Consider the following 57,671-nt stretch of genomic DNA (forward strand, 5'->3'; position numbering starts at 1 on the left):
GCCGCCGAGGGCGGCGCCCCCCGGCGGCGGCTCCCGCTCTCAGCCCTGATGCCGCGACGGGCGGCGCCAGATGGGCCTGCTGAGCCACGCGGGCCGCAGCGCCGCCGCCCGCGCCCGGACGCCGGCCCACCAGGAGGACACCGCCCAGCTCACCCGTGCCGTGGAGCGCGGGGCGAAGAGCGCGCGCAGGCGGGTGCCCCGGCCGGCCGTGGAGCGCAGCCCGGCGATCACCCGGCGGACGTCCTCCGCGAGTCCCGCCACCGGGCGGGGGTGCGGGGCGTACAGCACCTGCTCCACCGCGTCGGCCACCCGGTGCACCGAGGCCGCGGCGGCCTCGTCGAGACGGCCCAGCCGCACGATCCGGGCGGCCGCCTTGCGCGGGGTGAGCGACTCGTCCGGCAGGATGCCGAAGTCCCACGCCGTGTCGATCAGCTCGTCCCAGACGGCCAGGATGTGCGGCGCCGCGTCCGCGTCCGAGCGGCCGTGCGCACCCAGGCGCACCGCGCGTGTGCGCAGCCGCCACAGCAGCGGCGCCAGGGGCACCGCCAGCGCGGCCAGCCCGGCCAGCGCCCACACCAGCAGCGCGTACCACTTCGGGCCGTCCCCGTCACCGGGCAGCGCGGCCTGCGCCGACTCGCTGGGGCAGCCGCCGTCCAGCTTCCGCTGCTCCACCGGGCAGCTCTCGCTCTGCGAGGGGGCCGCCGAGGGCGCAGATGAGGACTCCTGGGCCGACGGCCGGGCCGGGTCCGGCAGCTGGCGGTCGGAGGTGTCCGGGACCGTGTAGGCGGGGATGGAGCCGCGGGTGGGAGTGGGCTCGAAGCGGGTCCAGCCGACCCCCTCGAAGTACAGCTCCGGCCAGGCGTGCGCGTCGCGCAGCCCCACCGACACGGTGCCGTCGGCCTGCGGGGTGCCCGGCGCGAAGCCCACCGCCACCCGGGCCGGGATGCCCAGGGAGCGGGCCATCGACGCCATGGCGAAGGAGAAGTGCACGCAGAAGCCCTGCTTGTCCCGCAGGAAACGGGCGATCGCCCGCGAGCCGCTGCCGACGTCCACCTGGGTGTCGTACTCGAAGCCGCCGGTCACCGCGAACCAGTCCTGGAGCTTGACCGCCTGGTCGTAGGGGGTCTTCGCGTCCTGGGTGACCTCGCGGGCGGTGCGGGAGACCACCGAGGGCAGCGAGTCCGGCAGCTCGGTGTACTCGCGGCGCAGCGCGGGCGGCGGCGCCGGGGCGTCGGCCAGCTGCTTCGCCGTCGGCCGCACGTCCAGGCCGCGCACCGAGTAGGTCAGGCCCCGGGTGTTCTGGCCGTGGTCGCCGACCAGCGTCATGCCGATCGGCTCGTAGCGCCAGTTGCCCCGGATGTCCACGCCGCTCGGCGGGTACGGCATCGGCAGCCAGTCCTGCCCGTACCACTCGGCGGTCGAGATGGTGGTCGCGAACTCCTTGCGCGTGACGTCAGGCCCGAGGCCCGCCGGGGTCGGGAAGGCGCCGTCGGGCACCGTGGTGATCGACCGCTTCGACGGCTTCCAGGTGGTGCCGTCGAAGTCGTCCAGGGACACGATGCGCAGGTACAGGTCCGAGAGGTTCTCGATCTCGGTGCGCACCGACATCACCTGGCGGTCCTCGTCCACATTCAGCGAGTCGCGCAGCGACACCAGCGGGTTCACCGCGGAGATGGTGCCGCCCCGGCCGGCGCCCGGGCCGACGCCGGCGCCCGCCGGGTCCAGCAGCCCGCCGTTCATCGCGGGCAGGCCGAGCGGCACCACCAGGGCGATGCCCAGCGCCAGCACCCCGATCCGCCGGCCGGTACGCACCGGAGCGGTCGGCCCGGCCGGCTCACCCGGCCCGCGCGCCGTGCCGCTGAAGACCCGCCCCCACGCCGAGAGCCGGTCGCGGCCCTCGGCCAGCAGCAGCATCAGATAGCCGACTGCCGCCAGCAGGAACCACACCCAGTCGCTGCCGCCGTCGGACAGACCGGCCGCCACCGAGTACAGGGCGAGCAGCGGAAGCCCCGCCGGGGCCGCGCTGCGGAAGGTCACCGCGAGGGTGTCCACCAGCAGCCCGATGGTCAGCACCCCGCCGATCAGCATCAGCCGGATGCCGTCGGTCAGCGGCGCCGGTATCGCGTACCGGCTGACGTCCTCGCCGCCCTGCTCCAGCAGCCCGGCGAGGAACCGGAAGGCGTCCGGGCCGGGCAGCACACCGGCGAGGGCCTGCTCCCGGGCGAACACCACGGTCACCAGCAGCAGCGTCACCAGCGCCTGCGCCGCCACCGTCAGCGGGCGCGCCAGCGGCACCCGCCGGGCCGCGGCGCCCACACCCGCCTGCACGGCGAGCAGGAGCGCCGCCTGGATGATCCAGGTGGCGGGCTTGACCAGGGGCAGCAGCGCGCTCGCCGCCAGCAGCGTGGCCAGCCACGCGGCCAGCGTCAGCCGTACCCGCCCGCTCATGAGCGTCCCTCCCCACCGCTCGCCGCGGCCAGCCCCGAACGCTCCTGCTCGGCCTGCCGCCACAGCTCGTTCAGCGACGCGCCCCGCGGTGCCGCCAGGGCCGTCCAGCCCGCCTCGCGCAGCAGCCGCAGCTGATCACCGCCGCGGTCCGGGCCGCCGGGCGCCTGGGCCGCGTCCCGCATCCACGAGGCGCTGTCCAGCAGGAAGGCGAGCGCGCCCCCGCTGCGCTGCCGCATCCGCCCCAGCACCGCGGCCTGCTCCTCGTCGAGATCCCCGAGGAACGCCACCAGCAGCCCCTCGTTCCCGCCGCGCAGCACGTCGTAGGCGCGCGACAGGCCCGCCCCGTCGGAGTGGTCCACGACCGCCAGGGTGTCCATCATCAGCCCGGCCGCGTCCGCGGACTCCTGGTTCGCCCCCGCGAAGCCGTCGGAGCCCTCGCCCGGCACCACCTGGCCGGTGTCGGTCAGCAGCCGTACCGAGAAGCCCCGCTCCAGCATGTGCACCAGCACGGAGGCCGCACCGGAGACCGCCCACTCGAAGGCCGAGTCCGGGCCGGCGCCCTGGTAGGCGACGGCCCGGGTGTCCAGCAGCACGGTGCAGCGGGCCCGCTGCGGCTGCTCCTCGCGGCGCACCATCAGCTCGCCGTAGCGCGCGGTGGAGCGCCAGTGCACCCGGCGCAGGTCGTCGCCGTAGCGGTAGCCGCGCGGGATCACGTCGTCCTCGCCGGCCAGCGCCAGCGCCCGCTGGCGCCCGTCCCCGTAGCCCTTGGCCTCGCCGCTCAGCCGCACCGGCGGCAGCGGCTCCACGCGCGGGATCACGGTGAGGGTGTCGTACGTGGAGAAGGAGCGGGTCAGCTCACACATCCCGAACGGGTCCGAAAGCCGCAGCTGCAGCGGCCCCAGCGGATAGCGGCCGCGCAGGTCCGAGCGGACCCGGTAGGACACCTCGCGCCGCCCGCCGGGCTCCACCCGGTCCAGCACGAAGCGCGGCCGGGGGCCGAGCACATAGGGCACCCGGTCCTGCAGCATCAGCAGCCCGGTGGGCAGCCGGGAGATGTTGTCCATCCGCAGATGCACCCGGGCCTCGCTGCCGGCCGGCACCCGCGCGGGGGAGAGCCGGCGGCTGCCGGCCACCCGGTAGCGGGTGCGGTAGAGCACGACCGCGCACACCAGCGGCAGCACCGCGAGCAGCAGGCCGACCCGCAGCAGATCGCTCTGGCCGAGGACATAGGCGCAGATCGCGGCGGCCACACCGGCGGCCAGGAACGAGCGCCCGCGGGTGGTGAGCCCGGCCAGTGCCGTGCGCAGTCCGCCCCTGTCGCCGTCGGCGCCCTCGGTGTGGACCGCACCCGCGGTGGTCATCACAGCCTCCGCGGCGGCTGCGGGCCGAAGGCTGCGCCCCGGCCGCCCACGCCGAACGCGGTCTGCTGCGGGGCCGCCGCGGGCACCGGGGTGCGCTGCAGGATGTCGTGCACGACCTGCTCGGCGGTACGGCGGTTGAGCTGGGCCTGGGCGGTGGGCAGCAGCCGGTGCGCCAGCACGGCCACGGCGAGCGCCTGCACGTCGTCCGGCAGCGCGTAGTCCCGGCCGCTGAGCGCCGCGGCCGCCTTCGCCGCGCGCAGCAGATGCAGCGTGGCGCGCGGGGAGGCGCCGAGTCTGAGCTCCGGGTGGGTGCGGGTGGCGCCGACCAGGTCCACCGCGTACCGGCGCACCGGCTCGGCCACATGGACGCCGCGCACCGCCTCGATCAGCTTGAGGATCTCGTGCGCGTGCGCCACCGGCTGGAGGTCCTCCAGCGGGGAGACGCCGCCGTGCACGTCCAGCATCTGCAGCTCGGCCTCGGCGCTCGGGTAGCCGACCGAGACACGGGCCATGAAGCGGTCGCGCTGGGCCTCGGGCAGCGGATAGGTGCCCTCCATCTCGACCGGGTTCTGCGTGGCCACCACCATGAACGGGCTGGGCAGCTCGTAGGTCTGGCCGTCGATGGTGACCTGGCGCTCCTCCATGGACTCCAGGAGCGCGGACTGCGTCTTCGGCGAGGCGCGGTTGATCTCGTCGCCGATCACCACCTGCGCGAAGATCGCGCCCGGCTTGAACTCGAAGTCGCGGCGCTGCTGGTCCCAGATGGACACACCGGTGATGTCCGAGGGCAGCAGGTCCGGTGTGAACTGGATGCGCCGCACCGAGCAGTCGATCGACCGCGCCAGTGCCTTCGCCAGCATCGTCTTGCCGACTCCCGGGACATCCTCGATGAGCAGATGCCCCTCGGCGAGCAGTACGGTCAGCGAGAGCCGTACGACCTCGGGCTTGCCCTCGATCACGCCCTCCACCGAACTCCGCACGCGCTCCGCGACGGCGGTCAGATCAGTGAGGCTCGCTCGATCGTCATAGGTCGTCACCCGGCCCTCCTCGGCCTTTCCCCGCGCTCCTTGTCGAGCGGAGGACCCCATGTTTCCCGGGCCGACGCTTGCAGTGCGGACCGGCCCACCCCGAATTCACGTGTGCCCCACGCGAAAAGCTTCGCGTGGCGCCACCCCCGCATTCTTGCTGCCGTTACCGATTCGTGTCACTCGCCTGTGGACAACTGACGGCGATATGTCGGATCTTACGACGTTTGTGAAACCCGGGGGATCGGGCCGCTCCCGGACGGGCGGGCAGGTCAGGCGGGGTCGATCTCGCGCAGCAGACCGGTCTTCACATCGAACACGAACCCGCGCACGTCGTCGGTGTGCAGCAGGAACGGCGAGGTCCGCACCCGCTGCATGGACTGCCGCACGTCCTGGTCGACGTCCCGGAACGCCTCCACCGCCCAGGCGGGACGCTGGCCCACCTCCATCTCCAGCTCGTGCCGGAACTCCTCGGTGAGCGACTCCAGACCGCAGTCGGTGTGATGGATCAGCACCACGCTGCGGGTGCCCAGCGCGCGCTGGCTGATGGTCAGTGAGCGGATCACGTCGTCGGTGACCACACCGCCCGCGTTGCGGATGGTGTGACAGTCGCCGAGCTCCAGACCCAGCGCGGCATGCAGGTCCAGGCGGGCGTCCATGCAGGCCACGATCGCCACCCGCAGCACCGGCCGGGCGTCCATCCCCGGGTCGGTGAAGACGTCGGCGTACTCCCGGTTGGCCTCGATCAGACGATCGGTGACCGCGCGGCCGCCGGGGGATGTGCTCGCGCGGTTCGCAGGAACCGATGCAGAAGTCGTCATACCTCCTGACGGTACTGGTCACCCCTGCGCCCGGCTCGCTGTGAAGTCGGGACAAAGCCGGGACAAAGAGTGTCATCATCTCGCGCTGTGACGGAACCCACACGAGTGGTGTGAGCTCCGTCTTCCGGGTGTTTCCCGCGCCCCGCGGTTGCGTCCCGCCCCGCCCTCCCGGTCCCGCCGTGCGCGGGGCCGCGACGCGCAGGCCGGTTGATTGACCGGGCCCCGCGGTGGACTAAAGTGACGCGAAGCGGGAGGCGAGACTCCCCGCTGCACTGATCTCCCCGGATACCCGGGCCGCGCCCGGAGATCCCCCCGCGTGCGCGGCGCGTACGTACGGCTCGGCCTCCTCCCGCGCCCGGCCTGCCGACGCCCCAGGCGCCGGCAGGCCGCCCCCTTCCGGGACAGGGGCGAGTGGCCCGGCCCTGCGTCGGCGTCGCGCCGGATATGAGAGGGCCCCTTGAGCCAGAGTCGACACGTCCCGGTGATGCTCCAGCGGTGCCTGGACCTGCTGGCGCCCGCCCTGGAGCGGCCCGGAGCGGTCGTCGTCGACTGCACCCTCGGCCTCGGCGGCCACAGCGAGGCGCTGCTCAAACGCTTCCCCGAGGTCCGCCTCGTCGCCCTGGACCGCGACAAGGAGGCCCTGCGCCTGTCCGGCGAACGCCTCGCCCCCTACGGCGAGCGCGCCACCCTGGTGCACGCCGTCTACGACGAGCTGCCCGAGGTGCTCGACCGGCTCGGCGTCCCGCGCGTGCAGGGCGTCCTGTTCGACCTCGGGGTGTCGTCCATGCAGCTCGACGAGGCCGACCGCGGCTTCGCCTACGCCCAGGACGCCCCGCTCGACATGCGCATGGACCAGACGACCGGCATCAGCGCCGCCGAGGTCCTCAACACCTACCCGCCCGGCGAACTCGTCCGCATCCTGCGCGCCTACGGCGAGGAGAAGCAGGCCCGGCGCATCGTGGCCGCGATCGTCCGCGAGCGCGAGAAGGAGCCGTTCACCACCAGCGCCCGCCTGGTCGAGCTCATCCGCGACGCGCTGCCCCAGGCCGCCAAGCGCACCGGCGGCAACCCGGCCAAGCGCACCTTCCAGGCCCTCAGGATCGAGGTCAACGGCGAACTCGCCGTGCTGGAGCGGGCGATCCCGGCCGCCGTGAAGGCGCTCGCCGTGGACGGACGGATCGCCGTGCTGTCGTACCACTCGCTGGAGGACCGGCTGGTCAAGCAGGTGTTCGCGGCGGGCGCCGCCACCACCGCGCCCCCCGGGCTGCCCGTGGTCCCCGAGCGCTACCAGCCCCGGCTCAAGCTGCTCACGCGCGGTGCCGAACTTCCCACCGAGGAGGAGATCGCCGAGAACCGGCGGGCGGCCCCCGCCCGGCTGCGCGCCGCCCAGCGCATCAGGGAGGACGCCGACGACTGAGCGGGGCGGACCCGGCGGAGCTGTGTGACGACTCAGGGAGCGTGAGTGACCAGGAAACCCGAACTGAAGGGGAGGGCGGCCCGTCTCGCGCGGCTCATCCCCTCCGGAGGCGCCCAGGCGGCCCGCACCCCGTTCGTCCTCCTCGTCGTCCTGCTCCTCGGCGGCGGTCTCATCGGGCTCCTGGTGCTGAACTCCGCGCTCAGCGAGGGCGCCTTCGAGCTCGGCGACCTCCAGCGCGAGACCAAGAACCTCACCGACGAGGAACAGTCCCTGCAGCGGGACATCGACGCCTACTCCGCCCCCGACGCCCTCCAGCGCCGCGCCGAGGAACTGGGCATGGTGCCCGGCGGCGACCCCGCCTTCCTCGGCCCCGACGGCAAGGTCAAGGGCGTCCCCGAGCCCGCCCCGGGCGCCCCCGTCCCGATGGTCCTGCCGCCCGAGGCGCTGGCCACGGCGACACCCCCGGCCCTCAAGGCCGGCCCCACCATCCCCGCCCCCGCGACGACCCCCGGCAGGTGACGGAAGTGTCCGACAGGGAAGCGCCGCGCCGCCGCGTACCCGGACCCGCCAGGCCCGTCCGCCCGGGCGAGCGGCGCCCCGGGCCCGGCGCCCGCCCCGCCCGCCGCCCGGGACCGCCCCGCCCGGCCCCGCGCACCATCGGGCTGGGCAGCCCGCGTCCCCGGCTGCGCCTGGTCGGCCTGGCCCTGACCCTCGTCCTGATCGCCTTCGTGATCCGCCTGTTCCAGGTGCAGGCCGTCGACGCCAGTACCTACGCCGCCAAGGCGGCGCAGAACCGCTATGTCGGCCAGGTGCTCGCCGCCGAGCGCGGCGAGATCACCGACCGCAACGGGGTGGCCCTGGCGACCAGCGTGGACGCCTACGACATCACCGCCGACCCCACCATGTTCACCCCGGAGCAGATGAAGACCGGCGACGCTCCGGAGCAGGCCGCCGCCCTGCTCGCCCCGATCCTCGGCCAGAGCGAGGAGAAGCTGGTCGCCAAGCTCCGCCCGGAGAACAAGGGGCTGCGCTACGTCAAACTGGCCGGCCGGCAGACCCCGCAGGTCTGGAAGCAGATCAAGGACCTGAAGTCCGCGCTGGCCAAGAAGGCGGAGAGCGACAAGTCCGCCGTCAACGTGCTCTCCGGCGTCTTCTCCGTGCCCACCACCAAGCGGGTGTACCCCAACAACGAGCTGGCCGCCGGGATACTGGGCTGGGTCAACGCCTCCGGCCGGGGCGGCGGCGGCATCGAGCTCCAGCTGGACAAGAAGCTCACCGGCAAGGACGGCAAGATCCGCTACGCCCAGTCGGGAGGCCGGCTGGTGCCCACCGCCGACTCCACCGAGACCCCGGCGGTGCCCGGCAGCGACGTCGAGCTCACCATCGACCGCGACATCCAGTGGGCCGCGCAGAACGCCATCAGCAAGCAGGTGGCCAAGTCCCGGGCCGACCGCGGCTATGTGATCGTGCAGGACACCCGCACCGGTGAGGTCCTCGCCATGGCCAACGCGCCCGGTTTTGACCCGAACAACCTCTCCGAGGCCGACCCGGACGCGCTCGGCAACGCGGCCCTCCAGGACGCCTACGAGCCCGGCTCCACCGCCAAGGTGCTGTCGATGGCGGCCGTGCTCGAGGAGAACGCCGCCACCCCGCTCACCCATGTCGTGGTGCCCAACCGGCTGCACCGCGGCGACCGCCTCTTCAAGGACGACGTCGACCACCCCACCTGGTACCTGACCCTCAACGGGGTGCTCGCCAAGTCCAGCAACATCGGCACCATCCTGGCCACCGGCCAGCTCGGCAGGACCCAGTCCGCCGCCAACAAGGTGCTCTACGACTACCTGCGCCGCTTCGGCCTCGGCGGCCCCACCGGACTGGGCTTCCCGGGCGAGACCAAGGGCATCCTGGCGCCGCCCGGGCAGTGGTCGACCTCGCAGCAGTACACGATTCCTTTCGGCCAGGGCGTGTCCATCAACGCGATGCAGGCCGCCTCCGTCTACTCGACCATCGCCAACGGCGGCGTGCGCATCGAGCCCACCCTGGTGCGCGGCACCGAGGGACCCGACGGGACCTTCACACCCGCCCCGGAGCCCGAGAAGAGGCGGGTGATCAGCGAGAGGACGGCGAAGACGCTCGCCCGGATGCTGGAGTCGGTGGTGGACGACGAGGAGGGCACCGGCACCAAGGCGCGCATCCCCGGCTACCGGGTCGCGGGCAAGACGGGTACGGCGAACCGCGTGGATCCGGCCACCGGGAAGTACCGCGGATACACCTCCTCCTTCGCCGGCTTCGCGCCCGCCGACAAGCCCCGGGTCACCGTCTACTGCGTCATCCAGAACGCCACCAAGGGCAGCTACTTCGGCGGCCAGATCTGCGGACCGGTGTACAAGCAGGTCATGGAGTTCGCCCTGAAGACCCTGCAGGTCCCCCCGACCGGGGCGAAGCCCGCGAACTACCCGGTCACCTTCAAGCCCTGACCGACGACGCCCCCAGGAACCACCTCGTGACGACGACCTCCCCGCACCCCGGGAACTCCGGCGGCTCCACCCCCTCGCTTCGCCCCGGGGCGGTGACGCCGGGTACGCTCACCGCCGTGCCACACGCTGATCAGTCCCAAACCACCCAGAAGGGCCACCCCGTGACATATCCGGGACCGCCCAGGCCGGAACGGGTATCCCCGACACCCCTCGCGGAGCTCGCCGGCCTGCTGGGTGCCCCCGCACCGGAGCAGACCGCCGAGGTCACGGGCATCACCCACGACTCGCGCGCCGTCCGCCCCGGCGACCTGTACGCCGCCCTGCCGGGCGCCCGCGCGCACGGCGCCGACTTCGTCGCCCAGGCCGCCGGCCTCGGTGCGGCCGCCGTGCTCACCGACCCGTCCGGCGCCGAACGCGCCGCCGCGACCGGCCTGCCCGTGCTGGTGGCCGACGACCCGCGGGGGCGGATGGGCGAGCTGGCCGCCACGATCTACGGCCACCCCGGCCGCGACCTGCTGCAGATCGGCATCACCGGCACCTCCGGCAAGACCACCACCGCCTACCTCGTCGAGGGCGGACTGCGGACCGCCCGCAGCACGGGGCTGATCGGCACCGTCGAGATGCGCATCGGCGACGAGCGGATCAAGTCCGAGCGCACCACCCCCGAGGCCACCGACCTGCAGGCCCTGTTCGCCGTGATGCGCGAACGCGGCACCGAGGCGGTCGCCATGGAGGTCTCCAGCCACGCCCTGGTCCTCGGCCGGGTCGACGGCTGCGTCTTCGACATCGCCGTCTTCACCAACCTCAGCCCGGAGCACATGGAGTTCCACTCCGACATGGAGGACTACTTCCGGGCCAAGGCGCAGCTGTTCACGCCGAAACGCAGCAGGCTCGGCGTGGTCAACATCGACGACGAGTACGGCCGCCGCCTGGTCAAGGAGGCCGGAGTCCCGGTCGTCACCTACTCCGCCGAGGGCCACCCGGACGCCGACTGGCGCGCCGAGGACGTCGAGGTCGGCACGGTGGACTCGGCCTTCACCGTGATCGGCCCCAAGGACGAGCGGATCACCGCCCGCTCGCCGCTGCCGGGCCCCTTCAACGTGGCCAACACCCTGGCCGCGATCGTGGCGCTCGCCGCGGCCGGACTCGACCCGCAGTCCGCCGCCGACGGCGTCGCCGCCGTCCCCGGTGTGCCGGGCCGCCTGGAGCGGGTCGACGTGGGCCAGCCGTATCTCGCGGTCGTCGACTACGCCCACAAGACCGACGCCGTCGAGTCCGTGCTCCGCGCCCTGCGCAAGGTCACCGAGGGCAAGGTGCACGTGGTGCTCGGCTGCGGCGGGGACCGGGACCGGACCAAGCGCGCCCCGATGGGCGCCGCCGCGGCCCGGCTCGCCGACACCGCCGTACTGACATCGGACAACCCCCGCTCCGAGGACCCGCTCGCGATCCTCGCCACCATGCTCCAGGGCGCGGCCTCGGTGCCCGCCCACGAGCGCGGCGAGGTACAGGTCTTCGAGGACCGGGCCGCCGCGATCGCCGCCGCCGTCGCCCGGGCGCAGCCCGGTGACACCGTGCTGGTCGCCGGCAAGGGCCACGAGCAGGGGCAGGACATCGCCGGGGTGGTGCGTCCCTTCGACGACCGCCAGGTGCTTCGCGAAGCAATCCAGAAGACCCAGGGATGAACTTGTGATCGCCCTCTCCCTCGCCGAGATCGCAGAAGTCGTCGGCGGGCAGACGCACGACATACCGGATCCGTCCGTGCAGGTCACCGGGCCGGTCGTCCGGGACTCGCGGGAGGCGGGTCCGGGCAGCCTCTTCGTCGCCTTCGTCGGCGAGCGCGCCGACGGCCACGACTTCGCGGCCCAGGTCGTCGAGGCGGGCGCGGCCGCCGTGCTCGCCTCGCGGCCGGTGGGCGTGCCCGCGATCGTCGTCGACGACGTGCAGTCCGCCCTCGGCGCCCTCGCCCGCCACGTCGTACGGCGCCTCGGCACCACCCTCGTCGCGCTCACCGGCTCGGCCGGAAAGACCAGCACCAAGGACCTCGTCGCCCAGGTGCTCCGGCGCAAGGCGCCGACCGTCTTCACCCCCGGCTCGCTCAACAACGAGATCGGCCTGCCGCTGACCGCGCTCAGCGCCACCGAGGAGACCCGGTACCTCGTCCTGGAGATGGGTGCCCGCGGCCTCGGCCACATCAAGTACCTCGCCGAGCTCACCCCGCCGCGGATCGGCCTGGTCCTCAACGTCGGCTCCGCGCACATCGGCGAGTTCGGCGGGCGCGAGCAGATCGCGCAGGCCAAGGGCGAGCTCGTCGAGGCGCTCCCGTCCGCCGAGGACGGCGGCGCGGCGATCCTCAACGCCGACGACCCCTATGTGCGGGCCATGGCCGCCCGAACGAAGGCGAAGGTGATCTTCTTCGGGGAGTCCGGCGAAGCGGACGTTCGGGCCGAGAACGTGCGACTCACGGACAGCGGACAGCCCTCCTTCAGGCTTCACACACCCTCCGGTGCAAGCGATGTGACCATGCGCCTGTACGGTGAGCATCACGTGTCGAACGCGCTCGCCGCGGCCGCCGTCGCCCACGAGTTGGGCATGTCCGCAGACGAGATCGCCCTCGCGCTCTCCGAGGCGGGCTCCCTCTCCCGCTGGCGGATGGAGGTCACCGAGCGCCCGGACGGCGTGACGGTCGTCAACGACGCCTACAACGCGAACCCCGAGTCCATGCGGGCCGCCCTGCGTGCGCTGGCGGCGATGGGCAAGGGGCGCCGGACGTGGGCGGTGCTCGGCAAGATGGCCGAGCTCGGGGACGAGGCGCTCGCCGAGCACGACGCGGTCGGACGGCTCGCCGTCCGGCTCAACGTCAGCAGGCTCGTCGCGGTCGGCGGCAGGGAAGCCGCCTGGCTGCAACTGGGCGCATACAACGAGGGTTCGTGGGGTGAGGAGTCGGTGCACGTGTCCGACGCACAGGCGGCGGTCGACCTGCTGCGCAGCGAGCTGCGCCCGGGGGACGTCGTACTCGTGAAGGCGTCCCGTTCGGTCGGGCTCGAGAGCGTGGCGCAGGCGCTGCTCGAGACCGGTGCCGAGGGTGAGGTCGCCGCCCGATGATGAAGCAGATCCTGTTCGCAGGAGTCATTGGCCTCTTCCTGACACTGATCGGCACCCCCCTGCTGATCAAGCTCCTGGCCCGCAAGGGCTACGGCCAGTACATCCGCGACGACGGGCCGCGCGAGCACGCCAGCAAGCGCGGTACGCCGACCATGGGCGGCATCGCCTTCATCCTGGCCACGGTCGCCGCCTACTTCCTGTCCAAGGTGATCACCGGCTACACCCCGACCTACTCGGGTCTGCTGGTGCTGGGCCTGATGGTCGGCATGGGCATGGTCGGCTTCCTGGACGACTACATCAAGATCGTCAAGCGGCGTTCGCTGGGCCTGCGGGCCAAGGCGAAGATGGCCGGCCAGCTGATCGTCGGCATCGCCTTCGCCGTGCTCTCCCTGCAGTTCGCGGACGCCCGCGGGCAGACCCCCGCCTCCACGAAGCTGTCGTTCATCACGGACTTCGGCTGGACGATCGGCCCGGTGCTGTTCGTCGTCTGGGCGCTGTTCATGATCCTCGCCATGTCGAACGGCGTGAACCTCACCGACGGTCTGGACGGTCTGGCCACCGGCGCCTCGGTCCTCGTCTTCGGCGCCTACACCTTCATCGGCGTCTGGCAGTTCCAGGAGTCCTGCGCCAACGGCGAGACCCTGACCAACCCGAACGCCTGCTTCGAGGTGCGCGACCCGCTCGACCTCGCCGTGGTCTCCTCCGCCCTGATGGGCGCCTGCCTCGGCTTCCTGTGGTGGAACACCTCGCCCGCCAAGATCTTCATGGGCGACACCGGTTCGCTGGCGCTCGGCGGTGTGCTCGCCGGTCTGGCGATCTGCTCGCGCACCGAGCTGCTGCTCGCCATCCTGGGTGGCCTGTTCGTCCTCATCACCATGTCGGTGGTCATCCAGGTCGGCTCCTTCCGGCTCACCGGGAAGCGGGTCTTCCGGATGGCGCCGCTCCAGCATCACTTCGAACTCAAAGGCTGGTCCGAGGTCCTTGTGGTGGTCCGCTTCTGGATCATCCAGGGCATCTGTGTGATCGTCGGACTGGGCCTCTTCTATGCGGGATGGGCAGCGGAAAAGTGACCTCCTCGGTGACTGGGGACTTCCAGGGCAAGCGCATCACCGTCGCCGGGCTCGGTGTCTCCGGCGTCCCGGCGGCCAAGGTGCTGCACGGCCTCGGCGCGCAGGTCACCGTCGTCAACGACGGCGACGACGACCGCGCCCGCGAACAGGCCGCCGGGCTCGAGGCGCTCGGTGTCACCGTGCGCCTCGGCGACGGCGACAGCCTGCCCGAGGGCACCGAACTGATCGTCACCGCCCCCGGCTGGAAGCCGGACAAGCCGCTCTTCGCGGCGGCCGGGGCGGCCGGGGTCCCCGTCTGGGGCGATGTCGAACTCGCCTGGCGGCTGCGCAAGCCGGACGCCGCCCCCTGGCTCGCGGTCACCGGCACCAACGGCAAGACCACCACCGTCCAGATGCTCGCCGCCATCCTGCAGGCGGCCGGCCTGCGCACCGCGGCCGTCGGCAACATCGGCGTCTCCCTGCTGGACGCGGTGCTGGGCGAGGAGCAGTACGACGTGCTCGCCGTGGAGCTGTCCAGCTACCAGCTCCACTGGGCGCCCTCGCTGCGCGCCCACTCCGCCGCCGTGCTCAACCTCGCCCCCGACCACCTCGACTGGCACGGCTCCATGGAGGCCTACGCCGCCGCCAAGGGCCGCATCTACGAGGGCAACCGGGTCGCCTGCGTCTACAACGTGGCCGACAAGGCCACCGAGGACCTGGTGCGCGAGGCCGACGTGGAGGAGGGCTGCCGCGCCATCGGCTTCACCCTCGGCACCCCCGGCCCCTCCCAACTCGGCGTCGTGGACGACCTGCTGGTCGACCGCGCCTTCGTGGAGAACCGGCACAAGAACGCCCAGGAGCTGGCCCAGGTCTCCGACGTCCGCCCGCCGGCCCCGCACAACATCGCCAACGCGCTGGCCGCCGCGGCGCTCGCCCGCGCCTTCGGTGTGCCCGCCGCGGCCGTGCGCGAGGGGCTGCGGTCCTTCACTCCGGACGCCCACCGGATCGCGCACGTGGCCGACATCGACGGTGTCTCCTACGTGGACGACTCCAAGGCCACCAACACCCATGCCGCGGAAGCCTCGTTGGCGGCATACGAAAAGATCGTATGGATTGCGGGCGGCCTGGCGAAGGGCGCGACCTTCGACGAGCTGGTCGCCAAGTCCGCGAAGCGCCTGCGCGGTGCGGTGCTGATCGGCGCCGACCGTGCCCTGATCCGCGAAGCCCTCGCGCGACACGCCCCGGAAGTACCCGTCGTGGACCTCGAGCGGACCGACACTGGGGCGATGCTCCAGGCTGTCCAGGAGGCGAAGCGGCTCGCACGGCCCGGTGACACGGTCCTGCTGGCCCCGGCCTGCGCCTCGATGGACATGTTCGCCAACTACAACCGGCGCGGTGAGGCGTTCGCACAGGCGGTGCGCGAACTCGGCGCCTGACCCGGACGCCTGCGCCGGGCGACCTTGGGAGGGACGCGTGGGACCGTCGAGGCGCTGTCCGGCCTGCCGAGGAGGCCGGGATGTCCGGTAGCCGTACCTCACGCCCGCCCGTGCAGCGGGCCACCCGCCTGCCGCGCGAGAACCCGGCCCTCGGCCTGGTCACGAGGCTGCGCCGGGCCTGGGACCGGCCGCTGACCGCGTACTACCTGATCCTCGGCGGCAGCGCGCTGATCACCGTGCTCGGCCTGGTGATGGTCTACTCGGCCTCCCAGATCACCGCGCTGCAGATGTCGCTGCCCGGCTCGTACTTCTTCCGCAAGCAGCTGCTGGCCGCCGTGATCGGCTGTGCGCTGCTGCTGGTGGCCTCCCGGATGCCGGTCCGGCTGCACCGGGCGCTCGCCTACCCCATCCTGGCGGGCGCCGTCGGCCTGATGGCGCTGGTGCAGGTGCCGGGGATAGGAGTCGCGGTCAACGGCAACCAGAACTGGATCGCCGTCGGCGGCTCCTTCCAGCTCCAGCCCAGCGAGTTCGGCAAGCTGGCTCTGGTGCTGTGGGGCGCCGATCTGCTCGCCCGCAAACAGGAGCGGCGGCTGCTGACCCAGTGGAAGCACATGCTGGTGCCGCTGGTGCCGGCCGCCTTCATGCTGCTCGGGCTGATCATGCTCGGCGGCGACATGGGCACCGCGATCATCGTCACCGCGATCCTCTTCGGCCTGCTGTGGCTGGCCGGGGCGCCCACCCGGCTGTTCGTCGGGGTGCTCGCCGTCGCCGGTCTGATCGGCGCCGTCCTGATCCGCACCAGCCCCAACCGCATGGCCCGCCTGGCCTGCCTGGGCGCCACCGAACCCCAGTCGGGACCGGTGGACTGCTGGCAGGCCGTGCACGGGATCTACGCCCTCGCCTCCGGCGGAATCTTCGGCTCCGGACTCGGTGCGAGTGTGGAGAAATGGGGCCAACTCCCGGAAGCCCACACCGACTTCATCTTCGCCGTCACCGGTGAGGAACTGGGCCTGGCGGGGACGCTGTCGGTGCTCGCTCTCTTCGCCGCTCTAGGCTATGCGGGTATCCGCGTGGCCGGACGCACGGAGGACCCCTTCGTCAGGTATGCCGCGGGAGGCGTGACCACCTGGATCACGGCCCAGGCCGTGATCAACATCGGTGCGGTGCTCGGTCTGCTGCCGATCGCCGGTGTCCCGCTCCCGCTGTTCTCCTACGGGGGATCCGCCCTGCTGCCGACCATGTTCGCCATCGGGCTGCTGATCGCCTTCGCGCGTGACGAGCCCGCTGCGCGGGCGGCGCTTGCGATGCGGCAACCCCGCTTTGGTAAAAAGCGGAACGGGGGTTCTCGACGGCCCCGGAGATGGAACACGATGCGACGGCGCGCCACGGCGGCGCGTACGTCCGGAGAGCGGTGAATTTCGGTGCATGTCGTACTCGCCGGCGGAGGAACCGCGGGCCACATCGAGCCCGCGCTCGCCCTCGCGGACGCCCTGCGCAGGCAGGATCCGACTGTGGGCATCACGGCCCTGGGCACGGAGCGCGGCCTCGAGACGGAACTCGTACCCCAGCGCGGGTACGAGCTGGCGCTGATCCCCGCCGTGCCGCTGCCACGCAAGCCCACCCCCGAGCTGATCACCGTGCCGGGGCGGCTGCGCGGCACCATCAAGGCCACCGAGCAGATCCTGGAGCGCACCAAGGCGGACGTCGTGGTCGGCTTCGGCGGCTATGTCGCCCTGCCCGGCTACCTCGCCGCCAAGCGGCTCGGCGTCCCGATCGTCGTGCACGAGGCCAACGCCCGCCCGGGCCTGGCCAACAAGATCGGCTCCCGGTACGCGGCCCAGGTCGCCGTCTCCACGCCCGACAGCAAGCTGCGCAACGCGCGCTACGTCGGCATCCCGCTGCGCCGCTCCATCGCCACCCTGGACCGGGCCGCGATGCGCCCCGAGGCGCGCGCCGCCTTCGGTCTGGACCCCAACCTGCCCACGCTGCTGGTCACCGGCGGCTCGCAGGGCGCCCGCCGGCTCAACGAGGTGGTCCAGCAGGTCGCGCCGTGGCTGCAGCAGGCCGGCATCCAGATCCTGCACGCGGTCGGCAAGAAGAACGAACTGCCGCAGGTGCAGCAGATGCCGGGAATGCCCCCTTATGTCCCGGTACATTACCTGGACCGGATGGACCTCGCGTACGCCGCGGCCGACATGATGCTCTGCCGCGCGGGCGCGATGACCGTCGCCGAACTCTCCGCCGTCGGACTGCCGGCCGCCTATGTCCCGCTGCCCATCGGCAACGGCGAGCAGCGGCTCAACGCACAGCCGGTGGTCAAGGCCGGCGGCGGTCTGCTGGTCGACGACGCCGACCTCTCCCCGCAGTGGGTGCAGCAGAACGTCCTGCCCGTGCTGGCCGACCCGCACCGGCTGTACGAGATGTCCCGCGCCGCCGCCGAGTTCGGCCGCCGGGACGCCGACGAGCTGCTGGTCGGCATGGTGTACGAGGCGATCGCCGCCCGTGCGCACCGCTAGGGGTCTATGACGAAGGGCAGGAACGGTGGCCGGACCGACGACCGAGGAGCGGACGCCGCGCGGTGAACGCCGGCAGGAGTCGTCCGGCCCGCCGCCCCTGCTGCGGCGGCACCTCCGTACGATCGTCGTCCTGGCCATCGCCCTCGCCTTCCTGGGCAGCGGCGCCTTCTGGCTGCTGTACGGCTCCGATCTCGTCCGCGCCGAGAAGGTGTCCGTCTCCGGCACCCGGATCCTCACAGCGGAGCAGGTGCGCGAGGCGGCCGACGTGCCGCTGGGGAAGCCGTTGATTTCCGTGGACACCGACGCCGTCGCGTCACGTGTCAGCCGGAAATTGCCCCGAATTGACACGGTGGACGTGGAGCGTTCCTGGCCTCATGGAATCACGCTGAAAGTGACGGAGCGCACTCCGGTTCTGCTGGTGCAAAAAGGCGGAAAGTTCATCGAAGTGGACGATGAGGGCGTCCGATTCGCCACGGTTTCCCGGGCCCCGGAAGGCGTTCCGACTCTGGAATTGGACCTCTCCCGAAGCGGTTCCGCCGCCGCGAGCCTGCGCCGCTTCGGCGAGGCCCGGCTGGTGCGCGAGGCGGTGCGGGTCGCCGGCGCCGTTCCGGGCCCCGTCGCCCGCCTCACCCGCACCGTCAAGGTCCGTTCCTACGACGACATCTCGCTGGAGCTGAAGGACGGCCGCACAATCGCCTGGGGAAGCAGCGAGGCGGGTGCGGCAAAGGGCCGTACGCTCACCGCGCTGATGAAAGCGGCGCCCCGCGCGCGGCACTTCGACGTCAGCGTTCCCACCGCCCCTGCGTCATCAGGGAGTTGACGGGCATCAGCGCAGGCCAGCACCCTGGTTGGGCAGCGCTACGCCTGATCACATAGGGTGAAAAGAAAAACGGGAGGTTCGGCGTGTTCGTTGAACGTGCGCCACTTGTCGACTTACTGTCCTGTTCAGAAGACTCCAGGGAACAGACACACTGGTAACCCTAAACTTCAACGTTAGGGTTCGGGTCGGCGATACGGACCGTCCCATTCGGCATCAGTCGTCGCACCGCGGCAAGGCCGCGAGGCGGCGACACGTAACTCGAGGCGAGAGGCCTTCGACGTGGCAGCACCGCAGAACTACCTCGCAGTCATCAAAGTCATCGGTGTCGGCGGCGGTGGTGTCAATGCCATCAACCGGATGATCGAGGTCGGTCTCAAGGGCGTCGAGTTCATCGCCATCAACACCGACGCGCAAGCTCTGTTGATGAGCGACGCCGACGTCAAGCTCGACGTCGGCCGTGAACTCACCCGCGGACTCGGCGCCGGAGCCAACCCGGCCGTGGGCCGCAAGGCCGCCGAGGACCACCGAGAGGAGATCGAGGAGGTCCTCAAGGGGGCCGACATGGTCTTCGTGACAGCCGGTGAAGGCGGCGGCACCGGCACCGGCGGCGCGCCCGTCGTGGCCAACATCGCCCGCTCGCTCGGTGCCCTCACCATCGGTGTGGTCACGCGCCCGTTCACCTTCGAGGGGCGGCGCCGCGCCAACCAGGCCGAGGACGGCATCGCCGAGCTCCGTGAAGAGGTCGACACCCTCATCGTCATCCCCAACGACCGGCTGCTGTCCATCTCGGACCGCCAGGTCTCCGTCCTCGACGCCTTCAAGTCGGCGGACCAGGTCCTGCTCTCCGGTGTCCAGGGCATCACCGACCTGATCACCACGCCCGGCCTGATCAACCTCGACTTCGCCGACGTCAAGTCGGTCATGTCCGAGGCGGGTTCGGCCCTGATGGGCATCGGCTCGGCCCGCGGCGACGACCGCGCGGTGGCCGCCGCCGAGATGGCGATCTCCTCGCCGCTGCTTGAGGCCTCCATCGACGGTGCCCGCGGGGTCCTGCTGTCCATCTCCGGCGGCTCCGACCTCGGTCTGTTCGAGATCAACGAGGCCGCCCAGCTGGTCAGCGAGGCAGCCCACCCCGAGGCCAACATCATCTTCGGCGCGGTCATCGACGACGCCCTAGGCGACGAGGTCCGGGTGACCGTGATCGCCGCCGGCTTCGACGGCGGCCAGCCGCCCTCCCGCCGCGAGAACGTGGTCGGATCGGCCTCCGCCAAGCGCGAGGAGCCGGCCCCGTCGCGGCCCTCCGAGAGCCGTCCGTCCTTCGGCTCGCTCGGCAGCGTCACGCCGAAGGAGGAGACCGAGCCGGTCACCCCGGAGCCCGTGGCGGACCTGCCGGCGCCCCAGCCGCCGGTCCCGCCGTCGCGGACCTACACGGACAGCGCGGCCGAGGAACTGGACGTACCGGACTTCCTGAAGTGATAGGACAGCGCGGACACGTGAGCGGCGCGCACTTCGCCTTCACCGACCGGTGGGGCGGGGTGAGCGCCGCTCCGTATGAGGAGCTCAATCTCGGCGGCGCGGTCGGCGACGCCCCCGATGCCGTCCGCACCAACCGCGAACTGGCCGCGAAGTCTCTCGGTGTGGACCCGGCCCGGGTGGTGTGGATGAACCAGGTGCACGGCGCCGCCGTCACCGTCGTCGACGAACCCTGGGGAGACAAGCCGGTCCCCGAGACCGACGCGGTGGTCACCACCCGGCGGGGGCTCGCGCTCGCCGTCCTCACCGCCGACTGCGTGCCGGTGCTGCTCGCCGACCCGGTGGCCGGTGTGATCGCCGCGGCCCACGCCGGACGGCCCGGACTGGTCGCCGGGGTGGTCCCCGCCGCCGTGCGCGCCATGACCGGCCTCGGCGCCGACCCCGCCCGCATCGTCGCCCGCACCGGACCCGCGGTGTGCGGCCGGTGCTACGAGGTGCCGGAGGCGATGCGCGCCGAGGTGGCCGCCGTGGAGCCGGCGGCGCACGCCGAGACGAGCTGGGGCACGCCCGCGGTCGACGTGAGCGCCGGAGTGCACACCCAGCTGGAACGGCTCGGGGTGCGCGACCGGGAGCAGTCGCCGGTGTGCACGCTGGAGTCGGACGATCACTTCTCGTACCGCCGCGACCGCACCACCGGTCGGCTCGCGGGCTATGTGTGGCTGGACTGATAGGGCATGACGGACCGTAAGGACGAACTCGCCGCGAATCTGGCGAGAGTGGAGGAACGGATCGCCGCGGCCTGCGCCGCGGCCGGACGTGCGCGCGACGAGGTCACCCTCATCGTGGTCACCAAGACGTTCCCGGCGAGCGATGTGCGGATCCTGTCGGAGCTCGGCGTGCGGCACGTCGCCGAGAACCGTGACCAGGAAGCCGCGCCCAAGGCGGCGGCATGTTCGGATCTGCCGCTTTCCTGGCACTTCGTCGGTCAGCTTCAGACCAACAAGGTGCGTTCCGTGGTCGGTTACGCCGATGTCGTGCACTCCGTCGACCGCGCCAAGCTGGTCAACGTGCTGTCCAAGGAGGCCGTGCGGGCCGGGCGCGAGGTGGGCTGCCTGATCCAGGTCGCCCTCGACGCCGGGGCGAGCGGCCGGGGCGAGCGCGGTGGCGTGGCGCCCGAGGGGATCGCGGAGTTGGCGGACCTGGTGGCGCGCTCCGAGGGGCTGCGGCTGGACGGTCTGATGACCGTGGCGCCGCTCACCGGGGAGTACGCGGGACGCGAACGGGCGGCGTTCGAGCGGTTGATGGATTTGTCGACCGACCTGCGCAGGAACCATCCGGCTGCGAACATGGTCTCTGCGGGGATGAGTGCGGACCTCGAAGAGGCCGTTGCCGCCGGGGCGACACATGTGCGCGTCGGCAGTGCGGTACTCGGAGTCCGCCCCAGGCTCGGGTAACGTCGCCAAGAAGTCGGACCACAGCAGAAAATATGGTCATTGCCGCCGAAAGGCGGACATGAAGACCACGTGGATCGCGGGCACTTGGCGGTCGTCAGCGAATCCACCACAGAGCGGAGGACTCAGAGAATGGCCGGCGCGATGCGCAAGATGGCGGTCTACCTCGGCCTCGTGGAGGACGATGGGTACGACGGCCGCGGATTCGACCCAGACGACGACTTCGAACCGGAACTCGACCCGGAGCCCGAGCGGGACCACCGGCGGCACGAGCAGTCCCGCGGGTCGCACAGTGCTCACAGCGCACATGGTGCACACCAGTCCCAAAGGGACAAAGAGGCACGAATCACACAGCCGCCCGCACCCCGCGAACCGGTCGCCCGTTCCACCTCGCTTCCCGCGGAATCAGCCCGCCCGGCGCGCATCGCGCCCGTGGCGTCCATCACACAAGAACGCGCAAGTCTGGAGAAGAACGCACCGGTGATCATGCCCAAGGTGGTGTCCGAACGAGAGCCCTACCGGATCACCACACTCCATCCGCGGACCTACAACGAGGCCCGTACCATCGGGGAACACTTCCGTGAAGGCACCCCGGTGATCATGAATCTCACTGAGATGGATGACACAGACGCGAAGCGACTTGTCGACTTTGCGGCCGGTTTGGTGTTTGGTCTTCACGGCAGCATCGAGCGGGTGACGCAGAAGGTGTTCCTGTTGTCGCCTGCTAACGTCGATGTCACGGCGGAGGACAAGGCCCGCATCGCAGAGGGCGGGTTCTTCAACCAGAGCTAGAAGACCAAGACCAGACCGAGCAGGGCACAGGGGAGAGGGAAAGACAGGCCATGAGCGTGTTCGCGCAGGTGATCTACATCGCGCTGATGGTGTTCCTCATCGTGCTCATCTTCCGTCTGGTCATGGACTACGTCTTCCAGTTCGCCCGCTCGTGGCAACCCGGCAAGGCGATGGTGGTCGTCCTGGAGGCCACCTACACTGTCACCGATCCACCGCTGAAGCTTCTGCGGCGGTTCATCCCGCCGCTGCGTCTCGGGGGCGTGGCGCTCGACCTGTCCTTCTTCGTACTAATGATCATCGTCTACATCCTGATCTCGATCGTGGGCAATCTCGCGAGGTGACTGTGGACGATACGGTCTTGCCGACTGCCGAATGACTACGTTGAGGTGAAGAGATGCCGTTGACCCCCGAGGACGTGCGGAACAAGCAGTTCACGACCGTCCGCCTCCGAGAAGGCTATGACGAGGACGAGGTCGATGCCTTCCTCGACGAGGTCGAAGCCGAACTGACGCGCCTGCTCCGCGAGAACGAGGACCTGCGCGCCAAGCTGGCCGCAGCCACCCGCGCCGCTGCCCAGAATCAGCAGAACATGCGCAAGCCCCCGGAGCAGCAGGACCAGCAGGGCCCGCCGCAGGGCATGCCCCAGCAGGGCATGCGAGGTCCGGGCGCTCCGGTGCCCGCCGGGATATCGGGCCCGCCGCAGCAGCAGATGGGCGGCCCCATGGGCGGCCCGCCCCAGCTGCCGAGCGGTGCTCCCCAGCTGCCCGCCGGCCCCGGCGGACAGGGCGGCCCGCAGGGCCCCGGCCCGATGGGTCAGGGCGGTCCCGGGCCGATGGGCCAGGGCGGCCCGATGCAGGGGCAGATGGGCCCCGGTGGCCCGATGGGCGGCCCCATGGGCGGCCCCGGTCTTCCCGGTCAGGGCGGCCCCGGCGGCGACAGCGCCGCGCGCGTGCTGTCGCTGGCCCAGCAGACCGCCGACCAGGCGATCGCGGAGGCCCGTGCCGAGGCCAACAAGATCGTGGGCGAGGCGCGTTCGCGCGCCGAGGGCCTGGAGCGGGACGCCCGCGCCAAGGCCGACGCCCTGGAGCGGGACGCGCAGGAGAAGCACCGCGTCGCGATGGGCTCCCTGGAGTCCGCCCGCGCCACGCTGGAGCGCAAGGTCGAGGACCTGCGCGGCTTCGAGCGCGAGTACCGCACGCGTCTGAAGTCCTACCTGGAGTCGCAGCTGCGCCAGCTGGAGACCCAGGCGGACGACTCGCTGGCCCCGCCGCGCCAGTCGTCGCCGTCGGCCCCGTCGCTGCCGCCGTCCCCGGCGCCGTCGATGGCGTCCGCCGGTGCCGGTGGCCCGTCCTACGGCGGCAACCAGACGATGGGCGGCGGCTCGCCGAGCCAGTCCGGCCCGTCCTACGGCGGCCAGCAGCAGATGCAGCCGGCGATGACCCAGCCCATGGCGCCGGTGCGTCCGCAGGGTCCGTCGCCGATGGGGCAGGCGCCCTCGCCCATGCGCGGGTTCCTCATCGACGAGGACGACAACTGAAGGTCAACTGAAGACGGTCCGAGGCCAAGGCCTCGGTGGTCATGAGTACGGCGTAGCAGTCGGCAGATCAAGGGGCGGGGCCCCGGGTGAACTCCCGGGGCCCCGCCCTTCTGCTGCGCGCGCCCGGGGAGCGCCTCGTGCGTGCCCGGCTTGCCCGGGCCGCCGGATGACATGTCCTTTCGAAGAACGCGGACCTGTCCGACGGACACAACGCCGAAGGCCCGGACCCACCAAGATTTTTGGCGGGCCCGGGCCTTCCGGGACCTCGGGGCCTTGGGGCCTCACGCCTTGCGCAGGCGGAAGGTGAGGGTCAGGGCGTCGTCGGTGAAGGGGCGGCCGTAGGAGTCGTCCGCCTCACCGCGGGCGAAGTCCGTCGCCAGGACCTCCTCGGCGATCAGCCCGGCGTGCTCCGTCAGCGCGGCGACCGTCGCCTCGTCCGTCGCGTCCCAGCGCAGGGCGATGCGGTCCGCCACGTCGAGGCCGCTGTTCTTGCGGGCCTCCTGGATCAGGCGGATCGCGTCCCGGGCCAGTCCGGCGCGGCGCAGCTCCTCGGTGATCTCCAGGTCCAGGGCGACCGTCGCGCCGGAGTCGGAGGCCACCGACCAGCCCTCGCGCGGGGTCTCCGTGATGATCACCTCGTCCGGGGCGAGGCTGATGGTCTCACCGTCGACCTCCACCGAGGCGGTGCCCTCGCGCAGCGCCTGGGACAGCGCGGCCGCGTCGGCGCCGGCGATGGCCTTGGCCACGTCCTGGACCCGCTTGCCGAAGCGCTTGCCCAGCGCGCGGAAGTTGGCCTTGGCGGTGGTGTCGACCAGCGAGCCGCCCACCTCGGACAGCGACGCCAGGGACTCGACGTTCAGCTCCTCGGCGATCTGCGCGCGCAGCTCCGGGTGCAGGGCGTCGAATCCGGCGGCCGCGATCAGCGCCCGCTTCAGCGGCTGGCGCGTCTTGACGCCCGACTCCGCGCGCGTGGCCCGGCCCAGCTCCACCAGGCGCCGCACCAGCACCATCTGCCGCGACAGCTCCGGGTCGATCGCCTCGCGGTCCACCTCCGGCCAGGAGGACAGGTGCACCGACTCCGGGGCGCCCGGGGTGACCGGGACGATCAGGTCCTGCCACACCCGCTCGGTGATGAACGGGGTGATCGGCGCCATCAGCTTGGTGACCGTCTCCAGCACCTCGTGCAGGGTGCGCAGCGCGGCCTTGTCGCCCTGCCAGAAGCGGCGGCGCGAGCGGCGGACGTACCAGTTGGACAGGTCGTCGACGAACGCGGACAGCAGCTTCCCGGCCCGCTGGGTGTCGTAGCCGTCCAGCGCCTGGGTGACCTGGTCGGTCAGCGCGTGCAGCTCGGACAGCAGCCAGCGGTCCAGCAGCGGGCGCCCGTCCGGGGCCGGGTCGGCCCCGGACGGGGCCCAGCCGGAGGTGCGGGCGTACAGGGCCTGGAAGGCGACCGTGTTCCAGTAGGTCAGCAGCGTCTTGCGCACGACCTCCTGGATGGTGCCGTGGCCCACCCGGCGGGCCGCCCAGGGGGAGCCGCCGGCCGCCATGAACCAGCGCACCGCGTCCGCGCCGTGCTGATCCATCAGCGGGATCGGCTGCAGGATGTTGCCCAGGTGCTTGGACATCTTGCGGCCGTCCTCGGCGAGGATGTGGCCGAGGCAGACGACGTTCTCGTAGGAGGACTTGTCGAAGACCAGCGTGCCGACCGCCATCAGCGTGTAGAACCAGCCGCGGGTCTGGTCGATCGCCTCGCAGATGAACTGCGCCGGGTAGCGGGCCTCGAACAGCTCCTTGTTCTTGTACGGGTAGCCCCACTGCGCGAACGGCATCGAGCCCGAGTCGTACCAGGCGTCGATCACCTCCGGCACGCGCGTGGCCGTCTTGCCGCAGCCGTCCTGCGGGCAGGCGAAGGTGACCTCGTCGATGAACGGGCGGTGCGGGTCCAGGCCGGACTGGTCGGTGCCGGTCAGCTCGGTGAGCTCGGCGCGGGAGCCGACGCAGGTGAGGTGGCCCTCCTCGCAGCGCCAGATCGGCAGCGGGGTGCCCCAGTAGCGGTTGCGGGACAGCGCCCAGTCGATGTTGTTGTTCAGCCAGTCACCGTAGCGGCCGTGCTTGACCGTCTCCGGGAACCAGTTGGTCTTCTCGTTCTCCTCCAGCAGCCGGTCCTTGATCGCCGTGGTGCGGATGTACCAGGACGGCTGCGCGTAGTAGAGCAGCGCGGTGTGGCAGCGCCAGCAGTGCGGATAGCTGTGCTCGTACGGGATGTGCCGGAAGAGCAGGCCGCGCTCGTCGAGGTCGGCGGTGAGCTTCTCGTCGGCCTTCTTGAAGAAGACCCCGCCGACCAGCGGCACGTCCTCGGCGAAGGTGCCGTCGGGGCGGACCGGGTTGACCACCGGCAGGCCGTAGGCGCGGCACACCTTGAGGTCGTCCTCACCGAAGGCGGGGGACTGGTGGACCAGACCCGTACCGTCCTCGGTGGTGACGTACTCGGCGTTGACCACGAAGTGGGCCGGCTCGGGGAACTCCACCAGTTCGAAGGGTCGCCGGTAGGTCCAGCGCTCCATCTCGGCGCCGGTGAAGGTCTGGCCGGTGCTCTCCCAGCCCTCGCCGAGGGCCTTCTCCAGCAGCGGCTCGGCGACGACGAGCTTGTCCTCGCCGTCGGTGGCCACCACGTAGGTAACCTCGGGGTGGGCGGCGACGGCCGTGTTGGAGACCAGGGTCCACGGGGTCGTCGTCCACACCAGCAGCGCGGCCTCGCCGGCCAGCGGGCCGGAGGTCAGCGGGAAGCGGACGTAGACGGACGGGTCGACGACCGTCTCGTAGCCCTGGGCCAGCTCGTGGTCGGACAGGCCGGTGCCGCATCGGGGGCACCAGGGCGCCACCCGGTGGTCCTGGACCAGCAGGCCCTTGTTGAAGATCTCCTTCAGCGACCACCAGACCGACTCGATGTACTCGGGCTCCATGGTCACGTACGCGTCGTCGAGGTCGACCCAGTAGCCCATGCGGGTCGTCAGCTCGGCGAAGGCGTCGGTGTGGCGCAGCACGGACTCGCGGCACTTGGCGTTGAACTCGGCGATGCCGTACGCCTCGATGTCCTTCTTGCCGGAGAAGCCCAGCTCCTTCTCCACCGCCAGCTCCACGGGCAGGCCGTGGCAGTCCCAGCCGGCCTTGCGGGCCACGTGGTAACCGCGCATGGTGCGGAAGCGGGGGAAGACGTCCTTGAAGACGCGGGCCTCGATGTGGTGGGCGCCGGGCATGCCGTTGGCGGTGGGCGGGCCCTCGTAGAACACCCACTCCGGGCGGCCCTCGGACTGCTCCAGGCTCTTGGCGAAGATCTTCTGCTCACGCCAGAACTCGAGCACCGCGTGCTCAAGGGCGGGCAGGTCGACCTGGGCGGGTACCTGGCGGTACGTCGGCGATGTCATCAGCGCGCTTCCTCCGGCGGACTTGCTGCCTTCCGTCCGGAGGGACGAGAGCCGTGTTGCCCTTACGCCGGTTTCGGCGTGCTCCCGCGGTACCACCCTCCTTGACCCCCCGGTGCCTCGTGTGCGCCGAAGAGCCCCCTCATTGGGATCGCGAAGCCGGTTCTACTCGCCGCGGCCCCTGCCGGGCGTCCGCGGTTTTCTTCCGGCGGCTCCGGGGTGATCTTCACGTCGCGCTCGCCCCCGGGCTCACACCGTCCCCGGGTCGCTCTGGGCTGCGTACGCCGCTACTCGTCCCCATCATCGCTTTTCGCTCCGCCCAGTGTACGGCGCGCCGGGGACCGGAGCCGACCGGTTTACGGCTCGGCATGCCCCGAATGGGGCGGTGGCGCCCATCGAGTGCAGCGACCTGCGGCTCGGCGGCATACCCGGCGGGGAGCTGGGCACAACGGATGCAGGTCCGCCGCGCGGCGTCCGCGAGGCGAGGGAATCGGGCGGTGTGCCCCGTTGCCGCGGGACTCGAGTCGATTTATCGTCCCAGCACGATTCGCGCACAAGATCACCATATGTGAAGGGGTCGCGGCCATGGTGGCGAAGAAGACCGCCGACCAGCAGTCGGCGTCCGGCAGGCCCGGACCCGCGCGGGGCGGTGGGGCCAAGGGGGCGGGCGGGAGGACGGGCACACGTGGTGCCTCGCCGCGCCGCTCCTCGCCCGAGGACGCGGCGACGCTGACGCTGGCGGAACGGCCCGCGCGGCACACGCCCACCGACGGGGAGCCGACGACGGGGAAGAACGCGTCGGGGAAGAGCCCTACGAGGAGCTCTACGAAGAGTTCTACGAGGAAGACCACCGCGGGGAAGCACGCAACGGGAACGAGCGCCACGGGGAAGAACGCGACGGCGAGGAAGACGGCAGCGGCGTCGGCAGCCGCAGGCGGGAAGCAGGGCGCCCGCACCGAGACGGCTCCTGCGAAGAAGGCCGCGGCGAAGAAGACCCCTGCCAAGAAGGCAGCCGTGAAGAAGACGGCGGCGGGGAAGAAGGCTGCGGCCAAGGAGGCCGCGTCCAGTGCGGCGAGCGTGGCTGAGGAGGCGGCTTCGGGTGAGAAGCCGCAGGCCGCGGGCAAGCGGGCCGGGGCGAGGACGGCGGCTTCGGCCAAGACGGCGGCGGCCGGGAAGAGGGCGGCGGCCAAGGAGGCCGCGTCCAGTGCGGCGAGCGTGGCTGAGGAGGCGGCTTCGGGTGAGAAGCCGCAGGCCGCGGGCAAGCGGGCCGGGGCGAGGACGGCGGCTTCGGCCAAGACGGCGGCGGCCGGGAAGAAGGCGGCGGCGAGGAAGACGGCCGCGGCCGGCAGGAAGGCCGCGGATGAGGACGTGGCGGCGCGCGGGCGGGACGCCAATGGGGAGGCGGCGCCGGGTGCCGAGCCGGAGGCTGCCGGGCCGGCCGCCGAGAAGGTTGCGGCCAGGAAGCCGGCCGCGAGGAAGTCGGCGGCGGCTGGGAAGAAGGCTGCGGCCGAGGAGGCCGTGCCGAGCGAGGCGAGCGTGGCTGAGGAGGCGGCCTCGGGCGGGGAGCCGCGGGCTGCGGGCAAGCGGGCCGGGGTGAAGGCGGCGGTCTCGGCCAGGAAGGCGGCCGCGAAGAAGACGGCCGCGAAGAAGACGGCGGCGAGGAAGACGGCCGCGGCGGGCAGGAAGGCTGCGGCCACGGAGGCGCCTGGTGCGGCGAGCGCGGCTGGGGAGGCCGCCTCGGGTGAGGTGCCCGAGGCTGCCGAGCCGGTGGCTGAGAAGGCCGTGGGCAAGAAGGCGGCGTCGGCCAAGAAGGCGGCGTCGGCCAAGAAGGCGGCGTCGGCCAAGAAGGCGGCGTCGGCCAAGAAGGCGGCTGCGAAGAAGGCCGCGGCGAAGAAGACCCCCGCCAAGAAGGCGGCCGCGGCGAAGAAGGCCCCCGCCAAGAAGACCGCCGCGGCGAAGAAGGCTCCCGCCAAGAAGACGGCAGCCAAGAAGACGGCCGCGGCCAAGAAGGGTGCGGAGAAGGAGGCCGCGGTGGCCGGTGGGAAGGCTGACGTCGGTGGGGTGAAGGGCACCGGGGAGACCGGGGGAACACAGGACATGGCCGGGCGTGGCACGGCCACTGGCGCGGGCGCGGACGAGACCGCACCGCAGACGGGAGCGACGACGGTGGGTGCGAAGAAGACTCCTGGCACGGCCACGGCGGCGAAGACGACCGCCCTACCCAAGGCACGGCTCGCCGCGGCGGAGCCCGGCGAGCTCGCGGTGCGCCCGGGCGAGGACCCCTGGACGCCGGAGGAGGTCGAGGAGGCCCGGGCCGAGCTGATGGCCGAGGTGCTGCGGCTGCGCGAGGAGATCAGCTCGGCCGAGCAGTCGCTGGCCGGCCTCATGCGGGACTCCGGCGACGGCGCGGGCGACGACCAGGCCGACACCGGCACCAAGAACATCACCCGCGAGCACGAGCTGGCGCTCACCGCCAACGCACGCGAGATGCTCACCCAGTCCGAGCGCGCCCTGCAGCGCCTGGACGCCGGCACCTACGGACTGTGCGAGAACTGCGGGAACCCCATCGGCAAGGCCCGCATGCAGGCCTTCCCCAGGGCCACCCTGTGCGTGGAGTGCAAGCAGAAGCAGGAGCGCCGATACTGACCAGCCGGCGTGACGTACCCTCGTCCTCAGTCAAGGACCTAGGGCTGAGGGACTCACGTGGCAGAGGCGGAGCGCATCATCGGTACGCCGGACACCCCGGACGCGGACCGGGACGGGCAGGAGCGGGCGGCCGATGCCCACGAGACCGATGCCCACGAGACCGACGCCCGCGGGGCCGACGCGCACGGCGCGACGGCTTCGGCCGGTGAGTCCGGTGCCGGGGAGACGGCGGAGCAGGACGGGCGCCCCCGCGGCAAGCGGCGGATCGCCGTGCTGTTCGCCGTCGCCGCCTTCGCCTACGCCCTCGACCTGATCAGCAAGATGATCGTGGTCGCCAAGCTGGAGCACCACGAGCCCATCGAGATCATCGGGGACTGGCTGCGCTTCGAGGCGATCCGCAACGCCGGCGCCGCCTTCGGCTTCGGCGAGGCCTTCACCGTGATCTTCACGGTGATCGCGGCCACGGTGATCGTGGTGATCGTCCGGCTCGCCCGCAAGCTGTACAGCCTGCCCTGGGCGATCGCCCTCGGACTCCTCCTCGGCGGCGCCCTCGGCAACCTCACCGACCGGATCTTCCGTTCGCCGGGCGTCTTCAAGGGCGCGGTGGTCGACTTCATCGCGCCCAAGCACTTCGCGGTGTTCAACCTGGCGGACTCGGCGATCGTGTGCGGCGGCATCCTGATCGTCCTGCTGTCCTTCCGCGGCCTCGACCCCGACGGCACCGTCCACAAGGACTGAGGCCACAAAGGCCCCGATCGCGGAGGCCCGGATCATGGCGGCCCGGATCACGGCGGCCCGGATCACGGCGGCCCGGATCATGGAGGCCCGGATCCCAGAGGCCCGGACTGCAGAGGCCCGGACCGCAAGGAAGGGCCGCATACCGGCCTTCGCCCGGGCTCTCGTACGGGAGTGCCCCGGCCGTCCGGCATACTCGACGGGTGAGCACGATTCCCGAGATCCGTACCCTGCCCGTGCCCGACGGCCTGGAGGGCGAGCGTGTCGACGCCGCCATCTCCCGCATGTTCGGCTTCTCCCGCACCAAGGCGGCCGAGCTGGCCGCGGCGGGGAAGGTCACGGTCGACGGATCGGTGGTCGGCAAGTCCGAGCGGGTCAGCGGCGGTGCCTGGCTCGAGGTGGAGATGCCCGCCCCGCCCGCGCCGGTGCGGGTGGTCGCCGAGCCGGTCGAGGGCATGGAGATCGTGCACGACGACGAGCACGTGGTGGTGATCGTCAAGCCCGTCGGGGTCGCCGCGCACCCCTCGCCCGGCTGGACCGGCCCGACCGTGATCGGCGGTCTCGCCGCCGCCGGGTTCCGCATCTCGACCTCCGGCGCCGCCGAGCGCCAGGGCATCGTGCACCGCCTCGACGTCGGCACCTCCGGCCTGATGGTGGTCGCCAAGTCGGAGCGGGCGTACACCTCGCTGAAGCGCCAGTTCAAGGAGCGCACGGTCGACAAGCGCTACCACACGCTGGTCCAGGGCCACCCCGACCCGACCAGCGGCACCATCGACGCCCCCATCGGCCGGCACCCGAACCACGACTACAAGTGGGCGGTCACCGCCGACGGCAAGCCGTCCGTCACCCACTACGACCTGATCGAGGCCTTCCGCGCCGCCTCCCTGCTGGACGTCAAGCTGGAGACCGGCCGCACCCACCAGATCCGCGTTCACATGGCCGCCCACCGGCACCCCTGCGTCGGCGACCTGACCTACGGCGCGGACCCCACGCTCGCCAAGCGGTTGCGCCTGACCCGCCAGTGGCTGCACGCGGTTCGGCTCGGCTTCGAGCACCCCGGCGACGGCCAGTGGGTCGAGTTCTCCTGCGACTACCCCGAGGACCTGCAGCGGGCCCTGGACCAGGTCCGCGAGGAGACCTGGGCATGACCGTCTCCTACGTCGTCCGCGAGGCCAGGGACAGCGCCGACCGCGAGGCGTGCTTCGCGGTGCGCAAGGAGGTCTTCGTCGCCGAGCAGGGCGTTCCCGAGGACATCGAGTACGACGCCTACGACGCCGGGGCCGTGCATGTGCTCGCCGTCCGGGAGGACGGCACCCCGCTCGGCACCGGCCGGCTGCTGCACGGCGAGGCCGCCGCCGCGAAGAACGGCGGGGACGGCTCCGTGGGCGCCCTCGGACGGCTGGCGGTGCTGCGGGAGGCCCGCGGGCTCGGCGTCGGTGCGGCGCTGGTGCGCGCCATCGAGGACCTGGCCCGCGGGCGCGGTCTCACGGCCGTCGACCTGCACGCCCAGACCCACGCCCTCGGCTTCTACGAGAGGCTCGGGTACGTGGCGTACGGGCCGGAGTTCGAGGACGCGGGCATGCCGCACCGGGCCATGCGGCGCGTGCTGTAGCAGCGCCATGGTGATGCGGCGCGCTGTAACAGGAAGGACCATGTGGCGCGGGCTGTAGCAGAACCACGCGGCGCGTGTTGTAGCGGGAGCGCGCGAACAGCCTGGTGAGCGCCCGGTCGTGGCAGGCTGGAAGCCGGCCGCCCGATCGTCGACCTCCCGGAGCGCTGACCGTGGATCAGTTGGCCCTGCTGTTCGCCCTGTTGCTCGGGGCCCTGGTGAGCGTCCCGGTCGGAGACCGGCTGGGGCTGCCCGCCCCGGTGCTGATGACGGTCCTCGGGATCGTCATGGCGCTGCTGCCGTTCGTCCCGAACGTCGACATACCGCCGGACCTGATCCTGCCGCTGATCCTGCCGCCCCTGCTCTACGCGGCCGTGCGCCGCACCTCCTGGCGGCAGTTCGCGGCCAACATCAAACCCATCCTGCTGCTGGCGGTGGCCCTGGTCCTGGTCACCATGATGTGCGTGGCCACCGTCGCCCACGCGATCGTGCCCGGCCTGCCGCTGGCCGCCGCCGCGGCCCTCGGCGCGCTGGTCGCGCCGCCCGACCCGGTGGCGGCCACCGCGGTCGCCGGGAAGCTGGGGCTGCCGCGCCGCCTGGTGTCGATCCTCGAGGGCGAGGGGCTGTTCAACGACGTCACGGCGATCGTGCTGTACCACGTGGCGATCGCCGCCGCCGTGACCGGGACGTTCTCCGTCTGGGAGGCCGGGCTCGACCTGGTGCTCTCGGCCGTCGTCGCCGTCGTGATCGGGCTCGCGCTGGGCTGGGGCGCCAACAAGCTGATGGACCTGCTGGACGAGCCCACCCTGCAGATCGGGCTGAGCCTGCTCGTCCCCTACGCCTCCTACGTCCTCGCCGAGCAGCTGCACGGCTCCGGGGTGCTGGCGGTGCTCACCACCGCGCTGTTCCTGGTGGAGTACGCCACCGACGCCGACGACGTGATGACCCGGCTGGCCGGGCACACCTTCTGGGACATCGTGGACACGCTGGTCACGGGCGTGGCGTTCGGGCTGGTCGGGCTGGAGCTGCACAACGTGGTCAACACCGCCGCGGGCCGGTGGGGCGAGCTGCTCGGCTGGGCGGGCGCCGTCGTGGGCGTGGTGATCATGGTGCGGCTGCTGTGGCTGCTGCCGGCGACCTGGCTGGCGCAGCGGCTGCACGCGGCACGCGACGTCGACGAGGAGATCCCGGTCAGCTGGCGGGAGACCGTGGTCATGTGGTGGTCGGGGATGCGGGGCGTGGCCTCGGTCGCGCTGGCCCTGGCGATCCCGCTGGAGACGGACGCGGGGGAGGCCTTCCCGGCCCGGCACGAGATCATCTTCATCGCGTTCGGTGTGATCATGACCACGCTGCTGCTCCAGGGGCTGACGCTGCCGTGGCTGGTCAGGCGGCTGCGGGTGCAGGCCGACACCGAGCAGGAGCAGCGGATGGAGCACGAACTGGCGGTGCGGGCGGCCGACGCGGCCAGGCGCAGGCTGCGGGAGATCGAGAAGGAGGAGGGGCTGCCCGAGGACCTGGCGGAGCAGATGATGCGGCGGGCCTTCGACATCGCGGTGCGGATCAGCCCGGAGATGGCGGAGGACGAGCGGCGCGAGGCGCACCGGCAGCGGGCGAAGCGGCTGAAGCGGCTGCGCCGGATCGAGAGCGAGATGCTCAGCGCCGCCCGGCACGAGGTGCTGTCGGCGCGGAGCGAGCCGGGGGCGGTTCCCGAGGTGGTGGACCGGGTGCTGCGGCACCTGGACGTCCGCAGCCTGCGCTGACGCCGGCGCCGGGCCGCGGGGCCCGCACCAGGGCTTCCCGGCGCGGTGTGCGTTTCCTTCGTGGCCTGACGCCTTCGGCGGCCCGTGCTTCGTAGGGTGCCCTCATGACTCGGAACGTTGTGATCAGTGGTGGTGGCACCGGGATCGGGCTGGCCGCCGCCCGGATGTTCGCCGCCGACGGGGACCAGGTGCTGCTGGTCGGGCGCCGGCGGGAGGTGCTGGAGCGGGCCGGGGTGCCCGGGGCGCTGACCTTCGCCGCGGATCTCGCGGACCCCGAGGCGGTCCGCTCGGTCGCCGGATTCGTGGGCCGGGAATTCGGTGCCGTGGATGTGCTGATCCACAGCGCCGGAGGCAACGGGCTGCTCGAACCCCCGGTCGGGGGCGACGACCCGCTGGACGCCGTCGCCCGGCACTGGACGGTCAACTTCCGGCTCAATCTGCTGACCGCCGTCCTGCTCACCGAGGCCCTCAAGCACCGGCTCGCCGAGCCGGGCGGCCGGGTGCTGTTCCTCAGCTCCATCGCCGCCTACCGCGGTTCCGGCCAGGTGGCCTACGCCGCGGCCAAGGCGGGGCTGCACCCGTACGCCCACGCCCTGGCCCGGGAGCTGGGCCCGCACGGCATCACCGTGAACGTCGTCGCGCCCGGCTATGTGGAGGACACCGCGTTCTTCGGCGACGGCATGGACGAGGAGCGGCGGGCACGGCTGATCGCCGAGACCCTGGACAAGCGGGCCGGCACCCCCGGTGACATCGCCTCCACGCTGCACTGGCTGGCCTCACCGGGCGCCGGGCACATCACCTCGCAGATCATCCAGGTCAACGGCGGAGCCGAGCGCGGACACTGAGCCGGGCGCCCCCCGGCTCACCCGTCGGACGGCGGTCCCTGGGTGTTCCGCGCCGCGGATATCCCGGCCGGGGCGGAGACCGAGGCGGAGCGCCGGCCGTCCAGTGCGGGGCGCGGGGCCGCCGCCGCCGTGCTGATGCGGGGCAGGGCGTACGGGTGCTCCTCGGCCAGCCAGCGGATCATCTGCTCGCGGACGGTGACCCGCACCGTCCAGATGTCGTCCGCGTCCTTCGCCGTCACCAGGGCCCGCACCTCCATGGTGCTGGGGGTGGTGTCGGTCACGGTCAGGTTGTAGGCGCGGCCGTCCCAGGCGGGGCACTCGCGCAGGATGTCGCGGAGCCGCTCGCGCATCTCGTCCAGCGGGGCGGTGTGGTCCAGGTGCCAGAAGACGGTGCCGGTCATCTGCGGGGTGCCGCGCGACCAGTTCTCGAACGGCTTGGACGTGAAGTACGACACCGGCATGGTGATCCGGCGCTCGTCCCAGGTGCGCACGGTCAGGAAGGTGAGGGTGATCTCCTCGACGGTGCCCCACTCGCCGTCCACCACCACCGTGTCGCCGATCCGCACCATGTCGCCGAAGGCGATCTGCAGCCCGGCGAACATGTTGCCCAGCGTCGACTGGGCGGCGACGCCGGCGACGATGCCGAGGATGCCGGCCGAGGCGAGCAGCGAGGCGCCGGCGGCGCGCATCGCGGGGAAGGTCAGCAGCATCGCGGCCACGGCGACGACCCCGACGATCGCCGAGACCACCCGCCGGATCAGCGTCACCTGGGTGCGCACCCGGCGGACCCGCGCCGGGTCGCGCTGGGCGTGGGCGCTGGCGTAGCGGGTGTAGGAGGTCTCGACGACGGCCGCGGCGATGCGGATGACCAGCCAGGCGGCCGAGCCGATCAGGACCAGGGTCAGTGTCCGGCCGATGCCGACCTGGTGCTCGGGGAGCACCCGGGCCTCGACGTACGACCCTCTGAGCAGGGCCGCGCACAGCAGCAGCTGGTAGGGGACGCGGCCGCGGCGGAGCAGCCCCCACAGCGGGGTCTCCGGGTGCCGTTGGTCGGCCTTGCGCAGCAGCCTGTCGGTGGCCCAGCCGAGCAGCAGCGTGAGCACGACCGAGCCGCCGGCCACGATCAGCGGGCGAAGCACGTCATCCATGCCTGCGAACCTAACCGGCCCACAGCGGTATGAACATGTGACTTCCATGGCGTCGCGGGTACGGCCGCGGTCCGGTGCGGTCGCCTCCGGCTGGCACCATGGTCGGCATGAACATCATGCTCTTTCACTCGACCTACGGTCTCAGGCCCGCGGTGCGGGAGGCCGCCGACCGGCTGCGCGCGGCCGGACACGAGGTGTGGACGCCCGACCTCTTCGAGGGCCGCACGTTCGACACCGTCGAGGAGGGCATGGAGTACAAGGACGAGGTGGGCAAGGACGAGCTGCTGAAGCGGGCCGTGCTGACCGCCGCGCCCTACTCGGAGCGCGGGCTGGTGTACGCGGGCTTCTCGCTGGGCGCCTCGATCGCGCAGACGCTGGCCCTCGGCGACGACAAGGCGCGGGGCCTGCTGCTTCTGCACGGCACCTCGGACATCGCGCCGAACGCCTCGGTGGACGAGCTGCCGGTGCAGCTGCACGTCGCCGAGCCGGACCCGTTCGAGACGGACGACTGGCTGAGCGCCTGGTACCTGCAGATGCGCAGGGCGGGGGCGGACGTCGAGGTGTACCGGTACGCCGGGGCCGGCCACCTCTACACCGACCCCGGCCTGCCGGACTGGGACGAGGAGGCCGCCGAGGCCACCTGGCGGGTGGCACTCGGCTTCCTCGACTCGCTGGACTGACCAGGTCCTGCCGGTCCGGACTGACCCGGAACCGTTGACCCCGGCCCGTTGACCCGGTTCAGACCGGGTCGTAGCTGCGCTCGACCTTCTGGGTGCCGCTGCGGGTGCGGTAGGAGCGGGCCCAGGCGGCGGTGGCGTCCGGGGTGCGGGCGGAGAGCACGTAGTAGTCCATCTGCGCCCGCTCGGCGGTGATGTCCAGCACGCCGTAGCCGTGGCGGTCGGTGTCGACCCAGTGCACATGCCGGTTGGCCGCCTTGATCAGCGGGGCGGCGACCGAGGAGACCGTGCCCTCGCGGACCTTCAGGATGTCGTCGAGGTTGTCGGAGGTGACCGAGGTGACGACGAACTCCGTGGCGGCCGAGGCGGACAGCGGGTACGTACCGGCGTTGACGGGCACGTCGTTGGCCCACGCCATGTGGATGTCGCCGGTGAGGAAGACGGTGTTGCGGATGGCGTTGCCGCGCAGATGCGCGAGGAGTTCGCGGCGGTCGTCGGTGTAGCCGTCCCACTGGTCGGTGTTGAGGGCGATGCCCTCCTGGGGCAGGCCGAGCAGCTTGGCGAGCGGCTTGAGCAGGCTCGCGGGGAGCGAGCCGATGGCGAACGGCGAGATCATCACCGAGGTGCCGACCAGCCGCCAGGTGGCATCGGAGGCGGACAGGCCCGCCTTCAGCCAGTCGAGCTGGGCGCGGCCGGTGATGGTGCGGTCCGGGTCGTCGACCTCGCCCTTGCCGAGGGAGACCTGCTGGGAGCGGAAGGAGCGCAGGTCCAGCAGGGAGAGGTCGGCGAGCTTGCCGAAGCGCAGGCGGCGGTAGGTGGTGCCCTCGATCGCGGGGCGCACCGGCATCCACTCGAAGTAGGCCTGCTTGGCGGCGGCCTGGCGGGCGGCCCAGGCGCCCTCGGCGCCCTCGGTGTGGTTCTCGGCGCCGCCCGACCAGGTGTCGTTGGCGAACTCGTGGTCGTCCCACATCGCGATGACCGGGACCTTGGCGTGCAGGGCCTGGAGGTCGGGGTCCGTCTTGTAGGTGCCGTGCCGCAGGCGGTAGTCGGCCAGGGTGACGATCTCGTGGGCCGGGGAGTGCGGGCGGACGACGGTGCCACGGGTGCCGTAGCCGCCGCTGGCGTACTCGTAGATGTAGTCGCCCAGATGCAGCCAGGCGTCCAGGTCGCCGCGGGCGGCGAGGTGGCGGTACGCGGCGAAGTGGCCGGCCTCCCAGTTGGCGCAGGAGACGACGCCGAAGCGCAGTCCGCCGACGGCGGCGTCGGGGGCCGGGGCGGTGCGGGTGCGGCCGACGGGGGAGTCGGTGCCGCCGGCCGAGAAACGGAACCAGTACTCGGTGGCCGGCCTGAGCCCGCGGATGTCCGCCTTCACGGTGTGGTCGGAGGCGGCGGTGGCGAGGGTGGAACCCTTCGCGACGATGTCGGTGAACGCCTTGTCCCGGGCGACGGTCCAGCTCACCTCGGTGTCCGGGCCGATCCCCGAGCCCGGCGTCGCCTCGGGCACCGGCGTCACCCGCGTCCACAGCAGGATGCCGTCCGGCAGCGGGTCGCCGGAGGCGACACCGTGCAGGAAGGCGGGCGCCTGAGCGGCGGCGCGGGCGGGCAGCGCGGCGGCCAGCGGCCCGGCCAGCACCGCGGTGGCGGCGGCAGCCTTGACGACCGAACGGCGGCGCGGAGAGAGGGACTTGACGTCCGCGGTGGCGGAAACAGATGTCTCGGATGATCTGTATCGACTGGTCACAGCCGATCAGGCTACTGGCAGGTACATGCAAGAGCGGACGAACTCGCCAGAATTCGTCCGCTCTTTGACAGTGATTCGGCCTGGTTCATCCGGGAATCACTTGGTGACGCCCGCGTCCTTGAGGGCCTTCTGCCACTCGGCGGGCGTGCCCGGGGTCTCGATCACCTTGCCGTTGATCTTGATGGTCGGGGTCGACTTGACGTCCTTGGTCTTGTCGAAGGACTCGCTCATCTTCAGCGCCCAGGCGTCGTAGGTGCCCTTCTTCACGGCGTTCTGGAACTCCTTGTTGCCCTTCAGGGCGTCCACCGTGTCGGCCACCTTGAGCAGGTAGTCGTCCTTGGCGAACTCGTCCTCGGTCTCCTCGGGGTGGTACTCGGCCGAGTAGAGGGCCGCCTTGTAGTCGAGGAAGGCGTCGGTGCTCACGTTCAGCGCGGCACCGAGGGCGCTGAGGGCGTTCTTGGATCCCTCGCCGGTCAGCCGGTCGTCCAGGAAGGTGCCGACGGTGAAGGTGAGCTTGTAGTCGCCGTCCTTCATGCCCTTGTTGACGGCCTCGCCGACGTTCTGCTCGAAGGCCGCGCAGCCCGGGCAGCGCGGGTCCTCGTAGAGGTGGACCACGTTGTCCGTCTTGGACTCGCCGATGGTGACGGTGGTGCCGTTCTTGCCCGAGGTGTTGGCGGGGGCGACCACCTTGGCCTTGGCGGCCTTGTCCCAGCCCGAGGGCTTGCTGGCCTGGACGAGGGCGTAGCCGATGCCGCCGGCCGCGGCGAGGACGCCGACGATGGAACAGGCGACGATGACCTGCCGCCTCAGCTTGGCCTTCTTGGCCTGGCGTTCGCGTTCGGCGCGGAGGCGTTCGCGGGCGGCGGTCTTGGCTGCGTGGCTGTTTCGCTTGCTCATGGGTGTTCTACTCCAACGGGACGCACCACACGGGGGTGCGGGATGTGTGCAGGGACTGCCGTGCTCGGTTCAGGTCACGCGGACGTGACCGGGCACGGGGGGCCCCTGCGTCCCGGGGAGTGCGAGAGGAGCAGCAGGCGGATCGTGGGGGTGGGGGCCGTCGGGCGGGAGGGGCGGCGGATGCGGGGGGTGCGGTGCGCCGTGATCACCGCCACCGCGAGGAGCAGCGGACGGAAGGTCGTCGCCGCCACCGCCCGCAGCAGCTGCCCCAGCGCCCGCTCGCCCCGCCGCAGCCAGGCCGCCGCCACCAGGCCTACCCCGATGTGCGCGCCGAGCAGCAGCCAGGCGGTGCCCGGGCCGGCCTGCGCCAGCAGGGCCGGCAGCCGGTCACCGCCGCCCGCTGGGCCCGTCACCCGGGCCAGCGGCGCGCCCACACTCGTGCCGTCGCCGCACAGCACGTCGAAGCCGACCTGGCGCAGCGGACCGGCGACCGGCCCGCCCGCGCGGCCGTAGCAGACGTGCTGGCCGGTGGTGAAGACCGTGTCGGCGGCCAGCTCCAGCGGGATCAGCAGCGCGGCGATGTGCCCGAAGGACCGCTCACGGCCGGCCAGGGCGAACGCCAGGACGAACACCGCCCCGGCGATCGCGGCCACCGTGTTCAGCGGCAGCGGAGCCCCGGACAGCAGCACGTGCGACGCGGTGCTGAGCGTCACGACCACGGCCGTGAACAGCGCCGCGCGGACGGCTCTGAGCTGGGTTCCGGATATGTCCATGGCGGGGAAAGTGTGTCATGCGCTCCGGTAAGGGAGCGCTAAAGGGCCGGAGGAAGAGGAAGGGCTCGAGGAAGAGGAAGGGGCTCGGGGAAAGGGGCCGGGCGACGGGCGGGCCCGGCGCCGGCTCACAGGCCCGGGATCCGGCCGTTGCGGAACAGGTCCAGGAAGATCTGGTGGTCGGCGCGGGCCCGCGCGCCGTAGGTGTGCGCGAAGTCGACCAGCAGCGGCGCCAGCCCCTCCTCGTCGGCGGCGATCGCCGCGTCGATGGCCCGCTCCGTGGAGAACGGCACCAGCGACTCGCCCGAGGTGTCGTCCGCCGCCGCGTGCATCGCCGCCGTGGCCCGGCCGAGGTCGGCCACCACCTGCGCGATCTCCTCCGGCTCGTCGATGTCGCTCCAGTCCAGGTCCACCGCGTACGGCGAGACCTCGGCGACCAGCTGTCCCGTGCCGTCCAGCTCGGTCCAGCCCAGCCAGGGGTCGGCGTGCGCCTGCAGGGCGCGCTGGGAGATCACCGTGCGGTGCCCCTCGTGCTGGAAGTACTCCCGGATCGCCGGGTCCGTGATATGGCGCGAAACCGCCGGTGTCTGAGCCTGCTTGATGTAGATCACCACATCGTTCTCCAGGGCGTCGCTGTGCCCCTCGAGCAGGATGTTGTACGACGGCAGCCCGGCCGAGCCGATGCCGATGCCGCGGCGCCCCACCACGTCCTTGACGCGGTAGGAGTCCGGGCGGGCCAGCGAGGCGTCCGGCAGCGTCTCCAGATAGCCGTCGAAGGCGGCGAGCACCTTGTAGCGGGTGGCCGCGTCCAGCTCGACCGCGCCGCCGCCGGGGGCGAAGCGGCGCTCGAAGTCCCGGATCTCGGTCATCGAGTCCAGCAGCCCGAACCGGGTCAGCGAGCGCGCGTCACGCAGCGCGTCCAGCAGCGGACCCTGCGCGGTGTCCAGCGTGAAGGGCGGCACCTCGTCGCTCTTGGCGCCCGTTGCCAGCGCGTGGATGCGCTCGCGGTAGGCGGCCGCGTAGATCTCCACCAGCTCGGTGATCTGCTCGTCGCTGAGCGCCTTGGCGTAGCCGATCAGCGCCACGGAGGCGGCGAACCGCTTCAGGTCCCAGGTGAAGGGACCGACATAGGCCTCGTCGAAGTCGTTGACGTTGAAGACCAGGCGGCCGTTGGAGTCCATGTAGGTGCCGAAGTTCTCCGCGTGCAGATCGCCGTGGATCCACACTCGCGAGGTGCGCTCGTCCAGGTACGGTCCGGAGCGCTTCTCCGCCTGCAGGTCGTGGTAGAAGAGGCACGCCGTCCCCCGGTAGAAGGCGAAGGCCGAGGCCGCCATCTTCCGGAACTTCACGCGGAACGCGGCCGGGTCGGCGGCGAGGAGCTCGCCGAAGGCGGTGTCGAGGACGGCGAGGATCTCCTCACCGCGGTGCTCGTCGCTGAGCTGCGGGACCGACATCGCGGAGTGCCTCCTGGTGCGGGACGGGTCGTCGGACGGCCGGGCCGGGCCGTCCCGGTGTCCAACGTGTGACGCTGCCCGGGAGTGCCCGTGACCCCCGCCCGAAGGTACGCGTGGAAGGGCCGCGAGTGTCAGTGCCGGGGCATAGACTTCGACGCTGACCAGAAGACTCGCCGCCTGTCCGTCACCAGCTGTTCTCCTTGGAGGCCGCACCGTGTCAAAGCCGCCGTTCACGCACCTGCACGTCCACACCCAGTACTCGCTGCTGGACGGTGCCGCGCGGCTGAAGGACATGTTCAACGCCTGCAACGAGATGGGCATGACGCACATCGCCATGTCCGACCACGGCAACCTGCACGGGGCGTACGACTTCTTCCACTCCGCGCAGAAGGCCGGAATCACCCCGATCATCGGGATCGAGGCCTATGTCGCCCCCGAGTCGCGGCGCAACAAGCGCAAGATCCTCTGGGGCCAGCCGCACCAGAAGCGCGACGACGTCTCCGGTTCCGGTGGCTACACCCACAAGACGATGTGGGCGGTGAACAAGACCGGTCTGCACAACCTCTTCCGCCTCTCCTCCGACGCCTACGCCGAGGGCTGGCTGCAGAAGTGGCCCCGGATGGACAAGGAGACCATCGCCAAGTGGTCCGAGGGCATCGTCGCCTCCACCGGCTGCCCCTCCGGCGAGATCCAGACCCGGCTGCGCCTCGGCCACTTCGACGAGGCGCTCAAGGCCGCCGCCGACTACCAGGACATCTTCGGCAAGGACCGCTACTTCCTGGAGCTGATGGACCACGGCATCGAGATCGAGCGCCGGGTCCGCGACGGCCTGCTGGAGATCGGCCGGAAGCTGGGCATCCCGCCCCTGGTGACCAACGACTCGCACTACACCTACGCGCACGAGGCCAGCGCCCACGACGCGCTGCTGTGCATCCAGACCGGCAAGAACCTCTCCGACCCCGACCGCTTCAAGTTCGACGGCACCGGCTACTACCTGAAGTCCACCGAGGAGATGTATGCCATCGACTCCTCGGACGCCTGGCAGCAGGGCTGCGCCAACACCGCCCTGATCGCCGAGATGGTCGACACCACGGGCATGTTCGAAAAGCGCGACCTGATGCCCAAGTTCGACATCCCGGAGGGCTACACCGAGGTCAGCTGGTTCCGCGAGGAAGTCATGCGCGGCATGCACCGCCGCTACCCGGACGGCATCCCGGAAGACCGCATGAAGCAGGTCGAGTACGAGATGGACACCATCATCTCGATGGGCTTCCCGGGCTACTTCCTCGTGGTCGCCGACTTCATCATGTGGGCGAAGAAGCAGGGCATCGCCGTCGGCCCCGGCCGCGGCTCGGCGGCCGGCTCGATCGTCGCCTACGCCCTCGGCATCACCGACCTCGACCCCATCCCGCACGGCCTGATCTTCGAGCGCTTCCTCAACCCCGAGCGCATCTCCATGCCGGATGTCGACATCGACTTCGACGAGCGCCGGCGGGTCGAGGTCATCCGGTACGTGACCGAGAAGTACGGCGCCGACAAGGTCGCCATGATCGGCACCTACGGCACCATCAAGGCCAAGAACGCCATCAAGGACGCCGCCCGCGTGCTGGGCTACCCGTACGCGATGGGCGACCGCATCACCAAGGCCATGCCCGCCGACGTCCTCGGCAAGGGCATCCCGCTGTCCGGCATCACCGACCCCAGCCACCCCCGCTACTCGGAGGCGGGCGAGGTCCGGGCGATGTACGAGAACGAGCCGGACGTGAAGAAGGTGATCGACACCGCCCGCGGTGTGGAGGGCCTGGTCCGGCAGATGGGCGTGCACGCGGCCGGCGTGATCATGTCCAGCGAGACCATCACCGAGCACGTCCCGGTCTGGGTGAGGCACACCGACGGCGTGACCATCACGCAGTGGGACTACCCGAGCTGTGAGGCGCTCGGCCTGCTGAAGATGGACTTCCTGGGCCTGCGCAACCTCACGATCATGGACGACGCCGTCAAGATGGTGAAGGCCAACAAGGGGATCGACATCGATCTCCTGAGCCTCCCGCTCGACGACCCCAAGACCTTCGAGCTGCTCCAGCGCGGCGACACCCTCGGCGTGTTCCAGTTCGACGGCGGCCCGATGCGCTCCCTGCTCCGGCTGATGAAGCCGGACAACTTCGAGGACATCTCCGCCGTCTCGGCCCTGTACCGGCCGGGCCCGATGGGCATGAACTCGCACACCAACTACGCGCTGCGCAAGAACGGCCAGCAGGAGATCACCCCGATCCACCCCGAACTGGAGGAGCCGCTCAAGGAGGTCCTGGACGTCACCTACGGCCTGATCGTCTATCAGGAGCAGGTGCAGAAGGCCGCCCAGATCATCGCCGGCTACTCGCTCGGCGAGGCCGACATCCTCCGCCGCGTGATGGGCAAGAAGAAGCCGGAGGAGCTGGAGAAGAACTTCGTCATCTTCCAGGCCGGCGCCCGCAAGAACGGCTACAGCGACGAGGCCATCCAGGCGCTGTGGGACGTGCTGGTGCCGTTCGCCGGCTACGCCTTCAACAAGGCGCACTCCGCCGCGTACGGACTGGTCTCCTACTGGACGGCCTACCTCAAGGCGAACCACCCCGCCGAGTACATGGCGGCGCTGCTCACCTCGGTGAAGGACGACAAGGACAAGTCGGCCGTCTACCTCAACGAGTGCCGCCGCATGGGCATCAAGGTGCTCCCGCCGAACGTCAACGAGTCCGAGGCGAACTTCGCCGCCCAGGGCGACGACGTGATCCTCTTCGGCCTGTCCGCGGTGCGCAACGTCGGCACCAACGTGGTGGAGTCGATCATCAAGTGCCGCAAGGCCAAGGGGAAGTACACCTCCTTCCCGGACTACCTCGACAAGGTCGACGCGGTCGTCTGCAACAAGCGCACCACCGAGTCGCTGATCAAGGCCGGCGCCTTCGACTCCCTGGGCCACACCCGCAAGGGGCTGATGGCCCAGTACGAGCCGATGATCGACAACGTGGTCGCGGTCAAGCGCAAGGAGGCCGAGGGGCAGTTCGACCTCTTCGGCGGCATGGGCGAGGACCAGAGCGACGAACCGGGCTTCGGCCTGGACGTCACCTTCACCGACGAGGAGTGGGACAAGGCCTACCTGCTCGCCCAGGAGCGGGAGATGCTCGGCCTGTACGTCTCCGACCACCCGCTGTTCGGCCTGGAGCACGTGCTGGCCGACAAGGCCGACGCGGGCATCTCCCAGCTCACCGGCGGTGACTTCGGCGACGGCGCGGTGGTCACCATCGGCGGCATCATCTCCGGCCTGCAGCGCAAGATGACCAAGCAGGGCAACGCCTGGGCCATCGCCACGGTGGAGGACCTCGCGGGCTCCATCGAGTGCATGTTCTTCCCGGCGACGTACCAGCTGGTGTCCACGCAACTCGTCGAGGACGCGGTGGTCTTCGTCAAGGGCCGCCTGGACAAGCGGGAGGACGTGCCGCGGCTGGTCGCGATGGAGCTGATGGTCCCCGACCTGTCCAACGCGGGGACCAACGCGCCCGTGGTGCTCACCATCCCGGCGGCCAGGGTGACCCCGCCGATGGTCAGCCGCCTCGGCGAGATCCTCAGTCATCACAAGGGCGACAGCGAGGTGCGGATCAAGCTCCAGGGACCGCGGAAGACGACGGTGCTGCGGCTGGACCGGCACCGGGTCAAGCCCGACCCGGCCCTCTTCGGCGACCTCAAGGCGTTCCTCGGACCGTCCTGCCTGGCCGGCTGAGCGGACGGGCCCGCCGTGCGAGAGGGGCGCTCCCGGAACCGGGGGCGCCCCTCGTGCTCTGCCTGGGCCTCAACAGCCCGATGTGCGGATGTCAGTTGTGGCCGAAGCGCTTCTGCCGGCCCTTGCGCGCGATCTCGTCGGGAGCCGCCTGCGAGGTGCGCTGCTCGTCCGGGGTCTCGATCGCGGTCGGCTGCTGCGCCTGCTGGGCACGCTGGTTGTGGGCCTGCTTACGGTCACGGTTCTTGTTCTTGGCCATGGGATGCCTCCTGTGGGGGATCTAGGGGCCAGGGCCGGAACCAGGTTCACATAGTCGCATAACCCGCGCGAGTCGGACAATTACCGTGTGTGACAAGTGCGGTCGGGGGAGGAAGTGTGGAAACGCCACGCCGAAGATCGAGTTCGAGCCGTTAACCCCGGCACGGTCGGGCAGACTCGAATCAAGCCCGAAGCAAACCTCCCGGAAAGAGGGTGGATCGCGTGGACCGCTGCATCGTCCTGGTGGACGCCGGGTATCTGCTGGGGGCCGCCGCCAGTCTCCTCGCCGGGGAACCCTCACGGTCCCGGATCACCGTGGATCACGCCGCTCTCATCCAGGGCCTGCGCGAACGCGCCGAGTCCGACACCCAGCAGCCGCTGCTGCGCATCTACTGGTTCGACGGCGCGCCCGACCGCGTTCCGCAGCCCGAGCACCGGCGGCTGCGCGTGATGCCCCGGGTCACCGTCCGGCTCGGCGCCCTCACCCGCAGTGACGGCCGCTGGGCGCAGAAGGGCGTGGACGCCGCCATGCACGCCGAGCTGACCGAACTGGCACGCAACCGCGCCTGCTCCGACATCGTGCTGGTCACCGGCGACGGCGACCTGCTGCCGGGCATGATGGCCGCCAAGGAGCACGGCGTCGCCGTCCACCTGTGGGCCGTGCAGGCCGCCGACGGCGACTACAACCAGTCCGAGGACCTGGTCGCCGAGGCCGACGAACGACGGGTGCTCGACCGCGCCTGGATCGTCAAGGCGGTACGGGCCAAGGACATCAGTGGGGTGTGCGCGCCCCCGCCGGTCGCCCGCCCCGAGATCGCCGCGATCCTCTCCGCCCCGCTGCCCGAGTCCGCGCTCCCCGCCGCCTCCGAACGCGCCGCCCAGCCGGCCCCGCACCCCGCGCCCGCCGCGTCCAACGGCTCGGCGGAGCGCACGCCGGTGGCCAGGGCCGTGCCCACCCCGAAGGACCTGGCCGCCCTGCGCGCCCCCGGCACCGCCGCGCCGCCGGCCTCCGCCACCCTGCGCTGGTCCTCCGACAAGGGCTGGGTGGACCGGCCGGTCACCGAGCCCCCCGAGGCCGCGTCCATGCCGACGCTCGCCCAGCTCACCACCGCCGAGCAGCGGTGGGCCGACCGCGAGGAGGACATCACCACCGTCGGCGGCGACCCCTACGAGGTGGGGCAGGTCTTCGCCCGGCGCTGGGTGGAACGTCTCGGCGACCAGAGCCACCTGCAGAGGCTGTCCGGCATGTACCCGCGCATCCCGCACCGCATCGACGGCGAGCTGCTGCGCTACGCCGCCCGCTTCGGCCTCCTCGCCCACAAGGACGACCAGATCGACGAACGCGACCGTTACGCCATCCGTGCGGGATTCTGGCGCGAGATCGACGTGCGCACCGGCACCGAGCGGGCGGCGGCCGCCGAGTAACCTCCGCCCCGGAAACCGGGCGGGCCCGCCGACCCCGTAGTCTCGTCCCTTGTGAGTACGCGCGCGGCACAGGCATTCCGGCACGGCGGTGAGGCCGTGTGCACGGTGCGCGGGCTGACCAAGACCTACCCGGCGGCGCGCGGCCGCCGCGGGGTCCCGGCGACGCCCGAGGTCAGGGCCACCGACGACGTGGACCTCGACATCCGGCGCGGGGAGATCTTCGGGCTGCTCGGGCCGAACGGCGCCGGCAAGTCCACCCTGGTGCGCCAGCTCACCGGGCTGATGCGCCCCGACCGCGGCACGGTCGAGATCCTCGGCCACGACATCGTCCGCCACCCCGAGCGCGCCTCCCGCATCCTCGCCTACCTCGGCCAGGAGTCCACCGCGCTGGACGAGCTGACCGTGTCCCTCGCCGCCGAGACCACTGGACGGCTGCGCGGCCTCGGCGCCCGGCGGGCGCGGGCCGAGCGCGACGCCGTGCTGGAGGAGCTGGGCCTGACCGCGCTGGCCGGCCGCCCGCTGCGCAAGCTCTCCGGCGGCCAGCGGCGGCTCGCCTGCTTCGCCGCCGCGCTGGTGGGCGAGCGCCCCCTGCTGGTGCTCGACGAGCCCACCACCGGCATGGACCCGGTGGCGCGGCGCGCCGTGTGGTCCGCCGTCGACCGGCGGCGCGCCGAGCACGGCACCACGGTGCTGCTGGTCACCCACAACGTCATCGAGGCCGAGACCGTCCTCGACCGCGTCGCCGTGCTCGACCGGGGCCGGGTCATCGCCTGCGACAGCCCCGCCGGGCTGAAGGAGCAGGTCGCCGGCGAGGTCCGGGTCGAGCTGGTGTGGCGCGAGGCCGCGCCGCTGCACGTGCCCGAGGTCGCCGCGCTGCGGGACCGGGCGGCCGAGTCGGGCCGCCGGTGGACCCTGCGGCTCGCCCCCGAGGAGGCCCGTACGGTCGTCGCCACCGTCACCGGCGGGGCCGCCTTCGCCGCGCTGGACGACTTCACGCTGGCCACGCCCAGCCTGGAGGACGTCTATCTGGCGCTCGGCGGGGCCGTGCGGCGGGGGCTGGTGAAGGCGTGAGCGGCACGGTGAGCACACCCGGCGCGGCATCCGTACGGAACAGGGCGACCGCCTCGGCGGGACCGGACGCACCTCCCGGTGGCCCTGCGAGCGCATCTTCTGGCGAAGGGAAGCAGCACGACGTGAGTGTCGTACCCGCCGATGTCCTGCCGGGCGGCGTCCTGGCCGCGGAGGAGACCGCCGGCCGGCCGGCCGAGCTCGGTCCGCGGGCACGGCTGTGGCCCTCGCTGGCGGCCGTGTACCGGGCGCAGCTGTCCCGGGCGCGGGTGGCGCGCATCCCGCTGCTGTTCGTGGCGACCTTCCAGTCGGTCGGGATCATGATCCTGATGCGCGGGGTCGTCGACGGCGGCGGCGAGGCGCGGGCGGTGGTCGCCGGCTCCTCGGTGCTGGTCGTCGCCTTCGTGGCGCTGAACCTGCTGGCGCAGTACTTCGGCCAGCTGCGGGCGAGCGGCGGGCTCGACCACTACGCCACGCTGCCGGTGCCGCCGGCCGCGGTGGTGCTGGGCGCGGCCGGCGCGTACGCCTCGTTCACCGTGCCCGGGACCGTGGTGACGGCCGTGTTCGGCTGCGTGCTGTTCGGGCTGCCGCTGGCGCATCTGTGGGTGCTGGCCGCGGTGATCCCGCTCGCCGGGGCCGCCCTCGCCGGGCTCGGGGCGGCGCTGGGCCTGCTCGCCCCGCGGCCGGAGCTGGCGACCCTGCTCGGGCAGCTGGGCATGTCCGCCGCGCTGCTGCTGGGGGTGCTGCCGGCCGAGCGGATGCCCGAGGCGGTGCGCCTCGCCCGGGACCTGCTGCCCTCGACCTACGGGGTGGACGCCTTCGCCCGCACCCTCGAGGCGCAGCCCGGCTGGGGACTGGTGCTCGGCGACCTCGCCGTGTGCGGGGTGGTCGGGGTGCTCTCGCTGGGCGTCGCCACCTGGGCCTACCGCAGGGCCGCCGTCCGGTGACACACGCCGGGGCGGAGCCTGGCACGATGGGCAGGGTGAGCGCACCTCTGACACCACCACCGCCGCACGAACACTCCTCGCCCGACGGGTGGCGGGGTCAGTCGCCGTCGTCGCCCGCCGCGGGGCAGTTCGCCGCGGCGACGCCCAAGGACGCCGGGCCGGGGAAGCCGGGGCATGCCGCGGACACCGGGCTCGGGTGGTACGGGCAGGACGGGCCCGGGATGAAGACGGAGATGCGGGAAGCCGTGGTGACGGCGGTCGCGGTGGCGCTCAGCGGGGTGCTGCTGGGCCTGCTGTGGTGGTGGCTGGCGCCGCGCGTGGCGTACGTGGGCGACGTGACCGGCGACAGCTGGGTCGTCTACGTCAAGGACACCGAGGGCGAGCAGGCGGTGGGCGCCGACGGCACCTTCACCCTGCTGGCCCTGGGCTTCGGCGCGGTGAGCGCGCTGGTCGTCTTCCTGCTGCGGCGGCGCGGGGGAGTGCCGCTGGTGGCCGGGATGGCGCTCGGCGGGCTGCTGGGCTCGCTGCTGGCCTGGCGGGTCGGCGTGTGGCTGGGACCGGAGCAGGATCTGATCGCCCAGGCCCGGGAGGCGGGCAGGGGCGTCGCCTTCGACGCGCCGCTGAAGCTGGGCGCCAAGGGGGCGCTGCTGGCCTGGTCCATGGCGGCGCTGGTGCTGCACCTCGGCCTGACAGCCCTGTTCGGCCCGCGCGACCCCGAGCACTTCCCGCCGCCCCCGGAGCAGAACAGCACCGTGCGCCTGGAGAAGTAGCACCGGGCGACGCAACGGGAGAAGCGGCGCCGGGCGCCGGAGAACTCCGGGCCCCGCGAAGCAGCACCGGGCCCCGGCCCTCGTACGTCCGGTACGGGGACCGGGGCCCGGTACGTCGCGCCCGTGCATGACGCCGTCCGCAGCGGCTCGCCGGCGGACGGCGGGTACCTCGGATTCCTCGGATTCCTACGCCGGCCGGCGCCCGTGGTTCGCGCGGCCCTTCCTGGTGCGCCACCTGCGTTTGCGCGTCCTCTTCGACATGTCCTTTCTCGATAGCCGAGGAGGAGTGGGACGTCGAGGGGCCCCGCGCGAACGCCGGAAGCACGTCCGAAAACGCACGCCCGCCGGGAGCCGTGCGCGGCGCTCGTCGAGGGGCCCTGCGCGGGCGCCCGGAGAGGCTACGGGCGGGCGATGGGAGCCAGCGTCGCCGAGGTCAGCTCGGCCAGGGTGTCCGGGGCGAGTTCCACCTCCAGGCCCCTGCGGCCCGCCGAGACGCAGATCGTGGTGTGGCCCGTCGCCGACTCGTCCAGGACCGTGGGCAGCTTCTTGCGCTGGCCCAGCGGCGAGATGCCGCCGCGGACATAGCCGGTGGTGCGTTCCGCGAGCGCCGGGTCGGCCATCGTCGCCCGCTTGCCGCCCACCGCCGACGCCAGGGCCTTCAGGTCCAGCTGGCCCGCCACCGGCACGACGGCCACCGTCAGTCTGCCGTCGACCTCGGCGACCAGGGTCTTGAACACCCGGTCGGGGGAGACGCCCATCGCCTCGGCCGCCTCCTCGCCGTAGGAGGGGTGGGACGGGTCGTGCTCGTAGGAGTGGAGCGTGAACTCGGCGCCCGCCGCGGCCAGGGCCACCGTCGCCGGCGTGCCGCCGGACTGCTGCTTCTTGGACTTCTTCGCCATCAGGGCTCAGACCTCAGTTGAGATTCGTCGGGCCGCGCGTCAGGTCCGGCGCCGGCAACGACGGCAGGCTACGGATGATCGCCGTCTCCGCGCGCAGGAGTTTCAGCTCGTCGCGGAGCCGGGACGCGGTGTCCGGTGCCTGCAGCAGCCGCTGCTTCGTCGGCGTGTCCAGCACCATCGCCGCGGCGACCAGATAGGAGACGACGCCCGGCTCGTCCGGCAGTTCCGCGCCGGTCGCCAGCGACCGCTCCCGCGCCCCCGCCAGCCGCTTCTGGTACTGCCGGAACGCCCGCAGCACGCCCTCCGCCAGGGCCCCCGCCTCGTCGCCCGGCTCCTCGGCCACCGGCTCCAGCTCGGCGGTGAGGAACGGCCCGGAGGCGTCCACCGACAGCAGCCTCACCCGGGTCGTCCCGGTCGCCAGGACCTCGAAGGTGCCGTCCGCCCGCTCCCGGATCGTCGCCGTGTCGGCCACACAGCCCACCTTGTGGAAGGCCTTCATCGGATCCGGGCCGAAGCCCGCCGCGGGCCCGCGCTCCCGCAGCGCCGTCGGGTCGGGCATGCCGGGGGCGCTCGGCGCGACCTCGTGCCCGTCACGGATCGCCACGACGGCGAACCGGCGGGGTTCGTCCTCGGGCGTCTTCAGCAGCTCGCGCATCATGGCGCGGTAGCGCTCCTCGAAGACGTTGAGCGGAAGCACGAGCCCCGGGAACAGCACCGAGTTCAGGGGGAAGAGCGGGAGCCGGACGGTGGTCACGACGCAAAAGCCTAATGGTCGCCGGAGCGCACGTGCCGTCGCCGTTCACGGAGTGGATGGCCGCGCCCGCGACCCGTGGCCACGGCCGCCCGCACCTCCCGGCGCACCTGGAGGAACCGGCCGAGCGGATCGTCCGCGTCCCGGTCCCAGGGGAAGCTCGTGGCGTACAGACCGATGAGGCCCAGCTGCTCCAGCGCCTCCGCCCAGCGCTCCAGGCGGACCAGCACATACGTCAGCAGATTGCGCGGCTCGGCCGGCCAGGCGTGGCCCGCCGGGAACCGCGAGGACAGGGCCACGGCCCGGTCGGCCGCCGCCTCCAGCCGCGCCCGCGGCAGCGGGGGACCGCAGCCGTCGGTGAGGTAGCCGAACGCCGCCCGCAGCGGCAGCGCCTGGGTGAGCGAGTCGTCCGGCGCGTCCTGGGCGGCCAGCTCGGCGAAGTCGAAGCACTCGCGGTGCGAGCCGTGCCAGGAGGACGCGAGATAGCTCAGGGCCGCGACATGGCAGCCGTAGTGGTGCGGGGCGCGGCGGACGGCCGCCGCCCACAGCTCCTCGAAGTAGGTGTGGCCGGCGCGGGTGCCCCGGGCGTGGTCCAGGGCGAGCCGCCAGGGCACCGGGTCGCCGTTGTCCGCCTTGGCCGCCGCGGTGATCAGCGGACTCACCTCGCGCAGCAGTTCCGTGCGCGCGGGGGAGTCCCAGGCGCGGTCCACCGCCACCTGGGCGTCGACCAGCAGCGCGTCCCCGTCGTGCGGGGCGGCGGCCCGCCAGGCGGTCAGCCAGTCGGGCCGCGACCGCGCGAAGACCGCCAGGCGCCGTATGTAGCGGTCGCGGCGCTCCCAGGCCCTGGTGCGCCGGGTGGCCGCGAGCAGCTCCGCGGCCGGGACGAAGTCCCCCTGCGCGGCACCGACCAGCGCCGGGCCCAGCGCGTCGTCGGGGGCGTCGAGCAGCACCTCGTCGTCGGCGGGCAGCACGGCGCCGACGGCGGGCGCGGGAGCCGTCCTTCTTCGCACCCGGGGGGAGCGGGTGAACGCGTGCAGCAGAGCCATGGTCCAACCATTGAAAGTCCGCTGGTCACAGGCGCGCCAGAGGCTTCGCCGAAGTCGCGGAAAGTTGTACTGCGGCCGGTCAAGGGCAGGTAAAACAACGTCAGGCGGGCGGGCGGAGCAGGGGGGTGCATCTAGTTGCGCCGCAGCGTGCGGGTCGCGCCCGCCGCCACCGTCGTCGCCAGGATCCAGCCCATCAGGATGAACGCCGCCGCCAGCCACTGCCAGCCGCCGCGCAGCTGCCAGAAACCCACCTGGCCCAGGTCGATGACCGGCAGCAGCAGATCCAGGGCGAACAGCGACGGGTTCCACGCAGGGTGCTCACCCTCCTTGATCGGCGGATGGTCGGCGCGGGCGAAGGTCACCGAGCCGGCCGCCCACAGCACCGCCATCCACACCGCGGCCCGGCCCGGCCGGTACCCGTAGGCGACGGTCCAGTCCTGGGCGTACCCCCACAGCTTGGCCGCGAGCGGCAGGCTCTGGCGGCGCCTGCGCTGCTTGGCGAGCAGCACCTCGCGGGCGTCCTCGTCCGCGCCGCCCGCCCGCAGCACGGCGGCCAGCCGCTCATAGGGCTCCGGGTTGTACTCGGCGCTCGCCGCCCCCACCCACCGGATCCGCTTCTCCAGCGGGAACGGCCCGCGCGGCACCAGGTTCTCGTAGGTGAAGCCGCCCATCTGCAGCCGGCCGGGGCCGGGCCAGCTGTCCACCCGGTCCATCAGGTTCACCACCCGGGCCCCCGACAGCACCACCTGGCCGCGCACCGGACGCTCGCAGAGGAAGCGCAGCTCGGGCGTCTGCCCCCGGCGCATCGACAGCTCCTGCTCGTCGGTGAAGGCGAACCGGGCCCCCTCGAGGTCCACCGCGTCCCCGAAGCGCCCGTCGTCCAGCCGCACCCCGCCCTGGCACTCGAAGCGCTGGATCCGGGTGCCGCGCGCCGGGGTCATCCCGCTCCTGGCGTGGGGGCCGAGGCCCGCCGGGGTCAGATACAGCGACCGCCCGACCGTCAGCTGGGGCGCGTTGAGCGCCTGCCGGGTGTGCGGGTTGAGCAGCCGGGCCCCGCGCAGGTTCAGCGAGACGCCGATCGTGGCGCCGCGCAGGCTCAGCTCCCCGTGCGACTGGAGCATCTCCGCCTGCAGGTCCTGACCGACCGTCAGGCCGTCCCCGGCGAGCGAGCGGCCGCTGCGGTCGCGGTGCACCACCGCCTGGTTGAGCAGCAGATCGGTGCCTATCCGGGCGTCGGTCAGCCGTATGCCGCGCAGGAAGCGGCAGCGCGGCAGATGCAGATCGCCCTCGGTGTGCAGCCGGGCGGCCTCCAGGCGCGGCACCGCGCAGTCCACCAGCCGCACCGTGGTGAAGCGGGCCTCCGGCAGCAGCACCTCCCGCTCGAAGCGGCAGCCGCGCAGCTCCACGTACGGGACCACGGCACCGCCGGCCAGGTCCAGCGTGCCGCTGATCAGCACCCCGGCCAGCTTCAGCGAGGAGACCCGGCCGGCCAGCGCGGGCGGGCCGTCCAGCAGCAGCCAGCACACGACCCGCGCCCGCACCGTGCGCTCCGGCCCCCACGGGTGGCCCCCGTGCGGATCGTCCACGACCGTGTCGCCGCTGCTCAGGTCGTACAGGCTGCCGCTGCGGAACGCCTGCCACATGCCCGCCTCGACGGCGGTCAGGTCCTCCGGCGGCCGCGCGGCGCCCGGTCCCGCCCCTGTGGCCACGACTGCCCCCTCCTCCCCAGCTACTTGCTGGTTCATCGCTTCGTACAGCCGTTGTGCCCGGTCAGGTGACTGCTTGAACACGGAACGTGAGACGGATCGCGCCGATGTGTGCGGAGGGTCACCGCATGACACGCGTATCAGCCATTGGACCGCGCGGACGTCCCCGCGCGCGGGTCTGAGAGAATTGAGCACGTGATCTCCCGAATCGATCTGCGCGGCGACGCCCTCCCCGAGGGCCCCGCCCTGCGTGACCTGCTGCCCCGAGCCGACTTCGACGTCGCGGCCGCCCTGGAGAAGGTGCGTCCCATCTGCGAGGCCGTGCATCATCGTGGCGACGCGGCGCTGATCGACTTCGCCGAGAAGTTCGACGGGGTGCGGCTGGAAAGCGTCCGGGTTCCGGCCCAGGCGCTCACCGACGCCCTCGAGCAGCTGGACCCGGCCGTGCGCGCGGCCCTGGAGGAGTCCATCCGCCGCGCCCGGCTCGTCCACCGCGAGCAGCGCCGCTCCACCCACACCACCCAGGTCGTGCCCGGCGGCACGGTCACCGAGAAGTGGGTGCCCGTCGACCGCGTGGGCCTGTACGCGCCCGGCGGCCGCTCGGTCTACCCCTCGTCCGTGATCATGAACGCGGTCCCGGCACAGGAGGCCGGCGTCCCGTCGATCGCGCTGGCCTCGCCGGCGCAGGCCGAGTTCGGCGGCCTGCCGCACCCGACGATCCTCGCCGCGTGCGCGCTGCTCGGCGTCGACGAGGTGTACGCGGCCGGCGGCGCCACCGCCGTCGCGATGTTCGCGTACGGCACCGAGTCCTGCCCGCCGGCGAACATGGTCACCGGCCCCGGCAACATCTGGGTCGCCGCCGCCAAGCGCTACTTCACCGGGAGGATCGGCATCGACGCCGAGGCCGGCCCCACCGAGATCGCGATCCTCGCGGACTCCACGGCCGACCCGGTGCACGTCGCCGCCGACCTGATCAGCCAGGCCGAGCACGACCCGCTGGCCGCCGCCGTCCTGGTCACCGACTCCGCCGAGCTGGCGGACGCGGTGGAGAAGGAGCTGGAGCCGCAGGTCAAGGCCAGCAAGCACATCGACGACCGGATCGTGCCCGCCCTCAGCGGCAAGCAGTCCGCCATCGTGCTGGTCGACGGCATCGACGAGGGCCTGCGGGTGGTCGACGCCTACGGCGCCGAGCACCTGGAGATCCAGACCGCCGACGCCGCCGCCGTCGCCGACCGGGTGCGCAACGCCGGCGCGATCTTCCTCGGCCCCTGGGCACCCGTCTCGCTCGGCGACTACGCGGCCGGATCCAACCACGTCCTGCCCACCGGCGGCTGCGCCTGCCACTCCTCGGGCCTGTCCGTGCAGTCCTTCCTGCGCGGCATCCACATCGTCGACTACACCGAGGACGCGCTGGCCGAGGTCGCGCACCACGTGGTGACGCTGGCGGAGGCGGAGGACCTCCCGGCGCACGGCGCGGCGATCAAGGCGAGGTTCGGCTGGAAGGTGCCCGAGAGCAAGTGAGCGACGTGAGGATCGACGACCTGCCGGTTCGGGACGAGCTGCGCGGCAAGTCCCCCTACGGGGCGCCCCAGCTCGACGTGCCCGTACGGCTGAACACCAACGAGAACCCCTACCCGCTGCCCGAGCCGCTGGTCGAGCGGATCGCCGAGCGGGTGCGCGAGGCCGCCCGCGGCCTCAACCGCTACCCGGACCGGGACGCGGTGGAGCTGCGCACCCGCCTCGCCGAGTACCTGACCCGCACGTCCGGCTACCGGGTCGGCGTGGAGAACGTCTGGGCGGCCAACGGCTCCAACGAGGTCATCCAGCAGCTGCTGCAGACCTTCGGCGGCCCGGGCCGCACCGCGATCGGCTTCGAGCCGTCGTACTCGATGCACGCCCTGATCGCGCGCGGCACCGGCACCGGCTGGATCTCCGGCCCGCGCGCCGACGACTTCACCATCGACCTGCCCGCCGCCGAGAAGGCGATCGCCGAGAACCAGCCGGACGTCGTCTTCGTCACCACCCCCAACAACCCCACCGGCAACGCGGTGCCGCGCGAGACCGTCCTCGCGCTGTACGAGGCCGCGCAGGCGGCCAAGCCGTCGATGGTGGTGGTGGACGAGGCGTACATCGAGTTCAGCCACGGCGACTCGCTGCTCGACCTGCTCGAGGGCCGGCCGCACCTGGTGATCTCGCGGACCATGTCCAAGGCGTTCGGCGCGGCCGGGCTGCGCCTCGGCTACCTGGCCGCCCACCCGGCGGTGGTGGACGCCGTCCAGCTGGTCCGGCTGCCCTACCACCTCTCGGCGGTGACCCAGGCCACCGCGCTGGCCGCCCTGGAACACACCGACACGCTGCTCGGTTATGTCGAGCAGCTGAAGGCCGAACGGGACCGGCTGGTCGCCGAGCTGCGGGCGATCGGCTACGAGGTGATCGAGTCGGACGCCAACTTCGTGCAGTTCGGCCGGTTCGACGACGCCCACCGGGCCTGGCAGCGGATCCTCGACCGGGGCGTCCTGGTCCGGGACAACGGCGTGCCGGGGTGGCTGCGGGTCACCGCCGGCACCCCGGAGGAGAACGACGCGTTCCTCGACGCGGTACGGGACATCAAGAAGGAGCAGAGCGAATGAGCCGCGTAGGACGCGTGGAGCGCACCACCAAGGAGACCTCGGTGCTGGTCGAGATAGACCTCGACGGCACCGGGCGGACCGAGATCTCCACCGGGGTCGGGTTCTACGACCACATGCTCGACCAGCTCGGCCGGCACGGTCTGTTCGACCTGACCGTGAAGACCGAGGGCGACCTGCACATCGACTCCCACCACACCATCGAGGACACCGCCCTCGCGCTCGGCGCCGCCTTCAAGCAGGCGCTCGGCGACAAGAAGGGGATCTACCGCTTCGGCAACTGCACGGTCCCGCTGGACGAGTCCCTCGCCCAGGTCACCGTCGACCTCTCCGGCCGCCCCTACCTGGTGCACACCGAGCCGGAGAACATGGCGCCGATGATCGGCGAGTACGACGTGACGATGACCCGGCACATCCTGGAGTCCTTCGTCGCCCAGGCCCAGATCGCGCTGCACGTGCACGTGCCCTACGGGCGCAACGCGCACCACATCGTGGAGTGCCAGTTCAAGGCCCTGGCCCGGGCCCTGCGCTACGCCTCCGAGCGCGACCCGCGCGCGGAAGGGATCATTCCGTCCACGAAGGGTGCGCTGTGAGCGACGCACGCGCGGCCGACGGGCCGCAGACGACGACGATGGCGGCACCTCTGCGCCGCGCGGGCGGAGAAGCGAACGGAGTGGCACGGTGAACGGTCTGTCCACCGTCCTGATCGTGGTCGGGCTCTTCCTCGTCGGCGGCATCATCTCCTTCGTCAAGCAGAAGATGCCCACGAGCCTGATCGTGCTGCTCTCCATCGGCGCCGCGATGTGCCTCCTCGCCGGCGTCCTCAGGCTGGAGGTGTGAGGTGAGCACCACCAAGAAGGTCGTGGTCTTCGACTACGGCTTCGGCAATGTGCGCTCCGCCGAGCGCGCCCTCGCCCGCGCGGGTGCGGACGTCGAGATCACCCGCGACTACGACAAGGCCATGAACGCCGACGGCCTGCTGGTGCCGGGCGTC

Annotated in this window: 48 protein-coding genes (1 of these 48 running past the window's edge); 33 read left to right on the forward strand and 15 right to left on the reverse strand. The window is 72.0% G+C overall.

What is annotated here, in order from left to right; genetic code table 11:
- Nucleotides 1-39 precede the first annotated feature (39 nt).
- The 4 genes from ABD198_RS10145 to ABD198_RS10160 form a co-directional block, all read right to left on the reverse strand.
- Nucleotides 40-2,448 carry a transglutaminase TgpA family protein gene (locus ABD198_RS10145; RefSeq protein WP_343999559.1) on the reverse strand — a complete coding sequence of 803 codons (2,409 nt, stop codon included), beginning with the start codon at nt 2,446-2,448 and terminating at the stop codon, nt 40-42.
- Nucleotides 2,445-3,809: a DUF58 domain-containing protein gene (locus ABD198_RS10150; protein WP_343999561.1), complete on the reverse strand. Its 1,365-nt coding sequence runs from the start codon at nt 3,807-3,809 to the stop codon at nt 2,445-2,447. The genes ABD198_RS10145 and ABD198_RS10150 overlap by 4 nt, the downstream gene beginning before the upstream one ends.
- Entirely contained in the window at nt 3,809-4,846 is a 1,038-nt protein-coding gene (locus ABD198_RS10155) for an AAA family ATPase (protein ID WP_343999563.1), read from the reverse strand. The genes ABD198_RS10150 and ABD198_RS10155 overlap by 1 nt, the downstream gene beginning before the upstream one ends.
- A 260-nt stretch (nt 4,847-5,106) precedes the next feature.
- Nucleotides 5,107-5,655, reverse strand: a complete 549-nt coding sequence (locus ABD198_RS10160; protein WP_343999565.1) for a beta-class carbonic anhydrase — start codon at nt 5,653-5,655, stop codon at nt 5,107-5,109.
- Nucleotides 5,656-6,112: 457 nt separating this feature from the next.
- Between ABD198_RS10160 and rsmH the strand changes: the two genes are divergently transcribed.
- The 16 genes from rsmH (at nt 6,113) to ABD198_RS10240 (ending at nt 23,725) form a co-directional block, all read left to right on the forward strand.
- Nucleotides 6,113-7,072, forward strand: a complete 960-nt coding sequence (gene rsmH, locus ABD198_RS10165; protein WP_343999567.1) for a 16S rRNA (cytosine(1402)-N(4))-methyltransferase RsmH — start codon at nt 6,113-6,115, stop codon at nt 7,070-7,072.
- A 45-nt stretch (nt 7,073-7,117) separates the two neighbouring features.
- Nucleotides 7,118-7,591 (forward strand): cell division protein FtsL, encoded by a 474-nt coding sequence (gene ftsL, locus ABD198_RS10170; protein ID WP_343999569.1) that lies wholly within the window; start codon nt 7,118-7,120, stop codon nt 7,589-7,591.
- Nucleotides 7,592-7,596: 5 nt separating this feature from the next.
- The gene (locus tag ABD198_RS10175; RefSeq protein WP_343999571.1) at nt 7,597-9,549 is read left to right on the forward strand and encodes a peptidoglycan D,D-transpeptidase FtsI family protein; all 1,953 of its coding nucleotides are present in this window, start codon (nt 7,597-7,599) and stop codon (nt 9,547-9,549) included.
- A 161-nt stretch (nt 9,550-9,710) separates the two neighbouring features.
- Nucleotides 9,711-11,231: a UDP-N-acetylmuramoyl-L-alanyl-D-glutamate--2,6-diaminopimelate ligase gene (locus tag ABD198_RS10180; RefSeq protein WP_343999573.1), complete on the forward strand. Its 1,521-nt coding sequence runs from the start codon at nt 9,711-9,713 to the stop codon at nt 11,229-11,231.
- Nucleotides 11,232-11,235: 4 nt separating this feature from the next.
- The gene (locus ABD198_RS10185) at nt 11,236-12,651 is read left to right on the forward strand and encodes a UDP-N-acetylmuramoyl-tripeptide--D-alanyl-D-alanine ligase (RefSeq protein WP_343999575.1); all 1,416 of its coding nucleotides are present in this window, start codon (nt 11,236-11,238) and stop codon (nt 12,649-12,651) included.
- Nucleotides 12,651-13,721 carry a phospho-N-acetylmuramoyl-pentapeptide-transferase gene (gene mraY, locus ABD198_RS10190; RefSeq protein ID WP_343999720.1) on the forward strand — a complete coding sequence of 357 codons (1,071 nt, stop codon included), beginning with the start codon at nt 12,651-12,653 and terminating at the stop codon, nt 13,719-13,721. The genes ABD198_RS10185 and mraY overlap by 1 nt, the downstream gene beginning before the upstream one ends.
- Entirely contained in the window at nt 13,703-15,136 is a 1,434-nt protein-coding gene (gene murD, locus ABD198_RS10195) for a UDP-N-acetylmuramoyl-L-alanine--D-glutamate ligase (RefSeq protein ID WP_343999577.1), read from the forward strand. The genes mraY and murD overlap by 19 nt, the downstream gene beginning before the upstream one ends.
- Nucleotides 15,137-15,216: 80 nt before the next feature.
- Complete coding sequence (ftsW, locus tag ABD198_RS10200) at nt 15,217-16,551, forward strand: putative lipid II flippase FtsW (protein ID WP_343999579.1); 1,335 nt, start codon at nt 15,217-15,219, stop codon at nt 16,549-16,551.
- 6 nt (nt 16,552-16,557) lie between these two features.
- Nucleotides 16,558-17,652: an undecaprenyldiphospho-muramoylpentapeptide beta-N-acetylglucosaminyltransferase gene (murG, locus tag ABD198_RS10205; RefSeq protein ID WP_167994687.1), complete on the forward strand. Its 1,095-nt coding sequence runs from the start codon at nt 16,558-16,560 to the stop codon at nt 17,650-17,652.
- Between the two features lie 25 nt (nt 17,653-17,677).
- On the forward strand, nt 17,678-18,472 hold the full coding sequence (locus ABD198_RS10210; protein ID WP_343999582.1) for a cell division protein FtsQ/DivIB: 795 nt from the start codon (nt 17,678-17,680) through the stop codon (nt 18,470-18,472).
- Between the two features lie 279 nt (nt 18,473-18,751).
- Complete coding sequence (gene ftsZ / locus ABD198_RS10215; RefSeq protein WP_343999584.1) at nt 18,752-19,948, forward strand: cell division protein FtsZ; 1,197 nt, start codon at nt 18,752-18,754, stop codon at nt 19,946-19,948.
- Nucleotides 19,945-20,673, forward strand: a complete 729-nt coding sequence (pgeF, locus tag ABD198_RS10220) for a peptidoglycan editing factor PgeF (RefSeq protein ID WP_343999586.1) — start codon at nt 19,945-19,947, stop codon at nt 20,671-20,673. The genes ftsZ and pgeF overlap by 4 nt, the downstream gene beginning before the upstream one ends.
- A gap of 6 nt (nt 20,674-20,679) precedes the next feature.
- Nucleotides 20,680-21,399 (forward strand): YggS family pyridoxal phosphate-dependent enzyme, encoded by a 720-nt coding sequence (locus tag ABD198_RS10225; protein ID WP_343999589.1) that lies wholly within the window; start codon nt 20,680-20,682, stop codon nt 21,397-21,399.
- A gap of 129 nt (nt 21,400-21,528) precedes the next feature.
- Nucleotides 21,529-22,188, forward strand: coding sequence for a cell division protein SepF (locus ABD198_RS10230; protein ID WP_343999591.1), 660 nt, complete (start codon nt 21,529-21,531; stop codon nt 22,186-22,188).
- A 50-nt stretch (nt 22,189-22,238) separates the two neighbouring features.
- The gene (locus tag ABD198_RS10235; RefSeq protein WP_004932337.1) at nt 22,239-22,529 is read left to right on the forward strand and encodes a YggT family protein; all 291 of its coding nucleotides are present in this window, start codon (nt 22,239-22,241) and stop codon (nt 22,527-22,529) included.
- A gap of 53 nt (nt 22,530-22,582) precedes the next feature.
- Nucleotides 22,583-23,725 (forward strand): DivIVA domain-containing protein, encoded by a 1,143-nt coding sequence (locus ABD198_RS10240; RefSeq protein ID WP_343999599.1) that lies wholly within the window; start codon nt 22,583-22,585, stop codon nt 23,723-23,725.
- 281 nt (nt 23,726-24,006) lie between these two features.
- Here the strand turns inward: ABD198_RS10240 and ileS are convergent, their stop codons facing one another.
- Nucleotides 24,007-27,150: an isoleucine--tRNA ligase gene (gene ileS / locus ABD198_RS10245; RefSeq protein WP_343999601.1), complete on the reverse strand. Its 3,144-nt coding sequence runs from the start codon at nt 27,148-27,150 to the stop codon at nt 24,007-24,009.
- A gap of 582 nt (nt 27,151-27,732) precedes the next feature.
- On the opposite strand from ileS, the gene ABD198_RS10250 reads away from it, so the two are divergent.
- The 6 genes from ABD198_RS10250 to ABD198_RS10275 all read left to right on the forward strand — a co-directional run bounded on the left by ABD198_RS10250 (nt 27,733) and on the right by ABD198_RS10275 (nt 34,742).
- Nucleotides 27,733-29,793 (forward strand): TraR/DksA family transcriptional regulator, encoded by a 2,061-nt coding sequence (locus ABD198_RS10250; RefSeq protein ID WP_343999603.1) that lies wholly within the window; start codon nt 27,733-27,735, stop codon nt 29,791-29,793.
- A 57-nt stretch (nt 29,794-29,850) separates the two neighbouring features.
- A complete protein-coding gene (lspA, locus tag ABD198_RS10255) occupies nt 29,851-30,531 on the forward strand; it encodes a signal peptidase II (RefSeq protein ID WP_343999605.1) in 681 nt (226 codons plus the stop codon).
- A 200-nt stretch (nt 30,532-30,731) separates the two neighbouring features.
- Complete coding sequence (locus ABD198_RS10260) at nt 30,732-31,676, forward strand: RluA family pseudouridine synthase (protein WP_343999606.1); 945 nt, start codon at nt 30,732-30,734, stop codon at nt 31,674-31,676.
- On the forward strand, nt 31,673-32,140 hold the full coding sequence (locus ABD198_RS10265; protein ID WP_343999608.1) for a GNAT family N-acetyltransferase: 468 nt from the start codon (nt 31,673-31,675) through the stop codon (nt 32,138-32,140). Before ABD198_RS10260 ends, ABD198_RS10265 begins: the two co-directional genes overlap by 4 nt.
- A gap of 170 nt (nt 32,141-32,310) precedes the next feature.
- Nucleotides 32,311-33,897: a Na+/H+ antiporter gene (locus ABD198_RS10270; protein WP_343999610.1), complete on the forward strand. Its 1,587-nt coding sequence runs from the start codon at nt 32,311-32,313 to the stop codon at nt 33,895-33,897.
- A gap of 104 nt (nt 33,898-34,001) precedes the next feature.
- Nucleotides 34,002-34,742: an SDR family NAD(P)-dependent oxidoreductase gene (locus ABD198_RS10275; RefSeq protein ID WP_343999612.1), complete on the forward strand. Its 741-nt coding sequence runs from the start codon at nt 34,002-34,004 to the stop codon at nt 34,740-34,742.
- A gap of 17 nt (nt 34,743-34,759) precedes the next feature.
- Here ABD198_RS10275 and ABD198_RS10280 read toward each other — a convergent pair whose 3' ends face one another.
- Nucleotides 34,760-35,890 carry a mechanosensitive ion channel family protein gene (locus tag ABD198_RS10280; RefSeq protein WP_343999614.1) on the reverse strand — a complete coding sequence of 377 codons (1,131 nt, stop codon included), beginning with the start codon at nt 35,888-35,890 and terminating at the stop codon, nt 34,760-34,762.
- Between the two features lie 107 nt (nt 35,891-35,997).
- Between ABD198_RS10280 and ABD198_RS10285 the strand changes: the two genes are divergently transcribed.
- Nucleotides 35,998-36,570, forward strand: a complete 573-nt coding sequence (locus tag ABD198_RS10285; protein ID WP_343999616.1) for a dienelactone hydrolase family protein — start codon at nt 35,998-36,000, stop codon at nt 36,568-36,570.
- 58 nt (nt 36,571-36,628) lie between these two features.
- On the opposite strand, the gene ABD198_RS10290 is transcribed toward ABD198_RS10285, so the two are convergent.
- From ABD198_RS10290 to ABD198_RS10305, 4 genes are all read right to left on the reverse strand, one after another.
- Nucleotides 36,629-38,308 carry an alkaline phosphatase D family protein gene (locus tag ABD198_RS10290; RefSeq protein ID WP_343999618.1) on the reverse strand — a complete coding sequence of 560 codons (1,680 nt, stop codon included), beginning with the start codon at nt 38,306-38,308 and terminating at the stop codon, nt 36,629-36,631.
- Nucleotides 38,309-38,404: 96 nt separating this feature from the next.
- Nucleotides 38,405-39,205, reverse strand: coding sequence for a DsbA family protein (locus ABD198_RS10295; RefSeq protein WP_343999620.1), 801 nt, complete (start codon nt 39,203-39,205; stop codon nt 38,405-38,407).
- Nucleotides 39,206-39,279: 74 nt separating this feature from the next.
- Complete coding sequence (locus ABD198_RS10300) at nt 39,280-39,978, reverse strand: hypothetical protein (RefSeq protein WP_343999622.1); 699 nt, start codon at nt 39,976-39,978, stop codon at nt 39,280-39,282.
- 125 nt (nt 39,979-40,103) lie between these two features.
- On the reverse strand, nt 40,104-41,429 hold the full coding sequence (locus ABD198_RS10305; protein ID WP_343999624.1) for a DUF2252 domain-containing protein: 1,326 nt from the start codon (nt 41,427-41,429) through the stop codon (nt 40,104-40,106).
- A gap of 214 nt (nt 41,430-41,643) precedes the next feature.
- Here ABD198_RS10305 and dnaE point away from each other — a divergent pair, with 214 nt between their 5' ends.
- Nucleotides 41,644-45,183: a DNA polymerase III subunit alpha gene (gene dnaE / locus ABD198_RS10310; protein WP_343999626.1), complete on the forward strand. Its 3,540-nt coding sequence runs from the start codon at nt 41,644-41,646 to the stop codon at nt 45,181-45,183.
- Nucleotides 45,184-45,274: 91 nt separating this feature from the next.
- Here the strand turns inward: dnaE and ABD198_RS10315 are convergent, their stop codons facing one another.
- Complete coding sequence (locus ABD198_RS10315) at nt 45,275-45,439, reverse strand: hypothetical protein (RefSeq protein ID WP_167994743.1); 165 nt, start codon at nt 45,437-45,439, stop codon at nt 45,275-45,277.
- 221 nt (nt 45,440-45,660) lie between these two features.
- On the opposite strand from ABD198_RS10315, the gene ABD198_RS10320 reads away from it, so the two are divergent.
- The 4 genes from ABD198_RS10320 to ABD198_RS10335 all read left to right on the forward strand — a co-directional run bounded on the left by ABD198_RS10320 (nt 45,661) and on the right by ABD198_RS10335 (nt 49,648).
- Nucleotides 45,661-46,863, forward strand: a complete 1,203-nt coding sequence (locus ABD198_RS10320; protein WP_343999628.1) for an NYN domain-containing protein — start codon at nt 45,661-45,663, stop codon at nt 46,861-46,863.
- Nucleotides 46,864-46,959: 96 nt separating this feature from the next.
- Nucleotides 46,960-47,934 carry an ABC transporter ATP-binding protein gene (locus ABD198_RS10325; RefSeq protein ID WP_343999722.1) on the forward strand — a complete coding sequence of 325 codons (975 nt, stop codon included), beginning with the start codon at nt 46,960-46,962 and terminating at the stop codon, nt 47,932-47,934.
- A 122-nt stretch (nt 47,935-48,056) separates the two neighbouring features.
- Nucleotides 48,057-48,878, forward strand: a complete 822-nt coding sequence (locus ABD198_RS10330; RefSeq protein WP_343999629.1) for an ABC transporter permease — start codon at nt 48,057-48,059, stop codon at nt 48,876-48,878.
- A gap of 35 nt (nt 48,879-48,913) precedes the next feature.
- Nucleotides 48,914-49,648 carry an AAA family ATPase gene (locus ABD198_RS10335; protein WP_343999630.1) on the forward strand — a complete coding sequence of 245 codons (735 nt, stop codon included), beginning with the start codon at nt 48,914-48,916 and terminating at the stop codon, nt 49,646-49,648.
- Nucleotides 49,649-50,046: 398 nt separating this feature from the next.
- Here ABD198_RS10335 and ybaK read toward each other — a convergent pair whose 3' ends face one another.
- From ybaK to ABD198_RS10355, 4 genes are all read right to left on the reverse strand, one after another.
- Nucleotides 50,047-50,547: a Cys-tRNA(Pro) deacylase gene (ybaK, locus tag ABD198_RS10340; RefSeq protein WP_343999632.1), complete on the reverse strand. Its 501-nt coding sequence runs from the start codon at nt 50,545-50,547 to the stop codon at nt 50,047-50,049.
- Between the two features lie 13 nt (nt 50,548-50,560).
- The gene (locus ABD198_RS10345) at nt 50,561-51,301 is read right to left on the reverse strand and encodes an LON peptidase substrate-binding domain-containing protein (protein ID WP_343999633.1); all 741 of its coding nucleotides are present in this window, start codon (nt 51,299-51,301) and stop codon (nt 50,561-50,563) included.
- An 11-nt stretch (nt 51,302-51,312) separates the two neighbouring features.
- On the reverse strand, nt 51,313-52,344 hold the full coding sequence (locus ABD198_RS10350; RefSeq protein WP_343999635.1) for a hypothetical protein: 1,032 nt from the start codon (nt 52,342-52,344) through the stop codon (nt 51,313-51,315).
- A 131-nt stretch (nt 52,345-52,475) separates the two neighbouring features.
- On the reverse strand, nt 52,476-54,053 hold the full coding sequence (locus ABD198_RS10355; RefSeq protein ID WP_343999637.1) for an oxidoreductase: 1,578 nt from the start codon (nt 54,051-54,053) through the stop codon (nt 52,476-52,478).
- A gap of 192 nt (nt 54,054-54,245) precedes the next feature.
- Between ABD198_RS10355 and hisD the strand changes: the two genes are divergently transcribed.
- The 5 genes from hisD to hisH form a co-directional block, all read left to right on the forward strand.
- Nucleotides 54,246-55,571, forward strand: coding sequence for a histidinol dehydrogenase (gene hisD / locus ABD198_RS10360; RefSeq protein ID WP_343999639.1), 1,326 nt, complete (start codon nt 54,246-54,248; stop codon nt 55,569-55,571).
- Nucleotides 55,568-56,680, forward strand: coding sequence for a histidinol-phosphate transaminase (locus ABD198_RS10365; RefSeq protein WP_343999641.1), 1,113 nt, complete (start codon nt 55,568-55,570; stop codon nt 56,678-56,680). Before hisD ends, ABD198_RS10365 begins: the two co-directional genes overlap by 4 nt.
- Nucleotides 56,677-57,270, forward strand: a complete 594-nt coding sequence (gene hisB, locus ABD198_RS10370; protein WP_167994773.1) for an imidazoleglycerol-phosphate dehydratase HisB — start codon at nt 56,677-56,679, stop codon at nt 57,268-57,270. The genes ABD198_RS10365 and hisB overlap by 4 nt, the downstream gene beginning before the upstream one ends.
- An 88-nt stretch (nt 57,271-57,358) precedes the next feature.
- Nucleotides 57,359-57,517, forward strand: a complete 159-nt coding sequence (locus tag ABD198_RS10375; RefSeq protein ID WP_167994775.1) for a hypothetical protein — start codon at nt 57,359-57,361, stop codon at nt 57,515-57,517.
- Between the two features lies 1 nt (nt 57,518).
- Nucleotides 57,519-57,671, forward strand: partial view of an imidazole glycerol phosphate synthase subunit HisH gene (gene hisH, locus ABD198_RS10380; protein ID WP_343999644.1) — the beginning only. Its footprint extends 489 nt past the window's final position; only the first 153 of its 642 coding nucleotides appear in the window; the start codon lies at nt 57,519-57,521; the stop codon falls past the right edge of the window.

The organism is Streptomyces thermocarboxydovorans (assembly GCF_039524635.1).
GTDB classification, from domain to species: Bacteria; Actinomycetota; Actinomycetes; order Streptomycetales; family Streptomycetaceae; genus Streptomyces; species Streptomyces thermocarboxydovorans.

Bases quoted from the DNA above. Each gene is read 5' to 3' on its own strand.
- ABD198_RS10145 (WP_343999559.1), bottom strand. From the start codon at position 2,448: ATGAGCGGGCGGGTACGGCTGACGCTGGCCGCGTGGCTGGCCACGCTG.
- ABD198_RS10150 (WP_343999561.1), bottom strand. From the start codon at position 3,809: ATGACCACCGCGGGTGCGGTCCACACCGAGGGCGCCGACGGCGACAGG.
- ABD198_RS10160 (WP_343999565.1), bottom strand. From the start codon at position 5,655: ATGACGACTTCTGCATCGGTTCCTGCGAACCGCGCGAGCACATCCCCC.
- mraY (WP_343999720.1), top strand. From the start codon at position 12,651: ATGAAGCAGATCCTGTTCGCAGGAGTCATTGGCCTCTTCCTGACACTG.
- murD (WP_343999577.1), top strand. From the start codon at position 13,703: ATGGGCAGCGGAAAAGTGACCTCCTCGGTGACTGGGGACTTCCAGGGC.
- ftsW (WP_343999579.1), top strand. From the start codon at position 15,217: ATGTCCGGTAGCCGTACCTCACGCCCGCCCGTGCAGCGGGCCACCCGC.
- ABD198_RS10225 (WP_343999589.1), top strand. From the start codon at position 20,680: ATGACGGACCGTAAGGACGAACTCGCCGCGAATCTGGCGAGAGTGGAG.
- ABD198_RS10230 (WP_343999591.1), top strand. From the start codon at position 21,529: ATGGCCGGCGCGATGCGCAAGATGGCGGTCTACCTCGGCCTCGTGGAG.
- ABD198_RS10235 (WP_004932337.1), top strand. From the start codon at position 22,239: ATGAGCGTGTTCGCGCAGGTGATCTACATCGCGCTGATGGTGTTCCTC.
- ABD198_RS10240 (WP_343999599.1), top strand. From the start codon at position 22,583: ATGCCGTTGACCCCCGAGGACGTGCGGAACAAGCAGTTCACGACCGTC.
- ileS (WP_343999601.1), bottom strand. From the start codon at position 27,150: ATGACATCGCCGACGTACCGCCAGGTACCCGCCCAGGTCGACCTGCCC.
- ABD198_RS10250 (WP_343999603.1), top strand. From the start codon at position 27,733: ATGGTGGCGAAGAAGACCGCCGACCAGCAGTCGGCGTCCGGCAGGCCC.
- ABD198_RS10265 (WP_343999608.1), top strand. From the start codon at position 31,673: ATGACCGTCTCCTACGTCGTCCGCGAGGCCAGGGACAGCGCCGACCGC.
- ABD198_RS10275 (WP_343999612.1), top strand. From the start codon at position 34,002: ATGACTCGGAACGTTGTGATCAGTGGTGGTGGCACCGGGATCGGGCTG.
- ABD198_RS10280 (WP_343999614.1), bottom strand. From the start codon at position 35,890: ATGGATGACGTGCTTCGCCCGCTGATCGTGGCCGGCGGCTCGGTCGTG.
- ABD198_RS10285 (WP_343999616.1), top strand. From the start codon at position 35,998: ATGAACATCATGCTCTTTCACTCGACCTACGGTCTCAGGCCCGCGGTG.
- ABD198_RS10295 (WP_343999620.1), bottom strand. From the start codon at position 39,205: ATGAGCAAGCGAAACAGCCACGCAGCCAAGACCGCCGCCCGCGAACGC.
- ABD198_RS10300 (WP_343999622.1), bottom strand. From the start codon at position 39,978: ATGGACATATCCGGAACCCAGCTCAGAGCCGTCCGCGCGGCGCTGTTC.
- ABD198_RS10305 (WP_343999624.1), bottom strand. From the start codon at position 41,429: ATGTCGGTCCCGCAGCTCAGCGACGAGCACCGCGGTGAGGAGATCCTC.
- ABD198_RS10315 (WP_167994743.1), bottom strand. From the start codon at position 45,439: ATGGCCAAGAACAAGAACCGTGACCGTAAGCAGGCCCACAACCAGCGT.
- ybaK (WP_343999632.1), bottom strand. From the start codon at position 50,547: ATGGCGAAGAAGTCCAAGAAGCAGCAGTCCGGCGGCACGCCGGCGACG.
- ABD198_RS10350 (WP_343999635.1), bottom strand. From the start codon at position 52,344: ATGGCTCTGCTGCACGCGTTCACCCGCTCCCCCCGGGTGCGAAGAAGG.
- hisB (WP_167994773.1), top strand. From the start codon at position 56,677: ATGAGCCGCGTAGGACGCGTGGAGCGCACCACCAAGGAGACCTCGGTG.